The 57,671-nt window shown below is 60.1% G+C and carries 56 protein-coding genes and 3 tRNA genes (1 of these 59 running past the window's edge); 31 read left to right on the top strand and 28 right to left on the bottom strand.

The window, feature by feature from the left end:
• Window positions 1-434: 434 nt before the first annotated feature.
• Window positions 435-517: transfer RNA gene (locus tag C501_RS0107165), tRNA-Leu, on the bottom strand.
• 226 nt (window positions 518-743) lie between these two features.
• Here C501_RS0107165 and C501_RS0107170 point away from each other — a divergent pair.
• The 7 genes from C501_RS0107170 to pknB all read left to right on the top strand — a co-directional run bounded on the left by C501_RS0107170 (window position 744) and on the right by pknB (window position 10,416).
• Complete coding sequence (locus C501_RS0107170) at window positions 744-1,571, top strand: FHA domain-containing protein (protein ID WP_018134951.1); 828 nt, start codon at window positions 744-746, stop codon at window positions 1,569-1,571.
• 8 nt (window positions 1,572-1,579) lie between these two features.
• The gene (locus C501_RS0107175) at window positions 1,580-2,053 is read left to right on the top strand and encodes an FHA domain-containing protein FhaB/FipA (RefSeq protein WP_026174713.1); all 474 of its coding nucleotides are present in this window, start codon (window positions 1,580-1,582) and stop codon (window positions 2,051-2,053) included.
• A 1-nt stretch (window position 2,054) separates the two neighbouring features.
• On the top strand, window positions 2,055-3,740 hold the full coding sequence (locus C501_RS0107180) for a PP2C family protein-serine/threonine phosphatase (RefSeq protein ID WP_018134953.1): 1,686 nt from the start codon (window positions 2,055-2,057) through the stop codon (window positions 3,738-3,740).
• Window positions 3,740-5,215, top strand: coding sequence for an FtsW/RodA/SpoVE family cell cycle protein (locus C501_RS0107185; RefSeq protein ID WP_018134954.1), 1,476 nt, complete (start codon window positions 3,740-3,742; stop codon window positions 5,213-5,215). The genes C501_RS0107180 and C501_RS0107185 overlap by 1 nt, the downstream gene beginning before the upstream one ends.
• Entirely contained in the window at window positions 5,212-6,690 is a 1,479-nt protein-coding gene (locus tag C501_RS0107190) for a peptidoglycan D,D-transpeptidase FtsI family protein (RefSeq protein ID WP_018134955.1), read from the top strand. Before C501_RS0107185 ends, C501_RS0107190 begins: the two co-directional genes overlap by 4 nt.
• On the top strand, window positions 6,687-8,420 hold the full coding sequence (locus C501_RS0107195) for a protein kinase domain-containing protein (protein WP_026174714.1): 1,734 nt from the start codon (window positions 6,687-6,689) through the stop codon (window positions 8,418-8,420). The genes C501_RS0107190 and C501_RS0107195 overlap by 4 nt, the downstream gene beginning before the upstream one ends.
• An 88-nt stretch (window positions 8,421-8,508) precedes the next feature.
• Complete coding sequence (gene pknB, locus C501_RS0107200; protein ID WP_018134957.1) at window positions 8,509-10,416, top strand: Stk1 family PASTA domain-containing Ser/Thr kinase; 1,908 nt, start codon at window positions 8,509-8,511, stop codon at window positions 10,414-10,416.
• A gap of 41 nt (window positions 10,417-10,457) precedes the next feature.
• Here the strand turns inward: pknB and C501_RS0107205 are convergent, their stop codons facing one another.
• Genes C501_RS0107205 through C501_RS0107215 form a run of 3 tightly spaced genes read right to left on the bottom strand, consistent with a single transcriptional unit; the run spans window position 10,458 to window position 12,212 of the window.
• Window positions 10,458-11,105 carry an aminodeoxychorismate/anthranilate synthase component II gene (locus tag C501_RS0107205; RefSeq protein ID WP_026174715.1) on the bottom strand — a complete coding sequence of 216 codons (648 nt, stop codon included), beginning with the start codon at window positions 11,103-11,105 and terminating at the stop codon, window positions 10,458-10,460.
• Window positions 11,106-11,151: 46 nt separating this feature from the next.
• A complete protein-coding gene (locus C501_RS14435; protein WP_018134959.1) occupies window positions 11,152-11,322 on the bottom strand; it encodes a hypothetical protein in 171 nt (56 codons plus the stop codon).
• Window positions 11,323-11,336: 14 nt separating this feature from the next.
• Window positions 11,337-12,212: a class E sortase gene (locus C501_RS0107215; RefSeq protein WP_018134960.1), complete on the bottom strand. Its 876-nt coding sequence runs from the start codon at window positions 12,210-12,212 to the stop codon at window positions 11,337-11,339.
• Window positions 12,213-12,385: 173 nt separating this feature from the next.
• On the opposite strand from C501_RS0107215, the gene C501_RS0107220 reads away from it, so the two are divergent.
• On the top strand, window positions 12,386-12,652 hold the full coding sequence (locus C501_RS0107220; protein WP_026174717.1) for a cell division protein CrgA: 267 nt from the start codon (window positions 12,386-12,388) through the stop codon (window positions 12,650-12,652).
• 20 nt (window positions 12,653-12,672) lie between these two features.
• Here C501_RS0107220 and C501_RS0107225 read toward each other — a convergent pair whose 3' ends face one another.
• The 8 genes from C501_RS0107225 to C501_RS0107260 form a co-directional block, all read right to left on the bottom strand.
• Window positions 12,673-13,539, bottom strand: coding sequence for a prenyltransferase (locus tag C501_RS0107225; protein WP_018134962.1), 867 nt, complete (start codon window positions 13,537-13,539; stop codon window positions 12,673-12,675).
• Window positions 13,529-13,855, bottom strand: a complete 327-nt coding sequence (locus C501_RS0107230) for a lycopene cyclase domain-containing protein (protein ID WP_018134963.1) — start codon at window positions 13,853-13,855, stop codon at window positions 13,529-13,531. The genes C501_RS0107225 and C501_RS0107230 overlap by 11 nt, the downstream gene beginning before the upstream one ends.
• A complete protein-coding gene (locus tag C501_RS0107235) occupies window positions 13,852-14,220 on the bottom strand; it encodes a lycopene cyclase domain-containing protein (protein WP_018134964.1) in 369 nt (122 codons plus the stop codon). Before C501_RS0107235 ends, C501_RS0107230 begins: the two co-directional genes overlap by 4 nt.
• Complete coding sequence (gene crtI / locus C501_RS0107240) at window positions 14,217-15,806, bottom strand: phytoene desaturase family protein (RefSeq protein ID WP_018134965.1); 1,590 nt, start codon at window positions 15,804-15,806, stop codon at window positions 14,217-14,219. The genes C501_RS0107235 and crtI overlap by 4 nt, the downstream gene beginning before the upstream one ends.
• Window positions 15,803-16,702, bottom strand: a complete 900-nt coding sequence (locus tag C501_RS0107245; RefSeq protein WP_018134966.1) for a phytoene/squalene synthase family protein — start codon at window positions 16,700-16,702, stop codon at window positions 15,803-15,805. Before C501_RS0107245 ends, crtI begins: the two co-directional genes overlap by 4 nt.
• On the bottom strand, window positions 16,699-17,769 hold the full coding sequence (locus tag C501_RS0107250; protein WP_018134967.1) for a polyprenyl synthetase family protein: 1,071 nt from the start codon (window positions 17,767-17,769) through the stop codon (window positions 16,699-16,701). Before C501_RS0107250 ends, C501_RS0107245 begins: the two co-directional genes overlap by 4 nt.
• Window positions 17,770-18,016: 247 nt before the next feature.
• A complete protein-coding gene (locus tag C501_RS0107255) occupies window positions 18,017-18,706 on the bottom strand; it encodes a rhomboid family intramembrane serine protease (protein WP_319639732.1) in 690 nt (229 codons plus the stop codon).
• A gap of 190 nt (window positions 18,707-18,896) precedes the next feature.
• Entirely contained in the window at window positions 18,897-19,439 is a 543-nt protein-coding gene (locus C501_RS0107260) for a peptidylprolyl isomerase (RefSeq protein WP_026174719.1), read from the bottom strand.
• Between the two features lie 147 nt (window positions 19,440-19,586).
• Between C501_RS0107260 and C501_RS12790 the strand changes: the two genes are divergently transcribed.
• Together C501_RS12790 and C501_RS0107270 are read left to right on the top strand one after the other, a co-directional pair.
• Entirely contained in the window at window positions 19,587-20,390 is an 804-nt protein-coding gene (locus C501_RS12790; RefSeq protein ID WP_018134970.1) for a hypothetical protein, read from the top strand.
• Window positions 20,391-20,491: 101 nt separating this feature from the next.
• Complete coding sequence (locus tag C501_RS0107270; protein ID WP_018134971.1) at window positions 20,492-21,391, top strand: glycosyltransferase family 2 protein; 900 nt, start codon at window positions 20,492-20,494, stop codon at window positions 21,389-21,391.
• Window positions 21,392-21,472: 81 nt separating this feature from the next.
• On the opposite strand, the gene C501_RS0107275 is transcribed toward C501_RS0107270, so the two are convergent.
• The 12 genes from C501_RS0107275 to dnaA all read right to left on the bottom strand — a co-directional run bounded on the left by C501_RS0107275 (window position 21,473) and on the right by dnaA (window position 34,353).
• The gene (locus C501_RS0107275; RefSeq protein ID WP_245532440.1) at window positions 21,473-22,114 is read right to left on the bottom strand and encodes a Rossmann-fold NAD(P)-binding domain-containing protein; all 642 of its coding nucleotides are present in this window, start codon (window positions 22,112-22,114) and stop codon (window positions 21,473-21,475) included.
• A gap of 452 nt (window positions 22,115-22,566) precedes the next feature.
• Window positions 22,567-22,639: transfer RNA gene (locus C501_RS0107280), tRNA-Ala, on the bottom strand.
• Between the two features lie 21 nt (window positions 22,640-22,660).
• Window positions 22,661-22,780: a DLW-39 family protein gene (locus C501_RS14610; RefSeq protein ID WP_211206356.1), complete on the bottom strand. Its 120-nt coding sequence runs from the start codon at window positions 22,778-22,780 to the stop codon at window positions 22,661-22,663.
• A gap of 39 nt (window positions 22,781-22,819) precedes the next feature.
• Window positions 22,820-22,893, bottom strand: a tRNA-Ile gene (locus C501_RS0107290).
• Window positions 22,894-23,010: 117 nt separating this feature from the next.
• On the bottom strand, window positions 23,011-23,499 hold the full coding sequence (locus C501_RS0107295) for a DUF3566 domain-containing protein (protein ID WP_018134974.1): 489 nt from the start codon (window positions 23,497-23,499) through the stop codon (window positions 23,011-23,013).
• The gene (gyrA, locus tag C501_RS0107300; protein ID WP_018134975.1) at window positions 23,496-26,102 is read right to left on the bottom strand and encodes a DNA gyrase subunit A; all 2,607 of its coding nucleotides are present in this window, start codon (window positions 26,100-26,102) and stop codon (window positions 23,496-23,498) included. Before gyrA ends, C501_RS0107295 begins: the two co-directional genes overlap by 4 nt.
• A gap of 84 nt (window positions 26,103-26,186) precedes the next feature.
• Window positions 26,187-28,244 (bottom strand): DNA topoisomerase (ATP-hydrolyzing) subunit B, encoded by a 2,058-nt coding sequence (gene gyrB, locus C501_RS0107305; protein ID WP_083906571.1) that lies wholly within the window; start codon window positions 28,242-28,244, stop codon window positions 26,187-26,189.
• A 308-nt stretch (window positions 28,245-28,552) separates the two neighbouring features.
• Window positions 28,553-29,140, bottom strand: a complete 588-nt coding sequence (locus C501_RS0107310) for a DciA family protein (RefSeq protein ID WP_051064500.1) — start codon at window positions 29,138-29,140, stop codon at window positions 28,553-28,555.
• Window positions 29,141-29,144: 4 nt separating this feature from the next.
• Window positions 29,145-30,413 (bottom strand): DNA replication/repair protein RecF, encoded by a 1,269-nt coding sequence (gene recF / locus C501_RS0107315; protein WP_018134978.1) that lies wholly within the window; start codon window positions 30,411-30,413, stop codon window positions 29,145-29,147.
• Between the two features lie 15 nt (window positions 30,414-30,428).
• Window positions 30,429-31,331, bottom strand: coding sequence for a phosphogluconate dehydrogenase (NAD(+)-dependent, decarboxylating) (gene gnd / locus C501_RS0107320; RefSeq protein WP_018134979.1), 903 nt, complete (start codon window positions 31,329-31,331; stop codon window positions 30,429-30,431).
• 35 nt (window positions 31,332-31,366) lie between these two features.
• Window positions 31,367-32,491 (bottom strand): DNA polymerase III subunit beta, encoded by a 1,125-nt coding sequence (gene dnaN / locus C501_RS0107325; protein WP_018134980.1) that lies wholly within the window; start codon window positions 32,489-32,491, stop codon window positions 31,367-31,369.
• A gap of 464 nt (window positions 32,492-32,955) precedes the next feature.
• On the bottom strand, window positions 32,956-34,353 hold the full coding sequence (dnaA, locus tag C501_RS0107330; protein ID WP_425393276.1) for a chromosomal replication initiator protein DnaA: 1,398 nt from the start codon (window positions 34,351-34,353) through the stop codon (window positions 32,956-32,958).
• A 387-nt stretch (window positions 34,354-34,740) separates the two neighbouring features.
• Here dnaA and rpmH point away from each other — a divergent pair, with 387 nt between their 5' ends.
• The 8 genes from rpmH to C501_RS12795 all read left to right on the top strand — a co-directional run bounded on the left by rpmH (window position 34,741) and on the right by C501_RS12795 (window position 40,120).
• The gene (gene rpmH / locus C501_RS13995) at window positions 34,741-34,878 is read left to right on the top strand and encodes a 50S ribosomal protein L34 (protein ID WP_005268235.1); all 138 of its coding nucleotides are present in this window, start codon (window positions 34,741-34,743) and stop codon (window positions 34,876-34,878) included.
• Between the two features lie 51 nt (window positions 34,879-34,929).
• Entirely contained in the window at window positions 34,930-35,304 is a 375-nt protein-coding gene (gene rnpA, locus C501_RS14000; protein WP_083906572.1) for a ribonuclease P protein component, read from the top strand.
• A gap of 124 nt (window positions 35,305-35,428) precedes the next feature.
• Entirely contained in the window at window positions 35,429-35,734 is a 306-nt protein-coding gene (yidD, locus tag C501_RS14615) for a membrane protein insertion efficiency factor YidD (protein WP_211206358.1), read from the top strand.
• A 24-nt stretch (window positions 35,735-35,758) separates the two neighbouring features.
• Entirely contained in the window at window positions 35,759-36,715 is a 957-nt protein-coding gene (yidC, locus tag C501_RS0107340) for a membrane protein insertase YidC (RefSeq protein WP_018134983.1), read from the top strand.
• Window positions 36,715-37,293 carry a Jag family protein gene (locus C501_RS0107345; RefSeq protein WP_018134984.1) on the top strand — a complete coding sequence of 193 codons (579 nt, stop codon included), beginning with the start codon at window positions 36,715-36,717 and terminating at the stop codon, window positions 37,291-37,293. The genes yidC and C501_RS0107345 overlap by 1 nt, the downstream gene beginning before the upstream one ends.
• A 3-nt stretch (window positions 37,294-37,296) precedes the next feature.
• Window positions 37,297-37,941, top strand: a complete 645-nt coding sequence (rsmG, locus tag C501_RS0107350) for a 16S rRNA (guanine(527)-N(7))-methyltransferase RsmG (RefSeq protein ID WP_018134985.1) — start codon at window positions 37,297-37,299, stop codon at window positions 37,939-37,941.
• Between the two features lie 125 nt (window positions 37,942-38,066).
• Window positions 38,067-39,068: a ParA family protein gene (locus C501_RS0107355; protein WP_083906573.1), complete on the top strand. Its 1,002-nt coding sequence runs from the start codon at window positions 38,067-38,069 to the stop codon at window positions 39,066-39,068.
• 50 nt (window positions 39,069-39,118) lie between these two features.
• A complete protein-coding gene (locus C501_RS12795; RefSeq protein WP_043568530.1) occupies window positions 39,119-40,120 on the top strand; it encodes a ParB/RepB/Spo0J family partition protein in 1,002 nt (333 codons plus the stop codon).
• Window positions 40,121-40,200: 80 nt separating this feature from the next.
• Here C501_RS12795 and trxA read toward each other — a convergent pair whose 3' ends face one another.
• From trxA to C501_RS0107395, 4 genes are all read right to left on the bottom strand, one after another.
• Window positions 40,201-40,632, bottom strand: a complete 432-nt coding sequence (gene trxA / locus C501_RS0107380; protein WP_281098867.1) for a thioredoxin — start codon at window positions 40,630-40,632, stop codon at window positions 40,201-40,203.
• Window positions 40,581-41,534 carry a thioredoxin-disulfide reductase gene (gene trxB / locus C501_RS0107385; RefSeq protein ID WP_018134991.1) on the bottom strand — a complete coding sequence of 318 codons (954 nt, stop codon included), beginning with the start codon at window positions 41,532-41,534 and terminating at the stop codon, window positions 40,581-40,583. The genes trxA and trxB overlap by 52 nt, the downstream gene beginning before the upstream one ends.
• Before the next feature lie 123 nt (window positions 41,535-41,657).
• Complete coding sequence (gene murJ / locus C501_RS13580) at window positions 41,658-44,981, bottom strand: murein biosynthesis integral membrane protein MurJ (protein ID WP_051064497.1); 3,324 nt, start codon at window positions 44,979-44,981, stop codon at window positions 41,658-41,660.
• 84 nt (window positions 44,982-45,065) lie between these two features.
• On the bottom strand, window positions 45,066-45,665 hold the full coding sequence (locus tag C501_RS0107395) for an NUDIX hydrolase (RefSeq protein ID WP_018134992.1): 600 nt from the start codon (window positions 45,663-45,665) through the stop codon (window positions 45,066-45,068).
• 40 nt (window positions 45,666-45,705) lie between these two features.
• On the opposite strand from C501_RS0107395, the gene C501_RS0107400 reads away from it, so the two are divergent.
• From C501_RS0107400 to rpsR, 13 genes are all read left to right on the top strand, one after another.
• Complete coding sequence (locus C501_RS0107400) at window positions 45,706-47,184, top strand: CCA tRNA nucleotidyltransferase (protein ID WP_018134993.1); 1,479 nt, start codon at window positions 45,706-45,708, stop codon at window positions 47,182-47,184.
• Window positions 47,177-47,809: a histidine phosphatase family protein gene (locus tag C501_RS0107405; protein ID WP_018134994.1), complete on the top strand. Its 633-nt coding sequence runs from the start codon at window positions 47,177-47,179 to the stop codon at window positions 47,807-47,809. The genes C501_RS0107400 and C501_RS0107405 overlap by 8 nt, the downstream gene beginning before the upstream one ends.
• Window positions 47,810-48,468: 659 nt before the next feature.
• A complete protein-coding gene (locus C501_RS14820) occupies window positions 48,469-48,600 on the top strand; it encodes a hypothetical protein (RefSeq protein ID WP_018134995.1) in 132 nt (43 codons plus the stop codon).
• Between the two features lie 38 nt (window positions 48,601-48,638).
• On the top strand, window positions 48,639-50,120 hold the full coding sequence (locus C501_RS0107415; RefSeq protein ID WP_156807682.1) for a glycosyltransferase 87 family protein: 1,482 nt from the start codon (window positions 48,639-48,641) through the stop codon (window positions 50,118-50,120).
• Window positions 50,121-50,290: 170 nt separating this feature from the next.
• Window positions 50,291-51,184, top strand: coding sequence for an MFS transporter (locus C501_RS12805; protein WP_319639729.1), 894 nt, complete (start codon window positions 50,291-50,293; stop codon window positions 51,182-51,184).
• On the top strand, window positions 51,126-51,377 hold the full coding sequence (locus tag C501_RS14870) for an MFS transporter (RefSeq protein ID WP_342662530.1): 252 nt from the start codon (window positions 51,126-51,128) through the stop codon (window positions 51,375-51,377). The genes C501_RS12805 and C501_RS14870 overlap by 59 nt, the downstream gene beginning before the upstream one ends.
• Window positions 51,378-51,441: 64 nt before the next feature.
• A complete protein-coding gene (locus tag C501_RS12810; protein WP_083906575.1) occupies window positions 51,442-52,992 on the top strand; it encodes a bifunctional phosphatase PAP2/diacylglycerol kinase family protein in 1,551 nt (516 codons plus the stop codon).
• A gap of 37 nt (window positions 52,993-53,029) precedes the next feature.
• The gene (locus C501_RS0107430) at window positions 53,030-53,998 is read left to right on the top strand and encodes an ABC transporter ATP-binding protein (protein ID WP_018134998.1); all 969 of its coding nucleotides are present in this window, start codon (window positions 53,030-53,032) and stop codon (window positions 53,996-53,998) included.
• A gap of 1 nt (window position 53,999) precedes the next feature.
• On the top strand, window positions 54,000-54,932 hold the full coding sequence (locus C501_RS0107440) for an ABC-2 transporter permease (RefSeq protein ID WP_245532442.1): 933 nt from the start codon (window positions 54,000-54,002) through the stop codon (window positions 54,930-54,932).
• A gap of 42 nt (window positions 54,933-54,974) precedes the next feature.
• On the top strand, window positions 54,975-56,345 hold the full coding sequence (locus C501_RS0107445; protein WP_018135001.1) for a M18 family aminopeptidase: 1,371 nt from the start codon (window positions 54,975-54,977) through the stop codon (window positions 56,343-56,345).
• Between the two features lie 213 nt (window positions 56,346-56,558).
• Window positions 56,559-56,864 (top strand): 30S ribosomal protein S6, encoded by a 306-nt coding sequence (rpsF, locus tag C501_RS0107450; RefSeq protein ID WP_018135002.1) that lies wholly within the window; start codon window positions 56,559-56,561, stop codon window positions 56,862-56,864.
• 57 nt (window positions 56,865-56,921) lie between these two features.
• The gene (locus tag C501_RS0107455) at window positions 56,922-57,470 is read left to right on the top strand and encodes a single-stranded DNA-binding protein (RefSeq protein ID WP_018135003.1); all 549 of its coding nucleotides are present in this window, start codon (window positions 56,922-56,924) and stop codon (window positions 57,468-57,470) included.
• Between the two features lie 117 nt (window positions 57,471-57,587).
• Window positions 57,588-57,671, top strand: the 5' portion of a protein-coding gene (gene rpsR, locus C501_RS0107460) for a 30S ribosomal protein S18 (RefSeq protein ID WP_018135004.1). It continues 156 nt past the right edge of the window; only the first 84 of its 240 coding nucleotides appear in the window; it begins with the start codon at window positions 57,588-57,590; its stop codon lies beyond the right edge, outside the window.

The following is a 57,671-nucleotide window of genomic DNA, read 5'->3' on the forward strand; positions in this document are numbered from 1 at the left end:
GCCGGCAACGCGGCCTCGGCAAACTCACTCCCGTAGAGTTTGAGACGATCTACACGGACGCGAAAGCGGCCTGATCACCCCAAACCCCAACTGTCAACCAAACCCGGGACAGACCCATCCTGGGCATCTGGTTCATCGGCTTTCGTTTTACCCCAAGAATCCTGGAGGTCAAGCTAATTGACACGGACTCTGCTCACTTGGCTGTGACCTGCCAAGGTAATGTGGAATTCAGCACCCACAAACACGTCGCTACCGGAATCGAAAACCCCTCAGAGATCTAATCAATAAAAACTGAGAAGAATGCTCCGAATTGATCCGTGCTGAAGTGGAAATTGAAGACTGAGATCACACCGACCTGCATCAAGACAGACAACAAGAGGAGAGGGTTCCGACCAGCTGGTCGGAACCCTCTCCTCTTGTTTAGTATTCAATCGTGCGCGAGGGGGGATTTGAACCCCCACACCCTTTCGGATACTGGCACCTGAAGCCAGCGCGTCTGCCGTTCCGCCACTCGCGCGAGTCACCCCGATCTCAGGGCGACAACCAGCATAGCGGATGCGCCGTAGATCTACCTAAAAAGAACCCCTCAGTTAAGAGGTTAAGGGCTGCACCCAGTAGTATCTACGCAAGGAGGAAAACCGGCCAGCCGCGTTAAGCGGGCAGGAACGCCCCACTCGGGCCAGCTGAGGGGAAGCAGCCGCAGGTCAGTGCTGCGAGCGCAACGGACCGCAAGGAGGTGCGAGTTGGGAGTACTCGATAACGTCGAGCGCGGCTTGGAGAAAGCCGTACGGGGAGCCTTCACCCGCGGTTCCAAGTCTCAGGTTCAGCCAGTAGAAATCGCCAGCCGCATCCGTCGGGAAATGGACGATCAAGCGATGACCTTCGCTGAGGGCCGCACTCTGGCACCCAATGTGATGGATGTCCGCCTGAGCGAAGCGGATTTTCAGCGAGCCCGTACCTGGGGAACCGCCCTAGCCGAAGAACTCTGCGATGTGGTCATCCGCCACGCCCGCTCCCAGAGCTACAGCCTCCAAGGCCCGGTTCGCGTCTCCTTCACGCAAAACCTCGAGCTCAAACCCGGCGACTTCGAAGTCATCTCGAGCACCGAATCCGCCTCGGGCTCAACCCCGGCTGCCTCTGCAGCACAAGCCGCCCCGCCGCGCGCACCCAGGCAACCGCCTGCCGCACCGCAGCAGCCTCCTTCCCGGCTGGCAGCGCCGCGCCCCGCAGCACCTGCGGCAACAGCGCTCAAACCCGTCCTCGATATCGGCGGCCGTCGTTACTCGCTCAATGCCGACTCCATCGTGCTCGGCCGCTCATCCGAAGCGGACATCATCATTGACGACACCGGTGCCTCCCGGCGTCACCTTGAGCTCCGCATCGCCCCGGATGGCACAGCAGCCGCGGTGGATCTCGGCTCTACCAATGGCAGCTTCCTCGACGGGCGTCGGATCAACGGCAGCGCTGAGCTCTCAGACGGCTCGATACTGACAGTTGGCCGCAGCCGGATGATCTTCCGGCTCATCGGCCAGGGCCAGGGAACCGCCGATCAGCCCGGTAGGAGCCTATGAACAGCGGAATCAACGGTTTGACCATCACCGTGCTGCAACTGGGTTTCCTGTTGCTCATCTGGGTCATGATCTTCAGCGTGGTTGCCGCCATGCGCCGGGACTTAGTCATCGGGCGCAAGGTCCGTACTGGTGCCCCCAGCGCACGGCAAGCACGGAAGCATCCCGAACTCGCCGAGCCCCCCGTCAGGCAGCAGGCTCATCGCCTAGTAGTCACCGAAGGCCCGCTCAGTGGGCAGGAAGTGATTCTCGATACGCATCCGGTTACCCTGGGCCGGGCTCAGGAATCCACCCTGGTCCTCGAAGACGACTACGCCTCGGGGCGGCACGCTCGGCTGTTCCCGCAGGGCAGCCGGTGGTTCATCGAGGATCTCGGCTCGACCAATGGAACCTACCTGGCAGATCAGCAGCTCACCAGAGCGCTGCCCCTGGAGATCGGCGTCCCCGTACGGATCGGCAAAACGGTCATCGAATTGAGACCGTGAGATGGCAGTTTCTTTAGTCCTGCGCTATGCCGCTCGTTCAGATACCGGCAAAGTACGCGCAAAGAATGATGACTCTGCCTATGCAGGCCAGTTCCTGGCCGTGGTGGCTGATGGCATGGGCGGTCACGCGGGCGGAGATGTCGCCAGTGCTTCTACCACCCTCGATCTCATTCACCTGGATCACTCCGACTATGCCTCAGGCGATGCCGGCACTCAGCTAGCCGATGAGATCCAGACCGCCAACTCGCTGCTCTCCGAAATGGTATCGATCAATCCGAAGCTCACCGGCATGGGCACCACGGTGACCGCGCTCCTGCTCTCCGAAGGTAGACTGCAGTTCGCGCATATCGGTGATTCCCGGGCGTACCGACTCAAAAACGGAATCTTCGAGCAGATGAGTACGGACCACACTTTCGTCCAGCGGCTCATCGACGAAGGCCGGGTGACCGCTGAAGAAGCCGAAAGCCACCCGCATAAGAACGTGCTGATGCGAGTTCTGGGGGATGTCGATGCCTCCCCCGAGCTGGATCTCACCAGTTTCGAAGCGGATCCCGGGGAACGCTGGCTGCTGTGTTCGGACGGCCTCAACTTCGTGCCCCTGGAAGTAGTCGAGCAGGTCTTCCGAGACACTCCTTCTCTCGCGGAGACCGCGGATCGCCTCATCGAGCTGACCCTGGAAGCCGGGGCTCCGGACAATGTCAGCGTGGTCGTCCTTGAAGTCGTCGAAGATTCAGAGCCGGCCACCGCCCCGCTACCGGTCACGGCTGAAAGGCCTGTCGCTGCAGATTCCGCTGCCCTGGACGCCTGTGCATCAAGCTCTGATACATCTGACACAAAGGACGAAGCAGAAGCAGCCTCGGCCCCAGATGCTGAAGACCCCGACGCTGAAATCCTCGAACCGTCGACTAGTGAAGAACCGGCGCCAGCCCTGGAATCTGCTGCAGAAGCAGAAACGCAGGCTGAGGAACCGGGCGAGGATAACAGCTCCGAAGAGCGCGAGCGTGGCGACTACCTGACCGCCGCTGTCATCGCCGAGGAACTAGCCCGCAGGCCCCACGAACTCGCCGGCGCCGCAGTAACCGCTCATGCCGAAGGCAAGATCCCGGCCATCACCGGCCGCCCCATACCCCGGGGAGCGGCGGCCCTGCTGACTCATAAGCCAGGCTCGGCCGAAGCCGGCAACGATGAGCCGGATAATGATGAGTACCTCATCACCGGGCCCGCTAAACGGCGGCCCTGGTTCAGTATCATCCTAGCCGTTGTTCTGGTGGTGCTGATCGTTGCCGGGGCCTGGTTCGCTTACGCCTGGACGCAGACCAGATACTACGTGGGCGAGTCGAACGGTAAGGTCGCGGTCTTCAACGGCGTCGCACAGACCCTGGGCCCGATCAAGCTCTCTCACGTCTATAAGGAAACAGCCATCACGGTGGAATCGCTGCCGGAGTTCTCCCAGCAGCGACTCCGGCAAACACTGCCTGCCGGAACCCTTGCGGATGCGGATCAGATCGTCGAGGACTTGCGCCTGGGCATCGTCTCACCGCCCGATGGTCCGACAAGCCCCAGCCCTTCGCCATCCGTCTCGGTACCTCCGTCACCGACCTCGCCTAGCCCTAGCCCCAGCGACGTCCCTCAAGCACTCATGCCAGAGCTTCAAGGCTTATCGCTACCAGGAACAGGAGGCCGCTGATGAGTCAGGTCCTGACGCTTCCTAAACCACGGCGCAATACCGAACTCGTGCTCCTGTTCTTCGCCCTGACCATCGGCATCGGGGCATCAGCCCTGGTCAATATCAACCTCGGCCTGGGCCTCGATACCGATTTCTACATCCAGGCACTGATTCTCACCAGCCTGGCACTCGCCGTGCATATCGTGTTGCGACTGCGCGCGAAATACGCTGATCCGGTGATCCTGCCGATCGTGGTAGCACTCAACGGCGTCGGCCTGGCGATGATTGACCGGCTGGACATCGGCACCGGGGATAACGCCGCCAGCAGGCAATGGCTGTGGACCACAGTTGCGGTGGCCGCCGCAATAGCGGTGATCTGGTTCCTGCGGGATCACAAGATCCTGCGACGCTTTACGTACATCTCCTTGGCGGTCAGCGTCCTCCTGCTCTTGCTGCCGCTCATTCCGGGCATCACTGCCGGCGATATCAACGGTGCGCGAGTGTGGATCAGAATCGGTCCGAGCACTTTCCAGCCCGGCGAAATCGCCAAGATCACCCTCGCGATCTTCTTCGCCGGCTACCTCTCCTCGCACCGGGAGCTGATCCTGCTCGCCGGCCGCAAGGTCGGCCCGCTGCAGCTCCCCCGGGCCAGAGATCTCGGCCCCATGATCGTCGCCTGGCTCGCCAGCGTTGGCGTATTGGTCTTCCAGCGAGATATCGGCTCTTCCGTGCTTTTCTTCGGCCTGTTCATCACGATGATCTACGTGGCTACCAGCAGGCTCTCCTGGGTGCTGATCGGTCTGGGACTGATCGGCGTCGGCGGCATCGCCGCGGTCCGCCTTTTCCCTCATGTCTGGCTTCGGATCGACTCCTGGGCCAATGCTTTCTCCCGAGAAGCGTATGACCGCGCTCCAGGCGGCAGTGAGCAGATCGTCAAAGGGCTTTTCGCCATGGCCAATGGCGGCATCATGGGTACCGGTCTGGGCCGCGGTGAACCGCAGCTGGTGTATTTCGCCAACTCGGATATGATCATGGCCGCTATCGGAGAGGAATTGGGGCTCGTCGGCATCACGGCGGTCATGATGCTCTATATGCTCCTGGTCACTCGTGGCTTCCGAGCGGCTTTGGGCACCCGGGACGCTTTCGGGAAGATGCTGGCCTGCGGGCTGGCCTTCGCCATCGCTCTGCAGTGCTTCGTGGTGATCGGCGGGGTGACCAGACTGATCCCGCTGACCGGCCTCACCACGCCGTTCCTCGCCGCAGGCGGGTCCTCGCTGCTGGCCAACTGGATCATCGTGGCCCTGTTCCTGCTGATCTCCGATGCTGCCAGGCGGCCTATTTCCACCGTGAACCCGATCCCGGGTGCAGCGGGGGATCACGGCATCGGCGCTAGTAAGAATGCCCCGGATCTCAACCCGGCGCAGAGTCAGGCGCAGGATCCTGCAAGCACAAGACCAATATCAGACTCTTCGACTCAGGTGGTGAGCAACTTATGAATCAGGCCATCAGAGCCTCCTGGATCGTGGCCGTGGCGCTCTTCGCCCTGGTCCTCGGATCCGTGACTTACGTTCAGTTCTTTGCTGCGGACAGTCTGCGCAATAACGAACTCAACACCCGCACCTTGATGCGGAATTTCTGCAGTGAACGCGGCCCAATTCTGGTCGGCGGCCAGGCCATTGCCCAGTCCGTGCCCTCACCGGATAACGATTCCTGCAAATTCACTCGGGAATACACCGACGGTCCTCTCTACTCCGGGGTTACCGGCTTCTTCTCGCTCAACTACGGTTCCTCCGCGATCGAATCCGCAATGAATAACGAGCTCGCTGGAGAGGGCGACGATTCCCTCACCAACCGGGTCACCCAACTGCTGACCGGCAACCAGCCCCAGGGCTCGGCTGTAGAACTGACCATCGATCCGCAAATTCAGAAGATGGCCTACGACATGATTCCGGACGGGATGAACGGGTCGATCGTCGTGATGAACCCCAAAACCGGCGAAATCATCGCCATGGTCTCCAAACCCAGCTATGACACCAACCTGCTGGCCAGCCATGACTATTCGCAGGTGACGCAGAACTTCCAGAACCTGGTGGCTGACCCGAATGTCTCCGTTTACGGCTCCGGTGCTTACCGGAGCACCTACTCCCCGGGGTCCGTATTCAAGCTCGTCACCACGGCGGCGGCCTTGGCGAGCGATAAATACAATAGCAAGTCGATCCTGCCCAACCCGGCGGAGATGTCCTTCCCCGGAACGACCTCGACCCTGCCGAACTATGTGCAGGGCAATTGCCAAGCACGCACCAGAGCGGATTTCGCTTTCGCCCTGGAACAGTCCTGCAACACTACGTTCGCCCAGATCGCCCTGGACATCGGCCAACAGCCTATGACCGACCAAGCCGAGAAGTTCGGTTTCAACCAGACCGACCTCAGAATTCCCTCGCTAGTCAACGAAAGCGTTTTCCCCGGGATTCCCGGACAGCTAGGGCAAGCGGAACTCGCTCGTAGCGCCATTGGCCAACAGGATGTGCGTGCCACGCCCCTGGAAGTCGCCATGATGACTTCTGCCATCGCCAATGGCGGCGTGCAGATGAAGCCGGACCTAATCAAGGGTGTGCGCGCCCCGGACCTTAAACCCATTCCCGGTTACGAATTCACTCCGGAACAGCTGCGGACCTCGGTGAGCCCCGAGATCGCGCAGCAGATCACCGACTGGATGGTCGGCGTGGTCGATAAAGGCATCGGCAGTGCTGCTGCCGTTCCAGGAGTCAAGGTAGCGGGTAAGACCGGTACCGCCGAGGGAGACCTGACGGATCCGACGGCACCTAAGAATTCCTGGTTCACTGGATTCGCTCCGGCGGACGATCCTCAAGTAGTGGTATCTATTGTGGTGCAGACCCCGGACATTGTTCAGGGCAGAAACCTAACCAGTCCTAACGCAAGTACTCTCTTCAAGGCGGTGTTGAACCAGTGAGACCGACATCGGGAATCACCTTAGGCAACCGATTCCAGCTCACCTCCCGAATCGCCATAGGAGGCATGGGAGAAGTCTGGCGTGCCCAGGACACCCTGCTTGGACGCACCGTGGCCATCAAGATCCTCAAAGAGGAATACACGGGAGATCCCGGCTTCTTGGAACGCTTCCGGGCTGAGGCGCGTAATACCGCGCTGCTCAATCATGAGGGCATCGCGAATGTCTTCGACTACGGCGAAGAAGACGGTTCAGCCTATCTGGTCATGGAGATGGTGCCCGGGGAGCCGCTCTCCAGCATCATCGAACGCGAGCATGTGCTTTCTCCGGACCTCACGCTCAGCATCATCGCCCAGACCGCCCGGGCACTTTCCGCCGCACACGCCCAGGGCCTGGTGCACCGGGATATCAAACCGGGAAACCTGCTGATCACCCCGGATAATCGGGTCAAGGTCACCGATTTCGGCATCGCCCGCCTGGCCGATCAGGTTCCGCTGACCCAGACTGGCCAGGTCATGGGAACAGCGCAGTACCTGGCCCCGGAACAGGCCACCGGCCAGGCCGCGACCGGAGCCAGTGATATCTATGCTCTGGGTGTTATCGGTTACGAATCCCTCACTGGACATAGGCCGTTCTCCGGGGAATCCCAGATCGCCATCGCCCTGGCCCAAGTCAACGATGCGCCACCGCCGCTACCGGAGACGCTGCCGACTCCGGTTCGCGCGCTCCTGATGTCGATGCTCGCCAAAGATCCGGCGAACCGGCCAGCGGATGCGGATAAACTCGCCGATGCCGCCGAGGCGATCCGCAACGGGGATATCCAGGCTGCCCATACGGCGGTACCGGGGATGCTGCTTTTCGAATCCTCGACCGGCCCGATCACTGCCTCCGTGGACACGAATCCCACCGCCGCTACTACTGTTCTGGGCGCGCAGACCGAGGCCACCACCGTGCAGCCGGCGACTCCGAGCTCACCGGCAACATCGGCTATGCCCACAGTCACCGGAGATCAGGTTGCCGCGCAGCGCTCCTGGAGCTCCGCCGACTTCGACGAAGCACTCGACGGAGGCGAGGCGGAGGGCTCCGAAGACGAGCGGCCGCCGGCTAAGCGCAGCCCTTGGACCTGGCCGCTGATAGCGCTGATCGCACTGGCCTTATTCGTCGCCATTGCGCTGATCCTGAACAACCTGGGCGTCTTCTCGGGAGCCGGCAACAATGCCTCTCCGAGTACTTCCCCGACCAGCGCGACGAGCAGCCCGAGCCCCACCTCTGCAAGTCCTTCGTCTCCGCCTACCCGGACCATCGAGCCGCCAGCGACAGTCACGGTGTACCCGGAACGCTATATCGGAAGAGACTTCGCTTCCGTGCAGGCGCAGCTCATCGAGCTCGGACTACAAGTAATCGGCGACGAAGTCTTCGACTCCTCCGCCGCAGGGACCGTGCTACGTCTCAGCCCCTCCGGTGCGGTCAACCCTGGTGCGACCATCACCGTAACCTACTCCAGAGGGCCGGAACAGGTTACGGTGCCGTCCTTCTCCGGTAAGACGGTGCAGCAGTACAGTTCCGAGCTGACCAGCCTAGGACTGGTGCCTGCTGGGCCTTCCGGTAACGGTAGCGCGATGGTGAGCGGCACCTCACCAACTCCCGGCAGTTCCGTCGCCAGGGGCTCGACAGTGACCTTCATGGCAGAGACCCCAGCCACACCGACCGCCACCGCCACCAGCAGCGAGTAGTTCTGAACCTGAACAGCTATAACAAGACAGTTGCACGCCCGGCTATCAGCCAGAAATGACCAGAAGATAGACCAGGAAGGAGAGGCCGATGAGCGAACCGTCTATGCTCAACGGGCGCTACGAGCTGGCCGAACTCCTGGGGCGCGGCGGAATGGCCGACGTCTATCTTGGTAAGGATATCCGCCTGGGCCGAGTGATCGCGGTCAAAATCCTGCGGCCGGACCTCGCACGGGATCCGCAGTTCCAGGCACGCTTCCGCCGCGAAGCGCAAGCCGTCGCCGGGCTCAACCATCCATCGATCGTTGCGGTTTACGATACCGGGGATATAGAGCAGGCCAGCGTTCATCAGGGCCAAGAGCCGACGCGCCTGCCGTATATCGTGATGGAATATGTGCAGGGCCAAACCCTGCGCGAGCTGATCAAGGCCGGAGAGCTCGGCATCGACCGTGCCATTGACTACGCTCTCGGGGTGCTTTCCGCACTGGAGTACAGCCACCGTGCCGGTATCGTGCACCGCGATATTAAGCCGGCTAATGTCATGGTGACCGCTGCTGGTCAGGGTGTCAAAGTCATGGATTTCGGTATCGCACGGGCTATCGCCGATGCCTCAGCGACCATGACCCAGACACAGACGGTGATCGGCACCGCGCAGTACCTTTCCCCGGAACAAGCCCGTGGTGAATCCGTTGACGCGCGCAGTGACCTGTATTCTGCGGCCTGCCTGCTTTACGAAATGCTTACCGGCCGGCCACCATTTCTCGGTGACAGCCCCGTCTCTGTGGCATATCAGCATGTCCGGGAGACTCCCGAGGCACCCAGCCGACTGAATCCGGACATCAGTGCCGCCGTAGACAGCGTGCTGGCTCGCGGGTTGCAGAAAGACCGCGCTGACCGCTTCCAGGATGCGGCGTCTTTCCGCCGGGCGCTGCGAGCAGCTAAAGCAGGGGTGGAACTAACCCCCGCTGCTCCGGCGACAACAGATCAGCTCGCCGCCGAGATTCCCACCACACTGTCACCGCAGGCAGGTGCCACGGTTCTGGATGACTGGGCAACAGCGGCCACCGACTCGGGTGAATCAACCACCCGGGCCATGACCAAGATGGTGAGCAGTGGGGCGCTCACCACTGAAGAAGGTCCGGATGATTCCGGGGACTCTTCGCTCGGCCTCATGCCGATGTCTGATGTCAACGATAATGAGGTTGACCGTTCCCGGCGCAAACGGCGGAGGGCCTGGACCGTTACGCTGTTCATCGCGCTGGTCCTAGTGCTGGGCGGTGGAGGTTATCTGGCGTACTCCATGATCAATGCCAGCTCTAACCCGCCCAAGGTCATGGTGCCGCAAGTTTCCGGATTAGCCGAGACTGATGCACTTTCCTCCTTGTTCAATGCTGGGCTACGCTCCATCATCCAGCGGGAATTCAGTGACGATGTCGAAACGGGCCAAGCGATCAGCACAGACCCCGCAGGCGGCAGCGAAGTAGCCCCGGATCGAACCGTGACGCTGAAGATTTCCAAGGGACCGGCGAATATCACCATCCCGCAGAACCTCGTGGGCATGACCGAATCCGCAGCGCGTGACTCCCTGCGTCAGCTCGGGCTCAGCCCTGGTACGACGACTATGGTGGATGAGCCCCGAATCCCTCGCGGTCAGGTAGTCTCCACGTCTCCGGGGATCGGTGAAAATGTCGCCGCAGATTCCACCGTGAACATCAATGTTTCTTCCGGGCAGGTGACCATGCCCGCGCTCTACGGGAAAAGCCGGCAGGAAGCCCAGGACATGATCAACGCTCTCGGCGCCCGGGTCACGGTCAATTTCGTGGAAGAGGAGAACAGCCAGGTAGCCCCGGGTACGGTGACTGGCCAGGATCCTCAGCCCGAGTCGAAGATCGATCAGAACGCGCGGGTCACGGTCAGGATCGCCAAGGAACCGCCCAGCACGCCATCACCGACACCTTCACCCCCGTTACCGACCGCTTCGCCCACTGCCGCGAATTAATCGAGCAACAGGTCAATGAGGAATCGATATTAGGAAACCGCCTAGCTGGTCACTGAACTAATCACAGGGCTCAGCCCGGCGGCTCTCTCTGCGGCTCCTCGCAAGCCCAGGGATTCGAGCCAGTTGCCTAGCATCTGATACCCGCCTTCGGTGAGAACTGATTCCGGGTGGAACTGCACACCGGTCAGCGGGGCTTCGCGGTGCTCCAGGCCCATGACGATGCCGCTATCGGTGCGGGCGGTGACTCGAAGAACATCGGGCACGCTTTCGGTGCTAACCGCCAGTGAATGGTAGCGAGTCGCCGTCACGGGACTCGGCAATCCCGCGAAAACTGATGTTGCATCGTGCTCCACGAGGGAAGTCTTACCGTGCATGAGCTCCGGGGCATGCCCGACCTGACCGCCATAGGCTTCAGCAAGTGCCTGGTGGCCCAGGCAGACCCCGAGCATCGGTTTGGCGTTCTCTCCACACCACATCACCAGGCCCAGGCAGACCCCTGCGCTTTCCGGAGCGCCGGGGCCTGGGGAAAGCAGCACACCGTCTCGGCTGCCGGCTAGGTCGATGGCTTCGGCAAGGCTCACCGCATCGTTGCGTACCACTGTAGTTTCCGCACCGAGCTGGCGCAGATAGCCAACCAGCGTGTACACGAAACTGTCGTAATTATCGATCACCAAGATTCTTGGGGTCACAGCAGGGTCCTCGCCTTACTCAGTCTTAACCGGTCTTACTCAGGATTCACCAATATCGCGCGGATTCGATGGTTGCGGCGTTGAACGGGCTGAACTGGGAAAGCCACGGGAACACCCAGGTCACCAGAGCCGCGAGCGCAACGGCAAGCAGGATCAGGAAAAAGATGACCCTGAGCCACGCCGGTCCCGGCAGATGTCTGAAAATCCAGCCGTACATGAGCTGCTGTTCTCCTATTTCTTCGCCAGGGCCTGAACTTGGTCTGCGATCTCCGCGGGAGGTCCGGCGCTGAGCGGACGCCATGACTCCAGGAGCGAATACGCGATGATGCGCTCTTCCGAACCGAACCGGGGGTTGCAGCTGGTCATCGTGAGAATCGACTGCTCCGGTATGGCATCGCGCACGGTGGGCACGGGAAGCAGCACCTCATTAGCTGCCGGTAAGACGATCTCGGTGTTCCGGAAGACATATGTGTAGTAGCCTTCAGCGGTCTGGATGTAGATCCGGTCCCCCGGTAGCAGGGTATCGATCCTATCCAGCACCGCCCCGCGGGTCTGCCGGTGCCCGGCTATCGCGAAGTTCCCAGCCTCGCCCGGCATGGCGGTCGAAGGGTAGTGGCCCAGGCCCAGAGTGTTCAGCTGCGCTACCGAGGTTCCTTCGACCAGGGGCCGCGGAACATAGTCCGGGCCGAAACGGGGAATGAACGCCAACCCGAAAACCTGGCCGACCGCACCGGGTTTGGCCGTCACCGGTGGCGGCCCGAAATCCTGCTGGTCATCCCCCTGGGGCACCAACGGACCCCCTAGATTCTGAACGAACTCCTGCGCTGCTTGCTGCTGCGTGCTATCGGCTTCGAGATTGGTCCACCACAGCTCCCAGCCGACGAAGAGGATCAGCACGATCCCTGCAGTGATGAGCAGTTCCCCGAAGAACTGGACCATTGTCCGCAAGACGCCCCGGCGGGGCTTCTGCCGCCCCGGATTACGGCGCTTCTGTGCGTTACGAGCTGCCCGGCGGCCGGATTCTTCCCGCGAGCGCGGGGCATCCGCCCGGGGCGAGATCAGCTCGCCGGCGCTGATACTGGAGGCAGGCTGCTGAGAACTTGTCACCCGATCTCCTGACATCTCCGTTTCCAGGCCAGCCCAAACGGACTGGACCGGATAGAATTACTCCGAGAAACCGTATAGACCGGCAGCTCCTGTCTTTAGCAGGATATCAATGCCGGGTCTGGATCCGCACTTCGCAGCGCAGGCCTGCGGAGCCTACCGGCAAGGAGAGTTCTGTGCCCGAATCAAAATCACGGCGTCGTGACCCTAAGCCCACTGCTTCGGCATCGGGCGCTAAAACGATCAAGCCGAACCCGGTCTGGTACAAACCGGTGATGTTCGGGCTGATGATCCTCGGCCTGCTCTGGATCATCACTTTCTACATCACGGCATCCACTCCGGGGGTGACCCAGCTGCCGATCCCAAGCATCGGGCCTTGGAACATCGCCGTCGGCTTCGGCGTGATCATCGTCGGGTTCCTGATGACCACGCGCTGGCGCTGAGCCGAGCTACCTCAGCAGAACTAGCCGAGCCAGATCGCGATGATCAGCATCGTGAGGAGGAAGCCAGAGAGGTAGTTGAGCGCTAAGAAACGCTTCCACCCCCGGTTGACCGCTGCTGATTGCTCATCCGCGATATTGGCGAACGGGCTGGCAGCCAGAATGTACGGCAGTACCAGCAGCCCGCTCAGCATGGCAGGCCAGCCGAGGGCTGATGCAGCGGCTCCGGCCAGTATCCAGCTGACGATGGCGAACCGGACGGTCCAACGAGCCCCGAGCACCGTGGCGATCGATGCTATGCCGGCCTGCCGGTCCGGAAGAATGTCCTGCACCGCCCCGAAGGCGTGGCTCGCGATTCCCCAGAGGAAGAAAGCAATCAGAGCCATGATGATTCCTGGCTGCAGGGGGCTTCCGGCGAGGACGAGTCCGTACCAGGCCGGGCTGACGAAGTGGAAACTGGAGGTCGCTGAGTCGACAAAGGGCCGCTCTTTGAACCTCAAGACGGGCACCGAATAGGCCAGGAGCGCAAACATGCTCAGGGCCAGTACCAACCAGGAAGCCCGGTCGCCCACCGCGATCAGGAAAATCAGGAACGGCAGGCTGCTGAGCCCTGCAGCGAGGAGCGTTCCGGTGTGGAATCGGGGCTCGAGGACTGCACCTTCTATCCCGCCCTTACGGGGGTTGGCCTGATCCGAGGCGTAGTCGAAGACGTCGTTGACCCCGTAGAGCGCGAAGTTATAGGGGATCAGGAAGAACAGCGTGCCGACGATCAGGGTGGCATCCCAACCTGCGGTGAGAAGGTACGTGATGAAGAACGGGTAGGCCGTGTTGACCCAGCTCAGTGGCCGGGAAGCCAGGAACCACTGTTTGAGCGGCAACTCAGCGACCATCCTGCCCCTTATCGGTCAGAAGCAGCCATAACCCCGGCAGGAGGATCGCAGCGGCCAAGGGGTAACTGAAATCCTCTATCGGAGCCAGGCCGATCCTCAGGCCGGAGATATGCTGCCCGGCATACTCCATCAAACCCACCATGATCATGACGTTATCGAAGACCGCCGTCAGTGCCAGCACGATGGACAGGGTGAGGGCCCAGGACTTCCACCAGCGCCGCACCAGGCCGCGGGCATCCGACGTGCGGGTCAGCGCATAGCCCGTCACCGCCGTGGCAATAACGAGGAAAAGCAGGCAAAGCAGCACATAGCTCATCGTTGCTCACCTCCGGGATCGGCAGGGTGCGGCGCGGGTTCGCTGCCCCGGTTTTTCCGGTTGCGCAGCTGCTGTGCTCCGGAGAGGAGCACCAGGGTCAGGTAGCACAGGAAGAACAGGAAGATCGGCTCCTCGAGGGGGAGCTCGGGGAGAAGTTCGATACCGGTCATCCAGGGGCTGCCGCCGCGGAAGAAGATTCCCAGGCCTATTCCGGCGAGATCCCAGAGGATGAAGAAGAGCACACCGAGTGCGAGCACCAGAGCGGAGCGGCGCCAGTTCTTCCAGAAGACCAGGCGGTGGCGCCAGTCGATGAGGATCATGCCGAGCGTGGAGACGCCGAGGCACAGCAGGTAAAGAAATCTCATAGCGGCTCCGGCAGGGGTTGTGCGCTGGTTTCCCCGCGCAGTCGCTTGACTACTAATTCAGCACTGATCAGGCACATCGGCAGTCCTACACCCGGGACCGTGGTGGCTCCTGCGTAGAACAGACCTGCGACTTTCGCAGAGGTGTTGCGCCCGCGGAGAAAGGCGCTCTGCCGCAAAGTGTGCGCGGGCCCCAGGGCGCTGCCGCTCCAAGAGCCATAATCCCGGGCGAAGTCAGCCGGACCGCTGGTGCGACGCAGCACAATGCGATCCGCCAGGTCGTGACAGCCGGACCAGTCGGCCAGCTGGCGGATGGCAGCATCCGCGAGCTCCTCGACTCGGCGGTCGCCTCCGCCGTTCAGGCCTCCTGCACCGAGCCCCGAATCCGCCGGTACCGGGATCAGCAGGAAGAGGTTCTCATGGCCTTCCGGAGCCACGGAGGGGTCGGAGGCGCTGGGCCGGCAGACATACAGGGAGGCCGGGTCCACGAAGGCCTCGCCTTCAGCAGCATCGAAGATCGCGCTGAAGTTCTGATTCCACTCCCGGACGAAGAGGAGATTATGGTGCTCCAGCTCCGGAAGGCTGCCGCGCACGCCGAGATATACCAGCACGGCTCCCGGGCCGGGAATCTTGCGCTGCCACCAGGATTCAGGGTAGCTGCGCAGTGCCTCGGGGAGCAGCGCGGTTTCGGTGTGATGCAGATCAGCCGCGGAGACGACGATCTCGGCGCTGTGGTGATGGATGCTGCCATCCGCTTCCCGGTAGTGAACGCCGGTCACGGAGGGCTTCCGGCCGGATGTCGTGGTGATCTCGGTGATCTCGGTGCCGGTGCGGATCCGGACGTTCTGAGCCCGGGCGAGATTTTCGATGCTCCCGATGATCTCGGTGAACCCGCCCAGCGGATAGTCAATACCCGATTCCAGGTCGAGATGGCTCATCAGCTGGTAAAGCGCCGGGGCGAGCATCGGTGAAGCTCCAAGGAAAACTGCCGGATACCCCAGGATTCTCCGCAGCCTTTCATCTCCGAAGCTGGAGCGGATGTGCTGGTCGAGGGACTTCATCAGCAGCGGCAGCATGGTGCCGGCGTGTTTGAGTACGTCCTGGGAGAAGAAGGAACCCGGTGAGGCGAAGTTGGTGTAGAGAAAGGAACCGAGTGCTACCCGGTAGGTTTCTTCTGCCGCCTCGAGATAGCGGCCGAGCGCCGCTCCGGCACCCGGTTCGATGCTTTCGAAAAGATCCTGATTGGCCTGCCGGCTGGCGCGGATCCGCAGGGCCTCTTGCTGCTCCTCGAAGAAGACCTGGTACCCCGGGTCGAGCCGAACGAGCTCCAGCTGCTCTTCGGTGCTTGTGCCTAGAAGCCGGTAGAAGTGCTCGAAGACTTCGGGCATGAGATACCAGGAAGGCCCCAGATCAAAACGGAAACCCTCCGAGGACCAGGATCCGGCCCGGCCGCCGGTGCGCGGCAGCGCTTCGAAAAGCGTCACCTGATAGCCTTCCCGGCCCAGTAGGGCAGCTGTTGCCAGGCCAGAAATACCCGCACCTATCACGGCTACCCGCTGCTCCGGCGCAGAGTTGCGGTTCGCTTTCATGATGAGCTTCTTCGTGGCAGATCCTGCCACGGCCTGAGTCTGATGATCGAGCGGCCGGCCGAAAGCAGCTTCACCGGATCCGGAACCCGGATCCGGCTCTGCATGATCTGCGCTGCGGCGGTTCGCTCCAACCGGGTATTGAGTTCCGCGAAGACGCCATGCGCCACAGCCACGGCGTATCTGCTACTCACCGGCAGCTGCGGGATCACCGCTGCCGCAGCATCCAGATCGGCGGTGATATCCGCTGTGATGCGCTGCTTCTGCGCTTCTCCGAAATCCTGCGGATCGAGCCACGGGAAGTAATTGCGGCCCAGTGCATACCAATCCTGATGGAAATCTCGCAGGAAATTCACCTTCTGGAATGCCGAGCCCAGGCTTCGCGCCCCCGCCTCGACCTCCGCCGGGCCGACTCCTCGCAGAAAAACCCGCAGGCACATCAGGCCCACTACTTCTGCCGAACCGTAGATGTAGTCGCGAACCTGCTCCTCATCGAAAGGGCTGGGGTCGGTATCTCTGCGCATCGAGGCGAAAAAGGGCCGCACCAGCGCAGCATCGATGGCATTCTTGCGGGCGGTGTCGGCGAAGGCGTGCACCAGCAGATTACTGCTGTAGCCACGATCCAGTGCGGCTAAAGTCTGCGCTTCGAGTTCGTCCAGAATGCTGGTGATCTCCGGCTGCTCGAGGCCGGCCTGGGCAGCGGCTCCATCCACGATTTCATCCGCTATGCGGACAAGGCCGTAGATCGAGGCGATATCCGCTTTGCGGCTTTTCCCCAACAGGGCGCTCGCCAGACGGAAAGAGGTCGAATATCGCCGGATCACCTGCGTGGAGCTTTCCCTGGCGATGTGTTCGTAACGGCTCAGCGCGCCGGGAGCATCAGCGGATTCCAGGGTCATCGCACACGCTCACGAGCCTGGTCTGCAACGGCTTCAAGATGCTGCCTCAGTTCATCCGGTATCGGCCAGATAGACAGAGCAGCCACCGCGCGGTGTGATTCCTGCTCGATCATGGCTTTGACATCCTCCAGGGCTCCGCTCGAGCTGATCATGCTGCGGAGCTGAGCTGCCGCAGCATCATCCAGGTTACCGGTGCTCTCGAAGCCGTTCAGCTCGGGATGGTCGGCGCAGCGCTGGCGGGCTATCCAGGCCAGGGGAGTGAGCTTGCCGGAACGGAGGTCGGTGAGGGCGCTCTTACCGGTGAGCGAGGGATCCCCAAAAGTGCCAAGAACATCGTCGCGCAGCTGGAAAGCGATGCCAGCCCGCCTGCCATACTCAGCGAGTCCGGCATGGATTGCGGGCGGCGCCTGAGCGAGTATCGCAGCGGCGCGGAGCGGAGCCTCGAAAGTGTAGAAAGCCGTCTTCCGGTAGTACATCTGCAAGATCTCCGGCAGATCCGCTGCGGCCACACCGAGCTCGAAGGCGACATCATCCAGTTCACCCGCCGCGGTGATCAGAAGGCAATCGCGCATCAAGGCCATGAGTTCTGCACGAGGTGGGTCCTCGAGCTTCGCGGTGAAGAGTGCCAACTGCGCCTCATGAAGCATCAAGTCCCCACCGAGAACTGCCGCGGCTTCACCCCAGCGCAGAGCCGTGCTGGAGCCCAGCCGGGCTTCGACAGATGCGGCGAAGCTGCCGTAGAGGTTCGGGGTTCCTCGACGGACCCGGTCTCGGTCGATCACATCGTCGTGGAGCAGAAAAGCCGTGTGCATCAGTTCCAGCGCTCCCGCGACCGGAATGGCAGCAGAACTCAGGCGGCTCGGATCACCGCCCAGTAGGCGGTACGAATCCAGGAGCAAGGCGGGGCGAACGCGCTTGCCGCCCCTGGCCGCATGGCGTAATTCCTGCCATAGCCGGAGGTATCTTTCTCCGTGACTTGCGGCAGCGGTGAGCCGCTCGCGGAAGAACTCATCCAGCCATTGATCGACCGCAGTGATATCTGCTGATCCTTGAGTTCTCAGCTGCATTTATAGCCCGAGCTCCGATACCGGCTCTGAGGTGCTGAGGTTTCTTGGCTCGAAGCACCTCATGAAAACACTCTTCTCTCCAGCAGAAATTTCCGATTGACCCTGTTATCAACAGAAAGCGCAGTGTGGAAATAGTAATCACAGGAAGACGGCGATGGAAAGCGAACTACACGCGTGTAAGTTATGCCCACCTGTGGACTTCCTTGTGGATAACTTACCGGGCTGGGGACTGCTAAGAACTAGCGGATCAGCCCAGAACCGGCGTGAACAGGAAGTCGTGCAGTACCGCGGCCCGCCATACCGTAAGCGCCAGGAGGATCAGCATGATCACCGCCAAGCCGGCCCATTGGTACACCTGCCGGCCGGCCGGGGCATAGATGAAGATCAACCCCAGGAGTGCCCCGGCGATCAACCCGCCCAGATGGGCTTGCCAGGCGATACCCGGAATCATGAAGCCCAGAACCGCGTTGATGCCGAGGACCACCAGGATCGGCGTGAGGTTGGCGCGCTGTTTGAGCTGCAGGACGAGCACCGCTCCGAATAAGCCGAAAACCGCACCGGAGGCACCGACGACTCCCTGATCCACCGGTGCTATCAGCAGAACAGCAACGGAGCCAGCGAAACCGGAAACCAGGAACAAAGCGAGGAATCGCAGTCTCCCCAGAACGGGCTCCAGGGCCTGGCCTAGCACGTAGAGGGCCCACATATTGAAGAGGATGTGACCGAGGAAGCTCGTTGAGTGCGCGAAGACCGAGGTGAGCATCCGCCAAGGCTGGAGTTCCGTGAGGAAGGGCGCGTACATGAGCGTGTTTTGTAGGTTAAGCCCCGGAACCCATTCGAAAACGAAGACCACCACGCAAATGGCGATGAGTGTGAAGGTCACCACGGGCCGGCCTTCGCGAGCCACCGCACCGAAAGCCGTCCTCTGCTTCGGCAAGTTTCGGTTGGCCTCCTCAACGCAGTCCACGCACTGAATCCCCACGGCAGCATGACGCTGGCAATCGGTGCAGGCCGGGCGACCACAGCGCTGGCAGCGCACATACGCCGCCCTATCGGGGTGCCGGGGGCATACGGGAACCTCCGTGCCCTGGCCTTCGTATGCCCCTGGAACCCCGTAACTCACTGAGTCAGAGCTGCTCTACAGTGATCGACTCGATCACTACATCGTCAAGCGGCTTATCACCCGCAGCCGTGCGAACGGCCTGGATCTTATCGACAACAGCCTTGGAGTCTTCATCGGCTACTTCACCGAAGATGGAATGCTTTCCCTGCAGCCACGGAGTGGGAACCGTGGTGATGAAGAACTGAGAGCCGTTGGTGCCCCGACCGCCCTGGATGCCGGCGTTGGCCATTGCGAGCTTGTAGGGCTGGCTGAAGTCCAGTTCCGGGTGGATCTCATCATCGAACTGGTACCCCGGGCCGCCGATACCGCGGCCCAGCGGATCGCCGCCCTGGATCATGAAGTCGGGGATGATGCGGTGGAAAATCGTTCCGTTATAGAGGGGCGCATCACTGCTCTCGCCGGTCTCCGGATGAGTCCAGGTTTTTTCGCCGGTGGCCAGGCCGGCGAAGTTCTGCACCGTCTTCGGCGCGTGATTGCCGAAGAGGTTCAGCCGGATATCACCGTGATTGGTGTGCATAGTGGCATGGGCAGTCGCTGCAACAGTCATACTGATTATTCTTTCATGATCTCGTGTATCGGGGCCCAGTGGTATCCCGGTGCGTCTTGTGATTTCTGCCGGAAGTCGCCGTCGACTGCCATTCAGCGCGGATTCCACGTAGGCTAAAGGGAGTTTCGATGAATTCGGGAGGTAGTTGTGAAGAAAGCAGATCGTGTCACCCGTGATCTCGAGGAAACCGTGAATCACGTCAAAGATCAGGCCAAGGACTGGACCGGCCCGCAAGTAGAGTCCGTGCGAAACTGGGCAGAGAATACTACGCCCAAGGTTCAGGAAGGCTTCCGCAAGGCCGCCCAGTTCACTGCCGATGGCGTAGCCACCGTCACTCCCAAGCTGCAGGACAAGCTGGAAAAATTCGGCCCGAAACTCTCCGATGCGGTGGATAATGCTGCGCCGAAGCTGGCGGAGAATCTGGAAAAGGCGACCCCGGCTCTGCAGAACGCCAAGAACAGAGTGGTCGAGGAATACCTGCCGAAGTTCTCAACGAAGCTCGGCGAAACCGCACAAGCTGTTGGCAAAGCCCTCGATGGTGCCGCGTCAGAGGCTTCTGCAGCTATCGAGAAGACGGCGAAGCCCGCCGTCTCCCAGGGCAAACGGGCGACGAAGAAAGCTCGTAAGGCAGCTGAGCGCAGCGCGAAAGAAGCAGCAGCAGAATTCAAGCGGCAGCAGAAGAAGGCGTCCGGCAGCTCGAAGAAGGGCTGGCTGATCGTCGGGGTCATCGGTGCTGCAGTAGCCGCCGGAGTCGCCGTCTGGCGCGCCTCCCGCCCGGTGGAGGATCCGTGGAAGGTTCCGGAGCCGGTCAAGAATGTGGCGGAAAAAGCCGAATCGGCCGGTGCCGAGCTCAAAGAAAAGGCTGAAGACGCAGCGGATAAAGCTTCTGAGACCGCCAAGGATGCCAAGGACAAGGCTGAGAAGAAGGTCGACGATCTGAAGAAGTCCTGAATCGTCTTGACCGTTCTGCGGTCAGAAGATTCCACGCAGATTTTCAGTGAGCATTGCGGGGTGAAGGCTTCCTTCACCCCGCAATGCTAAATTTAATAACGATGACACAGAATTCACACAACGACGATCTCTCCTCGATTTCGCCTTCCGGAAGCTCGGAACTTCAGCAGAAGCCGAGTGTAGCCATCATTATTCCGGCGTATAACGAGGAAGCCGTGATCCGGCAGTGCCTGATCGCGGCGATCTACCAATCCGTTCCGGCGGATGAGATCATCGTGGTGGATAACCGATCCACCGACTCCACCTGCGAGATCGTGCAGAAAATGCAGCAGGAATACCCGGAAAGCCCCCTGCGGCTGCTTCATCAAGAAGCAGACCAAGGCCTTATCCCCACCCGCAATTACGGTCTTGACCGGGCCAGTTCCGATATCCTCGGCCGGATCGATGCCGACTCCGTCCTGGAACCGGACTGGGTGGAGCAAGTGCAGAAAGCCTTCCTAGTCTCTACTGTCTCTGCCGCGACGGGGCCCGTGGTCTATTACGATATGCCGCTGCGCCGATTCGGCCTCAAAGCCGATGACAAGATGCGCCAGCTCATGCTCAAACTGGCCAAGCAGCAGTATCACTTCCTCTTAGGCAGCAATATGGCCATTCGCAACAGCGCCTGGAAAACCATCCGCAGTGAAGTCTGCCGTGATGAAGAAGATTTGATGCATGAGGATATCGATCTTTCACTGCATTTGGCGGATAACGACCTCAAGGTCCAGTACGTGCCGGCGATGATCAGCGGGATGTCCGCGCGGAGGTTAGAGGATTCGCCACGCGATTACCGCTTCTATGTGACCCGTTTCGAGCGGACATATAAAGCACATAACGTCAAGAACCTAGCCCTCAAAGCTCCTATGGTTGTCTTCTTCTCGGTGTATTTCCCGGCCAAAGTGCTACGAGCCCTGCACACCGCCAGCGTCGGTCAAGCAGCACAGCGGACCGTGAGGTCTTAGATTCCACACGAACGCAGAAGCGGACGTCACAACAACCCCATAAGCCCGACGATAACGTAACAACTCTCCTGAGGCCATCACTCAAGCAGCATTGAGGACTCGGCGTTCGTCTTCGTCACTCAGTCCACAGCGGCGCGGAGTGGTACGGCTGTGCTCTTCCCACACCAAACTGTCCGTGAGCGTTTCTGCTAGGGGGCGTGTGACTAAGCCCGCTGCACGGGCACGCGTAGTATCCATGGTGGCGAACCCTCGCCATTCGGGGTCAGCGATCCACAGGGACAGCGATGCCGGTCCCATCCACCCGCCAATGCCTGACTCTGCCAGCCTGCCCGGGGCAATCCACACCGGGGTAGCTGTGGACCCAGAAATAGCGGCAGCAGTTGCCAAGACGTCGCGCAGACACATCGTCAAACCCGTCGCATTGAAAACGCCTTCAGACCGCCGTTCGGCGAGGTCGACCAGCCACGCCGCAAGATCGCGGACGTCGATGATCGCGCAGGGGAAGTCCGGCTCCGCGGGTGCCACCACATGCTCGGCGACGGGATGCGCGAACCGCCAAGGCCAATATCCGGTGCGGCCAGAGTCGTCTCCAGGTCCACCAATCAGGCCCGAGCGTACCACCGCACAAGGACCAGCAGCTCGTACGATTCGCTCGCAAGCGACCTTGGCCGGGCCATAGTCATCATCCGTCTCCATGGCATCAAAGCACAACGGATCGAGCACGGCGGAATCCTCGCCTTGTTCGATCCGCGAGAAATCAGCATAGACGTTGCCGCTCGAAATGAAGACACGATGGCGTGTACGCAGGTCACGGACCGCCCGCCGAACTTGCCCTGGCTGGCGAGAAACATCAACGATGCTATCCCACATACGGTCTGCCAGACTTGTCAGGCCGCTCTCCTCGTCTCGGTCAGCCCGGACGAAACTGACTCCGTCTGGTGGTTCTGCCGACCCTCGTGCCACACAGGTGACGCGATGACCACGCTCCACCCCTTGGCGTGCTATCTGCCTACTAAGAAACGCGGTACCACCGAGGATGAGCAAGTCCATAAAACCATTGAACCTGGCCTCTTCTTCCGCCAGAAGAGCCGTTCGCCATGAGCCAAGCTACAGCGAAGAAGAGTGTATGGAACACGAGCATTCGTGTCTCGCCTGTTCCAGTAAGAAACTTTCGGTGGAGGCAAGGGGACTCGAACCCCTAACCCCCTGCTTGCAAAGCAGGTGCGCTACCAATTGCGCCATGCCCCCGAATATCCTCTAGAGGATATCTTACTTCACCGGGTCGGTGCCCTTACTCCAGGCGTCCTTCTGAGAGTTGGATTCCTGCATTTTCTTCCGCAGGAAAATCACTCCAGCGACAGCAGCCGCAATAGCGATCAACTTCTTCATCATTACCTCCTGGGCGTCTGGGAAGAATCCGAAGATTCGTGGGCGTACCAGGACTTGAACCTGGGACCTCTTCGTTATCAGCGAAGCGCTCTAACCGCCTGAGCTATACGCCCTCAGTCCCAGAGCCAGCATTGCCGCTCTCGGGATTCCCTTGCGAGCCGAAATAAAACTTTACCGCATGCGGTACATCGCCTCCAAATGGGGCGATCAAGCGGTTTCGGCTCACCGGATCAGTCGTCCGTCAAGGTCACTCCGATTCCGCCCACAAGCGTGGCGGAGATGTTGTAGAGCACAGCGGAGAGCATCGCCAAAGCGGTCAACAAGACGACATTAACCACGGCTACGATCGTCGCAAAAGAGGCTACCTGGCCCAACGAGGCGAAGCTCCTGATATCGAACCCGCTGCCGGTTCCTCCCGCCAGAATGCTGTTGATCCGACCGAACACACCGGTCAGATCCAGAACGGACCAGAGCACAATAGCGGCAACCACGATCACGATGCCGAGAGCCACCGAGAGCAGGAAGGAGAGTTTGAGTACTGACCAGGGCTCCACCCGGGAGACCTGAAGCCGCGCCTGGCGGGCTTTAGTAGCCGGCGCCGGTTTCACCAGTGCGGGCCGGGGTGAGCTCTCCGCGGTCTTGCTGGCGGCCGGCCGCTGCTGAGGTTTGACCGGCTGTGCACTCTTGGCTGCCGATGCATTGGAGTTATTGCTGCTCACTCGTTGCCTCCCTCGATACCGGAGGCTGCCTCCGGCGTACCGTCTTCAATCAACGGTACTTCATTCTCCGTGTTTTCAACGCTCACTGATTCTTCCACGAGAATCTCTTCATCTGAATCTTCAGCGACTACCAGGCCCCGTTCAATATTACGGGCGACTTCGAGAATACGATCGTTTTTACCGGGTTTAGCGAAGATCACGCCCATGGTGTCACGGCCTTTAGCCGGCACTTCGTTCACCTTGGAGCGGACCACTTTACCGCTGCCCATGACCACAAGAACCTCGTCATCGTCTTCCACGATCACCGCCCCGACCAGGTCTCCACGATCCTCGACGAGCTTGGCCACCTTAATACCCAGACCACCGCGGCCCTGCGTACGGTACTCGCTGACCGCCGTCCGCTTCGCGTAGCCGCCTTCGGTCACCACGAAGACATAGGAGTCATCACTGACAACATCCGCTGCCAAGAGCTCGTCATCGGCGCGGAATTTCATACCGGTGACACCGGAGGTCGCCCGGCCCATGGGCCGCAGCGCTTCATCGGTCGCGGTGAAGCGGATGGACTGGCCTTTTCGGGAGACCAGCAGCATGTCATCGCTTTCAGAGACTAGCCGAGCGGAAACCAGCTCATCGCCTTCACGGAGATTGATCGCGATAACCCCCGCAGAACGCTTGGTATCGTAATCCTCCAGCCGAGTCTTCTTCACCAGACCGTTCTTCGTGGCCAGAACCAGATACGGCGCCTGAGCGTAATCCCGCAGGTCGAGAACCTGAGTGATGCTCTCATCCGGCTGGAACGCTAGCAGATTGGCGACATGCTGACCTTTGGCGTCTCGGCCCGCTTCCTGGAGCTCATAGGCTTTCGCCCGGTACACCCGGCCCAGATTCGTGAAGAAGAGCAGCCAATGATGGGTCGTGGTGACAAAGAAGTGCTCCACCACATCATCGCCCCGGAGCTGAGCGCCCTTGATGCCCTTGCCGCCGCGGTGCTGCGAACGGTAGTTATCACTGCGGGTGCGCTTGACGTACCCACCGCGGGTGATCGTGACGACCATTTCCTCTTCCGGAATGAGATCTTCGATGCTCATCCCCGGGTCATAACCCAGCAGGATCTCGGTCCGCCGATCATCGCCGTATTTGGCGGAGATCTCCGCCAGTTCCTCGTGCACGATCTCGCGCTGCTTCGCCTCTGAATTCAGAATCGAATTGTAACCGGCGATCCGACGTTCCAGTTCATCGCGCTCATCCTGGATCTTCTGGCGCTCCAGCGCGGCGAGGCGGCGCAGTTGCATATCCAGGATGGCATTGGCCTGCGGCTCATCGATGCCCAGGAGGTCGATCAGCCCGGAACGGGCTTCTTCAACCGTGGGTGAGCGCCGGATCAGCGCGATCACGTTATCTAAGTCGTCCAGAGCTTTGAGCAGGCCGCGGAGGATATGCGCCCGAGCCTCAGCCTCTTTCAGCAGGAATTTGGTGCGCCGGACGATGACTTCCAGCTGGTGCACCGTCCAGTGCCGGATGAAGGCATCCAGGCTCAGCGTGCGCGGCACGCCGTCGACGATGGCGAGCATGTTCGCGCTGAAGTTCTCCTGCAGCTGCGTGTGCTTGTACAGGTTGTTCAGAACGACCTTCGGCACGGCATCCCGCTTCAGCACTACGACGAGCCGCTGGCCGGTGCGGCCGGAGGTCTCATCGCGCAGGTCCGCGATTCCGGAGACCTTACCGTCCTTGACCAGATCAGCGATCTTCACCGCGAGGTTATCCGGGTTGACTTGATACGGAAGTTCGGTGACCACCAGGCAGGTGCGGCCCTGGATCTCCTCCACGTTGACAATGGCGCGCATCGTGATGGAGCCGCGCCCGGTGCGGTAGGCGTCTTCGATGCCGCGGTGGCCGAGGATCAGCGCGCCGGTGGGGAAATCTGGGCCCTTGATCCGCTCGAGGAGGGCCTCGAGCAGCTCTTCCCGGCTGGCCTCCGGGTTCTCCAGGTGCCACTGCGCACCGGAGATGACTTCGCGGAGGTTATGCGGCGGGATATTGGTGGCCATACCCACCGCGATCCCGGAGGATCCGTTGACCAGGAGGTTCGGGAACCGAGCCGGCAGTACCACCGGTTCCTGGTTCTTGCCGTCGTAGTTGTCCTGGAAGTTGACGGTGTCCTTGTCGATGTCCCGGACCATTTCCATGGCAAGCGGGGCCATCTTGGTCTCGGTGTACCGGGGAGCAGCGGCGCCGTCATTACCGGGTGAACCGAAGTTCCCCTGGCCCAGGGCAAGGGGATAGCGCATGACCCAATCCTGGATCAGCCGGACGAGCGCATCGTAGATCGCAGTGTCGCCGTGCGGGTGGTACTGGCCCATGACTTCGCCGACCACGCGTGCGCATTTATTGAAAGAACGATCGGGCCGGTAGCCGCCGTCGTACATCGCGTAAAGAACCCGGCGGTGCACCGGCTTGAGCCCATCGCGCACTTCCGGCAAAGCCCGGCCGACGATCACGGCCATCGCGTAATCGAGGTAGGAGCGCTGCATCTCCGTCTGCAGCTCGACCTGTTCTATATGGTCGGTCCGGATGACGGTTCCCTCGACGATTTCGTCAGACATACTTCACAATCGCTTTCTCTCTGCCAGGATCCTGTTGAAGAAGCCCAGCAAACGGCTCAGGGCGGGTGCTGATACCTCGGTGCCTCAGATATCCAAGAACCGCACGTCTTTGGCATTGCGCTGGATGAAAGCGCGCCGGGATTCGACATCCTCGCCCATGAGCACGGAGAACATCTGATCCGCTGCCGCGGCGTCGTCCATGGTCACTTGCAGCAGGGTACGCGAATTCGGGTCCATCGTGGTCTCCCACAGCTCGGTGTAGTCCATCTCGCCCAAACCCTTATAGCGCTGGATGCCGTTCTCCTTGGGCAGGCGGTGCCCTGCTGCCTGGCCTCGGGCCAGGGCTTCATCCCGTTCCCGGTCGGAGAAGACGTAATCGTGAGTGGCATTGGACCACTTCAGCCGGTAGAGCGGCGGTTGTGCCAGGTAGACGTAACCGTGTTCCAGCAGCGGTCGCATGAACCGGAAGAGCAGGGTCAGCAGCAGCGTGTTGATGTGCTGTCCATCGACATCGGCATCCGCCATGAGCACGATCTTGTGATAGCGCGCCTTGGAGACATCGAAATCCTCACCGATCCCAGCACCGAAAGCGGTGATCAGGGACTGCACTTCGGCATTGTTGAGGGAGCGATCGAGCCGTGCTCTTTCCACATTGAGGATCTTGCCGCGCAGCGGGAGGATCGCCTGGGTCTCCGGATTCCGGCCTCGTACTGCGGACCCCCCAGCAGAATCTCCCTCCACGATGTAGATCTCGCTCTTGAACGGGTCCTTGGACTGGCAATCCTTGAGCTTTCCGGGCATCCCACCGGATTCCAGGAGGCCTTTGCGGCGAGTGGATTCCCGCGCTTTACGCGCCGCTAGCCGAGCCTGCGCGGCCTGAATGGATTTACGGATGACGTCCCGGGCCGGGCCAGGATTGCGCTCGAGCCAATCGCCCAGCTCATCGGTGACGACTCTCTGCACGAAGCCCTTCGCCTCGGAGTTGCCGAGTTTGGTCTTGGTTTGCCCCTCGAACTGCGGTTCGGAGAGCTTGACCGAGATCACCGCGGTGAGACCTTCGCGGATATCGTCACCGGTCAGGTTGTCATCCTTCTCCCGGATCAGGTTCTTATCCCGGGCGTACCGGTTGATCAAGGAGGTCATCGCGGCGCGGAAGCCTTCTTCGTGCGTGCCGCCCTCATGAGTGTTGATGGTGTTCGCGTACGTGTGCACGCTCTCCGAATACGCCCCGGTCCACTGCATCGCCAGTTCCAAGGCGATGGACCGACCACCGATATCCTGGCTCTCGCTTTCGAAAGCGATCACTTCGGGGTGAACGACTTCCACTCGCTTAGCGGAGTTGAGGTACGTGACGTAATCCAGCAGGCCATTGTCGTACTGGTAGACCACCTGCCGGGATTTCTCTTCGGGTTCTTCGTCGATTTCGGAGGCGATCTCTTCCCCGGGCTCAGCGGAGACTCGCTCGTCAGTGAGTGTGATCCGCAGGCCTTTATTGAGGAACGCCATCTGCTGGAACCGGGCGCGCAGGGTTTCGAAGTCGAAATCCGTGGACTCGAAAATGCCCGGATCCGGGTAGAAAACCTGCGTGGTGCCGGTCTCTTCGGTCGCCTCGCCTTTGTTGAGACTGCCGACGGGCTTGCCGCCATCCGCGAAGGACTGGTGCCAGGTGAACCCTTGCCGGCGCACTGTAGTCTCCACCCGAGTGGAGAGCGCGTTGACCACGGAGATGCCCACACCGTGCAGACCCCCGGACACCGCATAGCCGCCGCCGCCGAATTTTCCGCCGGCATGCAGGATGGTCATGACTACCTCGACCGTCGGCTTGCCTTCCGTCGGGTGCATATCCACGGGAATGCCGCGGCCGTCATCGACAACCCGTACGCCGCCATCGGCTTGCAGGGTGATCTCGATATGCGTGCAGTATCCTGCGAGCGCTTCATCAACGGAGTTATCGACGACTTCGTAGACAAGGTGATGCAAGCCGCGGGGCCCGGTGGAGCCGATGTACATACCGGGACGCTTCCGGACCGCTTCCAAACCTTCCAGCACAGTGATGTCACTGGCGCCGTACTGTGGTTCTCCAGCAGTGCTGACAGCGTCATTCGACGAGTTATTGTTCGACAAAGACCTACTCGACCTCATTCTTGATTCTTGATGGGTCTGCTCCGGCCAGCCCTGAATTCCAGTCCGCTACCCGACCGGAATCAATACCGGCCAAGGTTCCGGGCCAGGTATCCAAGCATCCGGTTCATTCTGCTTTTATTCTACAGCTTTTTCTTCCACACACCGTCTGGCGAAGACTCCAACACCGGGAAAATAGTCATCAAAAGCTCACTATGCCCGCTTAGCTGGCCTCAGTAGCAAAGAATGGCCCGGGATACGCGCATTGATTTCCGTGCCTTGCTCAGCCCGATATCGCGAATCTGTGCTGTCAGAAAATTACCTGCTCCTCAGCCATAGGTATCCCGGGGGCCGCGGCCGTTCACCCGCCGGGCTCCTTTAGCCCAGTTAGGCGCTGCCGGTCCCAGAACATGAATCACCGTCACCACTCCGGCCCCCAGCTCTTTATCGAAGCGCTGCAACAGAGTCGAGGAGAGCAGTCGCAGCTGAGTAGCCCAGCTAGTGGAATCGCAACGCACCTGCAATTTAGTTCCGGTGAAGGATTCCGGCTGGCAATGCGCAGCGATCTCCGGGCCCACTAAAACATCCCAGCGAGTGATCACGGAACCGACCGCTACCGGAGCCGCCCAGCCGCGTTCGGAAATCATCCGACTGACCACGCCCCCCAGCTCCTGAGGATCCCGGCCCGTTTGCTGCCCGGAACCGAATCGGCGCCGATTTCTACCACCCCGGCCCGAGCCACGCGCCGCAGAACCCTGCAGACCTGAAGACTGCTTGCGCTGCGGCCGATCCCCCCGAGCCTGAGCGGCCTGACGCATCCGGTTGAGTGCGAAGCGAGGAGCATCGACCTTTTCCGTCTCTTCCGAAGAGCCGATTCCTCCCGGGATCGGCTGCGGATCAGACAATTCTTCACTCATTTCTTCACTCATCGCCGGTGGCCTCTGAGTTCTCAGCGCGATCCAGGCCCTGCGAGCTCGGGATCAGGATCTTCCCCGGGGCGCTCATCCGGATCCGGTGACCTTGCAACTGCTCCGGGATATCTGCATCCACCGCTGCCGTCACCAGAACCTGCTCAGCTCCGGATACCATCTGCGCCAACCGCTCGCGACGGTTCGTGTCGAGTTCGGCGAAGACATCATCCAACACCAGAATCGGATCCGCCCCGGAGACTTCCTGCTCCTGGCGCAACAACGCGTAGCAGGCGAGGCGCAGTGAGAGCGCCACCGACCAAGTCTCGCCATGAGAAGCGAATCCCTTGACGGGGAATCCGGCTAATAACAGGTCGAGTTCATCGCGATGCGGGCCGATGAGCGTCAACCCACGATCAACCTCACGGGGCCGCACAGCGATGAGAGCCTGTTGGAATCTTTCCATGAGCTGCGCTTGTGGAAGCCCACCCAGATCCTCTTCAGCCGCCAGGAGTTCATCCGCGCTGCGTGCTCCCGGCTCATCTCGATCAGGATCTTCCTGATACCCGTTGAGACTGGAGCGGTATCTCATCGAAAACTCTTTGCCGCCCTCGGTCAGCGCGGCATAAGCTTCCCCGGCGTGCGGAGCCAACTGATCGACCAGGCGATACCGCGCCTGAACCAGCTCCGCAGCAACAATGGATAAATGCTGATCCCAGACGTCCAAGGTGCTCGTGAAATCCGCGGGCAGCCCGCCACGGGAAAACCGATGCCCTCGGGCGGATTTCAGCAGAGCGTTGCGCTGGCGCAGCACCCGATCGTAATCACCGCGCACTCCGGCCAATCGCGGGGAAAGAGTCTGCAGCATCTCATCGAGGAATCTGCGGCGCTGCCCCGGGTCACCTTTGACCAGGGAGAGGTCCTCAGGGGCGAAAAGCACACTTCTGCACAAGCCGAGGATTTCCCTGGCGCGCACCGGATTGGCGCGGTTGATCCGCGCCCGATTCCCACCTTTGCTGTTAATCTCTAGTTCCAGACTCAAACGCTGACTGCCACGGACCAGACAGGCGCGGACAATCGCCTGCTCCTGACCGATCCGGATCAGCGGTGCATCGGCGGAAACCCGATGCGAGGCAAGGTTAGCCACATAACCGAGCGCTTCGACGATATTCGTCTTGCCGAATCCATTGGCACCGACCAAAACGCTGACACCCGGCTGGAACTCCACGTCGAGCGAAGCATAAGAGCGGAAATCGGTGAGCACAAGCTGCTCCAGGTACACGAGTAGGCCTCGATGTCAGTCGGCGGGATCCGGCTTCACCGCGGGACGCATCTGGTGACCGCCGAACTGATTGCGCAGCGCCGAAACCATCCGCATGGCTGCAGAGTTGTCATCGCGCGAGGCGAAACGTGCGTACAGCGCAGCAGTGATCGCGGGCACCGGAATCGCGCTTGCGACCGCTTCCTCCACGGTCCACCGGCCTTCGCCGGAATCTTCAACATAATCGGCGATGCCTTCGAGTCCGGGGTCCGCTTCTAGCGCTCGGACCATGAGATCCAATAGCCAAGAGCGCACTACGGTGCCTTTCTGCCAGGCACGGAAAGTGCCGGTGACATCTTTGACGATGTCTTTCGAGGCCAGTAGATCATAGCCTTCGGCATAGGACTGCATGAGACCGTACTCGATGCCGTTATGCACCATCTTGGCGTAGTGTCCGGCACCCACACCGCCGACATGGACAAAGCTGTCGGAGCGCTCGCCTTCCGGCCGGAGCGCATCGAAAACCGGCATAGCCCGGGCGATATTCTCATCGGTTCCACCGGCCATGAGCCCATAGCCGTTCTCCAGCCCCCAGACTCCGCCGGAGACACCGCAATCGATGAATTCGATGGATTGTTCAGCGAGGATCTCCGCATGCTCCTGGTCCGCTGTGAAACGCGAGTTGCCACCATCGATGATCAGGTCCCCGGGGCTCAGTCGATCGCCGAGATCCCTGATCACGGTGTCCGTGATCCTTCCTGCCGGGACCATCACCCAAATGATCCTGGGCTCCGGCACAGCGGCTACCAAAGCATCGAGATCGGCGACATCGGAGATTTCCCGGTTGTGGTCGTATCCGGTGACGTCGATGCCTTTCTCCCGGAGCCGGGAACGCATATTGAAACCCATTTTTCCGAGACCGATAAGACCGATGTGCATAGTGTTTCTCTTCTTCTCTTCTTTGCTGACTCTCGTCACTGGTTGGGCAGTCGGACCGGCATCACCAGGTAGCGGTAATCGTCCTGATCATCGCCATCGAGCTTCTCCTGAGCCGTGATCATCGCCGGTTTCGGTGCCGAGGTGAAAGAGAACCTTACGTATTTGCTCTCGATGGCATTCAGCCCTTCGCTTAGATAATGCGGGTTGAAGGCCACCGTGATGGGTTCACCGGTGAGCGAGACTTCCAGGGCTTCGGAAGCCTGCGCTGCTTCACCGGTACCGGCATCCAGGCTCATCTGGCCTTCGGTGAAGGAAAGGCGAACCGGGGTATTGCGTTCGGCCACGAGAGCGACCCGCCTGACCGCTTCGATGAGCGCTGAGGTTTCAACTACGGCGTGGATCGGAGTGCTCTCCGGAAAGAGCGATCTGATCTTCGGATAGTCGCCATCGACCAGAAGCGAAGTGGTACGGCGCCCACCGCTTTCGAAGCCGATGAGGTCAGCTGTATCACTCAGCGCCAGACTCAGTTCCCCAGCTCCGCCAAGCGTCTTGGCAACTTCGTTGAGCGTCTTGGCTTTCACCAGAACAGAAGTGGAGATCGCAGGATCAGCGGGTTTCCAGGTCATTTCCCGCATGGCCAAGCGATACCGATCAGTGGCGAGCAGAGTGATGGTGTCACCCTCGATCTCGACTTTGACGCCAGCAAGAATGGGCAGGGTGTCATCCTTGCTCGCGGCGATGCCGACTTGAGCTACGGACCGGGCGAAATCTTCACCGGATACCGTGCCACTGAGGTCGGGCAGCTGCGGAAGTTCGGGGTATTCGTTCTCCGGCATCGTTGCCAGATTGAACCGTGCACTCCGGCAGCTGAGCGTGACTTTGGAACCATCGGTTTCCACCTCGATCGGTGCCGAAGGCAGGCTGCGGCAGATATCAGCCAGCAATCGTCCCGAAACCAGGATGTTACCCGCTTCGATGACTTCTGCGGAGATCTCCAGATGTGCGGAGATCTCGTAGTCGAAACTCGAAAGGCTCAGTGTTCCGGTTTCTGCTTTCAGGAGTAGTCCGGCAAGGATGGGGACCGGCGGCCGCGGCGACAAGGCGCGCGCAGCCCAGCTGACCGCATCGTTGAGGACATCCCGCTCTACTCGGAACTTCACTAGTGCCTGCCTAACTGTCTTCTGACGTCTCTAAAGTAGTCCGGATAGCAGAGCACACCTCGTGCCGCCTTGCTGTCAGGAAACTACATACCCGATCCCAGCTTAGCCGTAGACGGATCAGGCCAGTCTAGGTCGATAGGATCAGAATCGATGGCCAAGGCAGGCGCTTTGTTCTTTGGGATGATCAGAAATATTGGAATTCTTAGTGTTAATAACCTCTGTGGAAACTGTGGATTACTGCCTGGATGCCAGGAGATCTCTCACTTCTTGGTTGTGTACAACATGTGGTTCAGCGGGGGCTGACCTGTTATGGGGCTGGTGATAGCGGAATCCCGCGAGAATCATCATCACAGGAGTACCGCGCTTTATGCTCAGGGGAACCGAAGTTATCCACCGTTATCAACAGACTTATCAACACCAACGATATCGTGGCTGTTGTACCGCGTGTCGGGCCTGACTCAGCACTAACTCTGCCGCTGTTGCTGTTTGATCAGGTTGGTCAGCTCAGTCACCTGGTTGAAGATCGCGCGCCGCTCAGCCATCAGTTCCCGGATCTTCCGGTCGGCATGAATCACGGTGGTGTGATCGCGGCCGCCGAGTTCCTGCCCGATCTTAGGCAAAGAGAGATCGGTGAGCTCACGGCATAAGTACATGGCGATCTGCCTGGCATTGACCAGCGTCCGTGTCCGCGATTTCGATTTCAGCTCTTCTAGACTCAGATCGAAGTACTTCGCGGTCTGGCCGAGAATGGTCGTCGCGGTGATCTGCTGATCGCCTTCATCGGTGATCAGATCTTTGAGTACTGTTTCGGCAAGCGAGACATCCACGTTCTGCCGGTTGAGCGAAGCGAAAGCCGTGACTCGGATGAGTGCTCCTTCGAGTTCCCGGATATTAGTGGAGATCTTCGAAGCGATGTATTCGAGAACGTCATCTGGAGCATACAGGCCCTCTCCGATGGCCTTTTTACGCAGAATCGCGATCCGGGTCTCCAGTTCGGGCGGCTGCACATCAGTGAGTAGACCCCATTCGAAACGGGAGCGCATGCGTTCTTCGAATCCGGAAAGCTGTTTCGGAGCCAGATCCGAGGTGATCACCACTTGCTTGTTGTGATTGTGGAGTGCGTTGAAGGTGTGGAAGAACTCTTCCTGAGTGGCTTCTTTCCCGGAGAGGAATTGGATGTCGTCGATGAGCAGGATGTCCACGTTCCGGTAAGTCGTCTTGAAGCTGGTTCCCTCATCGTATCGGATGGAGTTGATGAACTCGTTGGTGAATTCCTCGGAGTTGACGTAACGCACCCGGATGCCGTTGTAGAGCTTACGGGCGTAGTGTCCGATGGCATGCAGCAAGTGGGTCTTACCGAGACCCGAATCACCGTATATGAACAGTGGGTTATATGTTTTCGCGGGAGCTTCTGCTACGGCGACTGCAGCAGCATGGGCGAAACGATTCGATTGCCCAATGACGAAAGTATCGAAGATGTATTTCGGGTTGAGTCTGCCGAACTCGTTCGATGTGCTGGGTGGCTCTGGCTGCGGCCGGGTCTCACCGCTGGCTTCGGGGATTTCCTGCTCTTCTTCCTCTTCCACGGCAATGGGTGTCAGATCGGTATCGATACTGATCGCGCACAGAATGTCTTCGCCGAAGACCTCGCGCAGAGCCAGATCGAGAGACCCTTTGATCTGATTCTGCAGGACCTCGCGAGTCAGTTCGTTGGGCACGGCCAGTAGCAGCGTCGAGCCGATGAGCCCTTGCGCCTGGGCCAAGGAGACGAATCCGCGCTGCCTGGGCGAGACGTGCTCGTCTTCTTCCAGGATTCTCACGACCTTGCGCCATGATCCAGCGATGTTTTCGACGTTCTCTATGTTCACGATTGAACTCATTCTGCCCAGGGACTACTCACGGTTATTGAACTATCCACAAAGTTGTTCACAGCTGGTGGATAACTAGCCTTGATTAAGAGTAGGTGATCAGGGCTCCCCTGCGATAGCTGGAGTCTGTACTGTGGATAACAGTCATTTTCAACTTCTGAAAAGAATGCTTGATGCACCTCTGCTCAGGTTTTGTCCATAGTCATTTCAAAGGCCTGTTTTCTTCTTCCAGCGGTTCCTGGTTTGACTGAAAGCTCCTTGATGGCCTAACGTTGTTAAGTCATTTGATGCCTGTTTCAGGCATGCGATCTGCAGCATAGGCCGTTATACTTCCCCGTATTGTGTGGCCATGCCTCAGCACAGTCTTTGGAGTTGACCACCGTGAGCAAGCGGACTTTTCAGCCGAATAACCGCCGTCGTGCCAAGAAGCACGGCTTCCGCCTTCGCATGCGTACGCGTGCTGGCCGCGCCATTCTCGCTGCACGCCGTAGCAAGGGCCGCAGCGAGCTCTCTGCCTGATGTGATTCAGCCGATGACCGGGATTCCGGCGATGCCGGCTGGTGATTAGCCGTGTTACCCATCCGACATCGGGTGCGTCATGCTGCAGAATTCTCTTCTATTCTTCGTTCCGGCACCCGTGTAGGGGGCCGGAACTTGGTGTTATACGCAAACGTTGACAAGACAGCAGAACAATCCGATGCGGGTTACGGCTTCATCGTCTCCAAGGCGGTTGGTAAGGCTGTAGTCCGTAACCGGGTCAAGCGTCGTCTTCGGGCTCTTGCCACGCAGAGCATTCTGGCACTGCCGGAGCGAACCAGAGTAGTAGTCAGGGCGTTGCCAGCTGCTGCTGATTCGGACTGGCAGACGCTGCATGCGGAGCATGAAAAAGCTCTGGCTGCTTGTCTGCGTAAGATCAGGGAACAGAGCCGTGGCCAGACCGAATGACGATCAGCTTGCTGACAGCATACAGCGGAAGGAGAGCAACGCAGTGACTCATGCTTCTGCCCTCCCCTCACGTACCGATTCCCTTAATCTGCTGCATGTGATACGGAATGTTCCGCGACATCTCATGATCGGAATCCTCTCCGGTTACCGAGCTGTGATCTCTCCGCTCTACGGTCAGGTGTGCCGTTATTTTCCCAGCTGCTCGGCTTATGCCCTTGAAGCGGTGACGATTCACGGTGCAGTCAAAGGATCTTTTCTGGCGAGCCGACGTTTACTGCGGTGCCATCCCTGGAGTTCGGGCGGGGTCGATCATGTTCCTGCGCACCCTTTTCGAGATTTCTCTGACACATCCTGGGAGAAGACACCCCGGATTGTGATGCTCAACCATCCGGAGCGATACCTGGACCGCATATACGATCGGGCCGTCTAGGTCTGCGAGGGGAACAACGAATACATGAACTTCTTCGAAATCATTCTTTTCCCGTTCAAATGGCTGGTCTCAGTCATTATGCTCGGGTTCCACGAAGGGCTGACCTTCCTGGGTATGCCCGGTGATAGCGGCTGGACCTGGACACTGTCGATCGTCGGCCTGGTTCTGGTGATCCGCGCCGCGCTCATCCCGGTTTTCGTGAAGCAGATCAAGGCTCAGCGCGGCATGCAGGCCTTGCAGCCGGAGATGAAGAAGCTCCAACAGAAGTACAAGGGAAAGACGGATCAGCTCTCCCGCCAGGCGATGGCGCAGGAGCAGATGGCGCTCTACAAGGATCACGGCACCAATCCGTTCAGTGCGTGTTTGCCGATTTTGATCCAGATGCCGTTCTTCTTCTCGCTCTTCCAGGTTCTTTCCGGGATCTCCAATGCGAATAACAACGGCCAGGGAATCGGTGCTCTGAGCCATGCTCAGGTGGAGCAATTCGACAACGCCACGATTCTGGGTGCTCCGCTCTCCGCGGCTTTCCTGCCTCAGGTGCAGAACGGCGATGCGAATATCTCCGTGATCCTGCTGTCCATCGTGATGATCTTGGCGATGATCGCTTCGCAGTTCATTACGCAGAAGCAGATCATGGCGAAGAATATGTCTGAAGAAGCTATGGCTTCGCCCTTCATGAGACAGCAAAAGCTCATGCTCTACATCTTGCCGCTGGTCTTCGGTATCGGTGGCATCAACTTCCCTATCGGTGTACTGATCTACTGGACGACCACCAACCTGTGGACGATGGGCCAGCAATTCTTCGTGATTCGCAGAATGCCTACTCCCGGATCTCCTGCCTATAAGGAGTACATGCAGCGCCGGAAGGAGAAGGGCCTTCCCATTCTGGGTGCTAAGAAAGAAGAGCCAGAAGAAATTGAAGAGCCTGTTGCCAAAGGCCAGCGTTCCCAGCCACAACGGAAGAACCGAAGGAAGAAATGATGACCGTGCACAGTTCTGATAACGCGGAGTCGTCTCTGGTGGAGGAGCAGGTGGAGGAGCAAAACGACGACGCTTCTGCTCCGGAAGAGACTGAGGATTCGGGGCAGCAGCCTTCCCGGATGGAGGAAGAAGGAGATGTAGCGGCCGACTACCTCGAAGAGCTCCTCGACATCGTGGATATTGATGGTGATATCGATATTGAGGTCCGTAACGGGCGCAGCTACCTTTCCATCGTCAGCGAAGAGGTCAATGACAATCTCACCTCTTTGGTAGGTGCTGACGGAGAAGTACTGGAGGCGCTGCAAGAGCTCACGCGGCTCAATGTCCTTTCCGTGACGGGGCACCGATCCAGGTTGCTGCTTGATATCACGGGATTCCGGGCCGAACGCGCTAAGGTTCTGCGGATTGAAGGCGAAGAGGCAGTCAGCCGTGTCAAAGCAGAGGGTGAAGCTGTTCACCTCCCGCCGATGAATGCCCATGACCGAAAGATCATCCACGATGTGGTGGCAGAGCAAGGTTTGGTGAGTGAGTCTAAAGGCGAAGGATCACGACGTCACGTAGTCGTCAGTGCTTCTTGAGAGATGGTGAAAGAAGTCCGGCCTCTAGAGGGGGTCGAAGCTACGGCTGCTCGAGTCTTCGGGGAACGGTTACCGCTCGCTGAAAGATATGTCTGGCATTTGGCGACCTCGGGTATCGAACGTGGTCTTATCGGCCCGCGTGAGGTTCCGCGCTTATGGGATCGTCATGTGCTCAACTGCGCGGTTGTCAGCGAACTGATTCCGGAAGGCATGCACGTCGCCGACGTCGGCAGTGGTGCGGGCCTACCAGGGTTGTGTCTAGCGCTGGTGCGAGAAAATCTTTCGTTGACACTGATCGAACCCTTGGAGCGACGGGTTCTCTGGCTTGAGGAAGTCGTCGCGGATCTTGACCTGGGTCAGCAGGTGACTGTTCTGCGCTCCCGGTCCGAGCAAGCGGTGTCCGAGGTGAACTGCGATGTAGTGACCGCTCGGGCGGTATCCGCGCTGACGAAGCTTTTGCCGTTGACGATTCCGCTGCTGCATGGAAGCGGTGAACTCTTGGCGGTCAAAGGCCGCAGTGCAGAACGGGAGATCCAAGAGGCAGCCAAGGCATTGGTTAAATATCGTGCAGAGGATCCTGAGGTGCTGACGGTGGGTAGGTTCCTTCCCGAACCGACGACTGTTGTCAGGGTCAGGGTGAGTTCCTGAGTCCCTAGATGCTGAGTACTGCGTATCCTGGAAAAGGGCACTTAATGCCAAGGATTGAGCCCTCAATGATTTAGCCGAGCAAAAGGAAAGGAGTGCGTGTGGTTCCGCCACCAGGTTCGTCTCGTATGCCGTCCTTCGCCAAACTCTCTGAAAAACTCGGAAATAAATCTAATTCAAATGATTTTCAGAATGATAAAGGTGTTTCACGTGAAACGGGGCGAGATGTGATCAGCGAAGTTGACGGAGATAGCCCCATTGGGCGAGAGCTCGCCGATGAGACTCGTCGCAGGGAGAAACTCCGCGGCCGCAAGCTCGTGAAGCCGGATCACACTCGAATTCTCACGGTAGCGAACCAAAAAGGTGGTGTGGGTAAGACCACGACCACGGTGAATATCGCAGCCGCCCTGGCGTTGGCCGGACTCGTAGTCCTTGTTGTTGACATTGATCCGCAAGGGAATGCTTCGACTGCTTTGGGTATTACTCACCATGCGGAAGTGGAAAGCATCTACGACGTTCTGATCAATGATGCGCCGCTGGTGGACGTCGTTGCACCATGCCCGGATATAGAAGGCCTTCTCTGTGCTCCGGCGACAATTCATCTGGCTGGTGCCGAGATCGAACTCGTTTCCTTAGTGGCGAGGGAACAACGTCTTCGTAAAGCACTGGAGAAGTACGCGGAAGATCGTGAACAAAAGGGCTTGCCTAGACTGGACTACATTCTGATTGATTGCCCTCCCAGCTTAGGGCTCTTGACGGTCAATGCTTTTTGTGCGGCAAATGAAGTGATGATTCCGATTCAGTGTGAGTATTACGCATTAGAAGGATTGAGTCAGCTGCTCAATAACATTTCGATGATCCAGAAGCATTTGAACTCAGACCTTGAAGTTTCTACGATTCTTCTAACGATGTATGACGGCCGCACTAACTTAGCCTCACAGGTGGCTGATGATGTTCGTGAGCACTTCCCAGAAAAAGTCTTGTCGACGGTGATCCCCCGATCAGTACGCATTTCTGAGGCTCCGAGCTATCAGCAGAGCATTTTGACCTATGATCCATCGTCTTCGGGCGCTTTGAGTTATCTGGAAGCCGCTGCTGAACTTGCGGGAAGGCGGGCTCTAAACCGCTAGAATAATGCCTGTAAGCCTTTGATTCTCGAGGTTCTGACAGTAAGGCAGGCATGACAGTGGCAGAAAAGCAACGCCGTGGCTTGGGCCGTGGCTTAGGTGCCCTTATCCCCGCGGATGAAACGGCAGAGGAGGGCTCCGCTGCTAAACGTCCAGTAGATGTTTTCTTCCCCGAATCCCCGGAACCTCAAAGCCGGAGCCGGAAAGCAAAGGTTTCACGTGAAACCATCGAACTTGTAGAAGTGCCTGGAGCTAGCTTTTCTTTACTCCCACTAGACAGTATTCATCCGAACCGGAAGCAGCCTCGTGATGTTTTCGATGAAGATGATATGGCTGAGCTGGTTCACTCGATTCAAGAAGTAGGGGTCCTTCAGCCCATCGTTGTGCGGAAGTCCTCTGAAAAGTCTGGCCCGGACTATGAGCTGGTGATGGGTGAACGGCGTTGGCGGGCAAGTAGGGCTGCTGGTACTGAAACCATTCCTGCTATTATTCGCGATACTTCTGACCATGATCTTCTTCGGGATGCATTATTAGAGAATCTGCATCGTAGTCAGCTGAATCCTCTGGAAGAAGCTGCGGCGTACCAGCAATTGCTTGAAGATTTCGGGACGACGCACGAAGAACTTGCCGATCGACTGGGCCGTTCCAGGTCCCAGGTATCCAATATGCTGAGACTGCTGAAGCTTCCTCCGCTGGTGCAGCGACGAGTTGCCGCGGGGGTACTCTCGGCAGGCCATGCCAGGGCGCTGCTTTCTCTGCCGGACGCGGGGGCGATGGATAAAGTTGCTCAGCGCATTGTGGCAGAAGGATTATCTGTCCGTGCTACGGAAGAAGCCGTAGCTTTATATCAAGAGGACTCTCGTACTCCGGGATCACGAACTACGCCATCAACTGCCCGTCATGATCGCTTGGATTTTCTGGCGAATTCGCTGGCGGATCGTTTGGATACCAATGTTAAGATTACTCTCGGAAGCAAAAAAGGTAAGGTCAGCATTGAATTCGCTTCAGTGGAAGATCTCAATCGGATCATGACGGTACTGAACCCAGAGAGCTGAAACTCCGCCACTGGAGTACAGGCTTAAAAGGGGCCGATGGTTTCACGTGAAACCATCGGCCCCTTTTAAGCGGGAGAGAATCAGGAGTTGAGGTACTCCGCAAACTCCTTCTCGAAATACTGCTTCGGCCGAGCCCCGATGACTTTGCTTTTGACGGTACCCTCGGCAAACAAATAAACCGCGGGAATCGAAGTGATCCCGTACTCAGCGGCGATCCGGGGATTCGCGTCGACATCAACCTTTGCGACACTCACGCTATCGCTGTACTCAGCCGCGATCTCTTCGATGACCGGGCCGAGGGCGCGGCAAGGAGTGCACCACTCAGCCCAGAAATCAACGATGACTGGTTTGTCCGAGTCAAGGACTTCGTCCTTGAACGTGCTATCGGTAAGTGCTTTGACTTCGCTCATGTGAAGAACCCTTTCTGTATCGGTTTGTAGAAAATCGCGGAATTTTCGATTCAGTTGCTCAGCGTGCCGAGATAGTGCTCGACATCTAGAGCAGCTGCGCATCCAGAACCCGCCGCTGTGATCGCCTGGCGGTATGTCGAATCGACAACATCGCCCGCCGCGAAGACTCCGGGAAGGGAGGTCTTGGTAGATCTCCCCTCTACGGCAATCGTCTCTTCCGGGGTGATATCAAGGATGTCCTTGAAAAGGTCCACTCGGGGATCATTGCCGATGGCTACGAATAAACCGGTGACCGGCAACTCGCTTTTCTCAGAAGAAATCAGATTAGTCAATGTTATTCCGTTGACTTTCTCTTCACCTGAGATACCGGTCACTTCACTGTCCCAGATGAACCGGATCTTATCGTTGGCGAAAGCACGATCCTGCATGATCTTTGATGCCCTCAGTTCCCGACGCCGGTGTACCACTGTGACGGTCCGCGCGAACTTGCTGAGGAAAAGAGCTTCCTCCATAGCGGAATCCCCGCCGCCCACAACAGCGATGTCCTGATCTTTGAAGAAGAAACCGTCACAGGTTGCGCACCAGCTGACACCACGGCCGGAAAGCCGTTTTTCATCCGATAGCCCCAGCTCTCGGTAAGCGGATCCGGTGGCCAGGATTACGCTACGTGCTTCATAGCGCTCCCCTGAGCCGGTGACCACGGCCTTGACTGGGCCATCGAGGGAAACTTCAGTCACGTCCTCATACTCGATCTGCGCACCGAAGCGCTCGGCCTGCTTCTGCAGCTGATCCATGAGCTCTGGCCCCATGATCCCCTGCGGGAACCCCGGGAAGTTCTCCACCTCAGTGGTATTCATGAGCTCCCCACCAGCTGTGACCGAACCGGCGAGAACCAGTGGCGAAAGGCTGGCTCGCGCCGTGTAGATGGCTGCCGTATAGCCTGCTGGGCCGGAGCCGATGATGATCACATCACGGATACCGGGGGTGCTGGATTCATTGCTCACAGAAGGCAGACTCCTCGAATCATAGGCCGTGCTGTCCGCACGGTCGTGGTCACTGTCACCTGCTCCGGCACAACGGTGCCAGCACAAGAAATATTCCGGAGATACCCCCGGAGCACCTTCAGCCTACTGGATCCCGATCTCCGAGATCCGGAGCCCGTAGGGCAGGTTCGGCAAGGGAGAGGACTGCAGTCTCGGCAGCTCTCTGAAGTTGATGATCAAGTACTGCATACGGTTGTCCTGACCGCCTTGATTGCTTCCGCTCGGCACCACGGTGATCTCGGGGCCGGTGAAGCTTCCGGTGCCGATATTCCTGGCACCCTCAAGGCTCGGCTGATTATTGGCCAGCAGATCGAAGCTCCCGCCGGTTCCGCCGACCTGAGTGATGGTCACGGAACTCACGGGTGCCGGTTCCTGCAGTTCGATCACGAGAGCCAAGCCCTGGGCCAGTCGCCCGAAATTCGCAGAAGCGAACTGTACGGAACGCCAGGAGGTGCCGGAGTCGGAGTCGATCAGGTTACCGAGATTACTGTCCTGGTCATTGGAAAGCGTCGGATCACCACCACTGATGACCCGGGTGACCCCTACCGGCACCGGAGAGACCGCCGGTGCAGTGCTGTTCTCCTCGCTTGGTGAAGGAGCGGCGGAAGTGCTTGTACTTGTTGTGGGGCCAGAACTGAAGAGGTTGCCGATCTGGCTCAGTGCCAGAACCAAGGCGATGCCCAAGATCGCGATGAGAATGGTCATCACGAGCCACCGCCCGGAGCGAGGACGATTCTCATCGTCTTCGTTGAACTCCGGTTCGGCTGCAGCCGGTGCCGGCCGGGTAGTGGCGCTCGCTCCCATGGCGGCGGGAGACGCACTCGCGGTGACCTTACGGCTCGCTGCGCCCGTGGAACTCACAGGGCTTACTGGGCTCACGGGGCTGGTAAGACTGACGGAGGGCGTTGTCGTCACGGGGGTCTGGCTCGTGGGATCGTGTTCCACGAGCTCCGGATCGTCGATTGTCTCCGGATCGGTAACCGGTTCATCCCACAGCGTGACTTTAGGTTGGGTGCTTTCTTTGCCGGATGTCGCAGAGCTCTCCGAGGGCGATGTGGCAAGGGGAGTATTGTCTTCGTAAACGTAGTCATAGGGCCCGGGAGCAGGCTCCGGTGGCCGGGCGGTTCCGAAGATTTCGAGCCCGAGAGCATCGGTGAAATATGGCTCCACAAAAGGCTCGGAAGCGACCAGCAGATCCAGCAGATCCGCAGCCGGTGCCTTGCTTGTGATCAGGTAAGCGGTACCGGCGGAGCCATCGCCCAGGCTCAGGTCCAGAATCTGGAAGTTCGCCTCCCGATCCCCGGTGGCGACTTCGCGGGAACTTCGGGTGAGACCTTCTGCGTTCGGCGGAGTGGGGATGACAATGCTGACCGGGCGGTTGAGGACTTGGTCGATGCCCTCGAGCACGAGATCGCCCTCGGCAGAGGACAGGATCTGCTCGGTAACCCGGTATCGGCCGCCTATAACAGAACCGATATCGATCGAGTTCGCCAAGTTCTCCTCCTCGGGCAAAACAGCCTTGACTATGGCCGCAGTGGTACTGGATTTGCTGATTTCTCCGTTGTCCGATCCTAACCGATCGGCTTGCCCAGTGCTGGGCAGCAGGAAAGCGACGACAGGTGCCGGCAGAAAACGACCCAGCCGGCTCAGAATCGGCCGCAGCAGGCTCTCCAGCTCGCCGACATTCATCAGACGCAGGCTCAGGAAGTAGATCAGCGCCATCACGAGCCCGACCAGGATCATCGTGATCAAGGCGTTGGCCGGGTTCTGCCAGGCGAATCCCGTGACGCTGCCGGAGAGGATACTCATGCCGCCGAGTGCGGCCAGGACTAGCACACCGCCCAGGGCGGAAATTACGGCTGCCACGGCGAACTGCACATGAGACCGGATGATGCTGGCGAAGCCGACATCGCCGAAACGCCGCCGGAGCACGATGCCGGACATCACCGGGGCAAGGAAATTGGTGAGGCTCACCGTGGCGAGCAGGGCAAAGATCAGCACCGGCTTCGGGAAGAACAGGGTCAGCAGAGCGGTGATGATGCCGAAACTCACTAAGACCGTCTGCAGCAGGAAGGGAGTCCGGGAGTCCTCGGAGGCATAGAAAACCCGGTTAAACATGAAATTCAGGCTCAGGAAGGGAGAGCTGATTGCCAGGATGGCGATGGCCAAGCCGATACTGGGTGCGTCCTCGGGCCGGCCGCCTGACAGCAGCAGCCCGATCTGCCCGGAGAGCACGACCAGCACCGCGGCGAAGAAAATCGTGATGACCCCGACGGTACGGACGAGCCGGGAGACGGCTGCCCGCAGTGCATCGATGTTCTTACTCGTGGCGGCCCGGGCCATCCGGTTGAAAAGGATCGTGGCAACGGAGAGCACGATGATCGAATGCGGCAGGATGTAGATGTCACTGGCCCGATTGAAGACGAAGATGCCCGCTACTTCATTGCCGTTTTCTGTGGCGGACGTACCGACCCAGGTGATAAGCAGGTAGGAGAGCTGGCTGATGACCATGGTGCCCAGTGCCCAACCGGCGATTTTCCCGGTGGCTCCCAGCCCCATGCCCCGCCAGCTCCAACGCAATTTCAGTCCGAGCCCGAGCCGCGTCACCGGCCAGATCAGCACAAGACCTTGCAGTACTACGCCAAGGGTTGTGATGCCGGCCAGGATCAGAGTCTGCGTGCCGTCCCAGCTCTCGACGGTGTGCTGCGCGTTTTGGTTGGTGCCCCAGATCCAGAAGAAAACACCCACACCGGCGATCGCGATTACATTGTTTAGTACCGGTGCCCACATATACGCACCGAAGCGGTCATGCGCGTTGAGGATCTGCCCCAGCAGGGCGTAGAGGCCGTAGAAGAAAATCTGTGGGAGCAACCAGACCGCGAACTGGCTTGCCAGTTCCAGTTGCGGCCCGCGGAACTGGGTGAGTGCGGTCATCAGCGGTCCGGCAAGTGCGGTGAATAGCACGGTTAAGGTCACAAGCACCAGGATGCCCAGGGTCAGCAACCGGCTCAGATAGTCGGCTCCCCGATCCGGAAGCCGGCTGGCTTTGATGATCTGCGGCACCAGAACCACATTGAAAACACCGCCGGCAAGCATCAGGTACAGCAGGTTCGGCAGATTGTTCGCGGCGTCGAAAATGCTGGAGAGCGGCCCCAGGGCGCCCAGCGCGTAGGCGATGAGCATGACCTTGAGTAGGCCCAGCATCCTTGAGACGAGGGTGCCTGCGGCCATCACTCCCGCGGATCGGGCCACATTGACCGGCCTGGCTTTGACCACGGGAATATTCGCGGTTGCCGGATGATCCGGCGAGACGGCTGCCGGCGGCTGCTCGCCACTGGCCGCGCCGAGTTCGACGGTAGCCCGCCCTCGGGCGAAATGGTGCCCTCGGGGCTGTTTTCGCGGTGACATCTGATTCATCATCCCATGTCAGTGGTTGAGCGCCGGCTATTCCATGGGGGAAACCTACCAGTGGCCGATGCTTCCGGAGCGGAGCTAAAGGACGTGCGTCGGGAAGCCGCTGGGCAGGCTGGCCGCTGCTAAGTCAGCGATCCGGCGCTCATTGGGGAAGGAGAGCCGTTTCGGCAGCTCGCCCAGATCGCTCCAGGCCACGTCGATCGCTTCATGATCCGGATCATTGTCGATGGTCAAGATTCCACCGGTAGCACGGAGCAGGAAATGATGCACGGTTTTGTGCACTCGGTGTCCCGTCACGGTGAACCAGTAATCAATACTGCCCAGCGGTGTCAGCACCTCGCCGTCGATGCCGGTTTCCTCGGCGATTTCCCGGACCGCGGCCTGGGAGTGAGATTCTGCGCCTTCGGGGTGGCCTTTTGGAAGGCACCATTCCACCCGGCCGCCTCGGTTGACCCGGGCGATGATCGGTACTCGGAGCCGCCCTTCATGCTGATCCACGACGACCCCGCCCGCAGAGACCTCTTCGACCGTGGGCAGACCGGAACCATGCTGACCGGTTCGCTGCGTGGCCGCCCCCGACTCTCCAGAAGCTGTTCCCTGCCGGGTGCCCATTTTGGCTCCGATCGCTGAAGGCAGCGGGGCGCTGCGCTTCGGTGTGTTCGGAGCTGGACGGTCCATGCATTCCACTCTAACGAAATCTGGCAGGATATAAGGAACTATGGTGCAGGTTTTGGATAGCTCTACACTCCATCCGGTCGTTCTCGAGCTGGGCCGGCGTTTTACCGACGGCGGAAACGAGATCTCCCTGGTGGGGGGATCTGTGCGGGATGTCTTCCTCGGCCGCATCTCCCCGGACCTGGACTTCACCACGGACGCTCAGCCGGATCGCATTATCGAGCTGATCAAGGGCTGGGCCGACGCTTTCTGGGACATCGGTCGGGCTTTCGGCACCATCGGGCTGCGCAAGGGCGAGCTGACCCTTGAGGTCACCACTTACCGGGCAGAAGCTTATGACCCTGAGTCCCGTAAACCGGAAGTAGCCTTCGGTGACTGTCTGGAAGCGGATCTGCTCCGACGCGATTTCACCATGAACGCCATGGCACTGCGCTTGCCGTCCCTGGAACTGGTGGACCCTTATGGCGGCATCCGGGATCTGCATGCTGGGCTACTGCGCACACCGGGTTCGGCAGAAGAGTCATTCTCCGATGATCCGCTGCGGATGATGCGAGCCGCCCGATTCGCCGCGCAACTCGATATGGACCTGGCTCCTGAGATCGAGACCGCGATGACCGCGATGGCTGCCCGCATCGAGATCATCTCGGCGGAACGCGTGCGGGAGGAGCTGGTCAAAACAGTTTGTGCGCCGCGAGTGCGCCGCGGCATTGACATCCTGGTCGGCACGGGACTGGCGGACCGGGTGCTACCCGAGGTTTCTGCCTTGCGCCTGGAAGTGGATGAGCATCACCGGCATAAAGACGTCTACCAGCATTCGCTGCAAGTGGTCGAGCAGGCTGCGGCGCTGGAGACCGGAGCCGATGGCCCGGTGCCGGGGCCTGATTTCGTGCTGCGCTTCGCCGCACTGATGCACGATGTCGGCAAACCGGCGACACGGCGATTCGAGCCTTCCGGGGCGGTGAGCTTCCGGCACCACGATGTCGTGGGTGCGAAGCTCACCGTGCAGCGCATGAAGGCGCTGCGCTTCGATAAAGAGACAACTAAGGCGGTTTCCCGCCTGGTCGAACTGCATATGCGGTTCTACGGTTACGGCGACAGCGGCTGGACGGATTCCGCGGTTCGCCGTTATGTGACGGATGCCGGGCCTTTACTGGACCGTCTGCACCGGCTGACCCGCTCCGATGTCACTACGCGCAACCGCAGGAAAGCGGAGCGGCTGGCTTTCGCTTATGACGATCTGGAGCGGCGGATAGCCGAGCTGGCGGAACAGGAAGAGCTCGCCGCGATCCGTCCGGACCTCGACGGTCAGCAGATCATGGCCCTGCTGGGGATAGGCCCCGGGCCTTTAGTCGGCAAGGCGTACCAGTACTTACTGGCAGAGCGGATGGAGCGCGGCCCCTTGGCCCAAGCGGAAGCTGAGCAGTTGCTGCGCGACTGGTGGGAAGCTAACCAGCCGGCGGAAGCACCGGGAACAGCGGTTGCCGGAGGTCAAGCTGAGCAGAAAGGGGCGGATGATGACTGAGGAAGCGGCTCGTGGTCGCCAGGAGCTGACGAAGCTCTGGTTGCTGCGGCATGGTGAGACCGAATGGTCGCGTAGCGGCCGGTACACGGGGTTGACCGATCTGCCGCTGACCGCTGAGGGCGAGGAGCAGGCGAAGTCCGCCCGTCCAGTGCTTGCTGAGGAGTCCTTCGATCTGGTCTTGAGCTCTCCTTCGCAGCGAGCGAGGCAGACCGCAGAACTGGTTGGATTCCCCGAGCCGGCGATCGAGCCTAATGCTCATGAATGGGATTATGGCGATTACGAGGGTATCGACAGCGCGCTCATCCGGCAGCAGCAGCCAGATTATCTGATCTGGGATCAGGGAGTGCCGAACGGGGAGACGCTGCAGCAGGTCTCGGATCGGGCTGATGCGATACTCGCCAGAGTACTCGCGCCTGCGGTGGATGGAGAACGGGCAGCAGCAGCGACAGGAAGACAGTCGCGTCAGGTGTTGCTTGTGGCGCACGGGCACTTCCTCAGGGTGCTCACCGCGCGCTGGTTAGGATTACCCGCTGGCGAAGGCCGCCACTTCGTTCTGAAAACGGCCAAGGTGTGCACCCTGGGCTGGGATAAGCGCACCCCCGCCATCGAGCAGTGGGGACTCTGATCGCTTTCCTGAAATTTTTCCGGAATTTTTCTGTAAAAGTCTGGATTTCCAGAAACACTTCAGATAAGTTGATATCGATTCCACAGAATCCCAGGCTGTATACTCTGGGTGATGATGTGGAGTAATACAGTAAGGCCCGATGAGGAAGGAGAGCTGAAATGGTGTCATATATCTTGCACGGTCTGATCGAGCGCGATGACACAATGAACCGCAGCGCAGGGAATAATCCCTTTGCCGCTGACTGGTTCTTTCCTTCCGGAGGCCTGAATCTCTCTCGAACCCGGTGCGCTGCTCACTGAGCTTCTGTGCTCCCGCCCCGAATGGGGTCGGGTAACGCTGCACAGCGGGGAGTTCACTCCGCTTCCCCCGGATCGCTGATCTTCGACCGCAGAAGTTATTCGCGATGGAACCGCGTATTGATCTCCTGAATTTTCCTTGATTAATTCTGCCTAGATTAGTGCGAGCATTTCCGATTACTGTGCTGATAAAAATCAGCCTTCTATTCCGTTTCCCCATTTTGCGATGACCTATTCCTTTTGGGAACCATCGCAGTATTTCTGTCTCAAAAATTCTTATCCGTCCTTATTCCTTCAGGAGCAGCAGTGTCCCGAATACGTTTCCGCCGGTTGCCGGACTCCCCAGAAGGAGGTGATCCTCCTATGGTCTCAGTACCTTCTGCCTCGGTTATCAAACGGGTTTTCTTCGGCCCGGTGAATGAACAGCGGCTCGCGCAGACTCGCGAGCAGGTGACCAACCAGATTCAGCAGATGAACATCCAGAACCTCCGTTGAACGCTTATCCGACACCCGGGCTTTACTGATATCTGGTGATGCCCGGGCCACGGGCAGGCCCGGGTATGCTCGTGCCCATGCAGCAATCCGAGCACCCGCCCACCCGGGCTCAGAACTCTCGGATCGCGGTCCCGAGCCGTGAAGACACATTGCTGCGGGCTAGCACCGAGCCCATTGGTGGCCCTTTAGGCTGGCATGCTGGCCCAGGCCGCCAGCGGGCTGGATTCTTCACCGTAGAGCGCGTCTTGGTGCTCGCAGTACTGGCCGCGGCGGTCATCGCGGTGCTCTTCAAGGACCATTGCCGGCGGGCAGGGTGGATCACCCCGGATCAGTACTCCACGGCGTGCTATTCCGCCTTGCCCAATGATTTCGAAGGCTTTTTGGTCGCGTCATCATTTCCCGAGGCCCTGGGCAGCCTGAATGCCTCACCACTGGCTGCGTATCTGACGAGCTTCACCGCCTGGCTGAGCGGGATGCTCAGTGGCGAGGAGGAAGGATCCGCCGGAACACTGGCCTATTTCGATACCGCAGTGGTGCTCATCGTGCTGGCCTGGGTGCTCGCTGTGCTGGCCATGGCCTGGTTGAACCGCCGCCGGCCTTGGGATGCCGCGGTACTCGCCGTCAGCCCGCTCCTGCTCTTCGCCGCTTATACCGACTGGCAGCTATGGGCTGTTGCGCTGTTGCTGACCGGCCTGCTGTTCTTCGCAAGAGGGCTGCCTCTGCTTGCGGGCTTGTTGTTCGGTGCTGCTGGGGCTGTGCAGCCGGTGCTGCTGTTGATTCCTGTGGCGCTCATCGTGCTCGCGGTGCGCCGGCGTGAACATATCCGGGCGCTTTTTTCTCGGCTGATTCCGGGAGCGGTGATCAGCTGGTCGGGGCTTGGCCTGACCGTGCAATTGCTCGCTCCCCAGGTATGGCCCGGTGGCTATCTGATGCGAGTCTGGGCGGATGATCCCTCGGCAGGGTCCTGGTTCGGGGTGATCAACGCCTTCGCCCGGAGGTTCGGCCTCACGGAGTTGAGCGGTTCGACTGCTTCCCTGATCTCGCTGGCACTGCTGCTCGCTGGTGCCATCTTCATTCTCTGGATGTTTTTCCGGCTGAAACGGCCCATGCGGGTAGCCCAGCTGTGCTTCCTGCTCGTGGCCTGGGCTCTGCTGGTGGATAAGAACGCAGTCCCGGAGAACCTGGTGCTGCTCTTACCGCTCCTGGCTCTGGCTCGCCCGCGCTGGCGCCTGCTGCTGGGCTGGCAATTTGCGGCCCTAGTGTTCTACCTCGCCTACCTGCTCTATCAAGGAGTTGTGCTGGGCACCAATAACACCCAGAACGGCATCGACCTTCCCTATTACGCCCTGGCTATGCTCGTGGTGACTGCTGGCACGATCATCGCCGGGGGGCAGGTGTTCTGGGATGCCATGCACCCTAGATCTGATCCGGTCCGCCGCCGCGGTCCCGATCCGCTCTGGCCCGGCAAGCTGCGGGGCCAGGATCTGCGCCGGGGCAGAGCAGCTTCTGTGCCAGACTGAGGAGTTCTGCCCGCTGACCGCGCCATCAGAAGTTGAGGCTCAATGACTACTCGGCTCTCCGGACCTTATCTCGCCACCGTGCTGGTCTTCGGCATCAATGGATTGGCCTTCGCTTCCTGGCGGCTCGGATTCCCGCTGTCGCACGCGTCCTGGACCTGTCAACGGGTCAGATGGGCGGGGTGCTTCTGGCCCTGGCGATAGGTTCGCTCCTCGCTTTGCCCACAGCCGGGCTGATAGCGCAGCGCATCAACGTGGTCCGCACGATCCGTTTGGGCGCAGCGATCGCAGTCCTCGGCACCATCGTCATGGCCAGAGCCCTGGCTATCGAGTCTGTACCCGTGATCATCGCGGGGCTTTTCTTCCTTGGCATTGGAATGGGGTTGTGGAATGTCGCCCAGAACCTCGAAGGCGCAGCTGTGGAACGGCTGCAGGGTCGGAATATCATGTCTCAGTTCCATGCGGCTTTCTCCGGAGGCGCTTTCCTGGGCGCGCTACTAGGCGCGGGGATGTCCTTGGCGGGAGTGCCACTGTCCTGGCACTTGCTCCTTCTCGCGGCCCTGATCGCTGTAGTCGTGGGGCTGAGCACTCGGCGCTTCCTCCCCGCTTCAGCGCATCAGCAGCACTCGGAAGCGGTGCCGGTTGACGCGGTTTCGCCGCACTCGGCAGCAGCATCCTCGGTACCATTGCCGCCGCAGCGCAGTGCTTGGCGTGAGCCGCGCACGCTGCTCGTCGGGCTGGTCGTTCTTGGGGCAGCGCTGACCGAGGGATCAGCCAACGACTGGCTGGCTAAGGCAACTGTGGACGGCTTCGGTCAGGCGGAATGGGCCGGTGCCCTGATGTATGCCCTGTTCATCGCCTCGATGACCTCGGTGCGCCTGCTCGGCGGCCGTTTGCTCGACCGCTGGGGCCGAGTGTGGACCTTGTACACGTGTTTGAGTTCGGCGCTGGCCGGTCTGCTCCTCTTCATCTTCGCCCCCCAACCTGTGGTGGGCGATTCCCGGGGCGATCCTCTGGGGAGCCGGTGCTGCACTCGGCTTCCCCACCGGGATGTCAGCGGCTGCTGATGATCCCGTTCGTGCGGCGCGAAGAGTCTCCGTGGTATCCACGATCGGATATCTCGGCTTCCTCGCGGGGCCGCCCCTCATCGGTTTCCTGGCCGATCACATCACGTTGCGCCTGACGCTACTGGTGATCGCCGGGTTCATGCTGCTCTCACTCTTCGTGGTCCCGGCGACCCGGCCATTGAAAAAGAGCTGAAAGAACTCAATATAAGGCTTCACGGGCCTGCCCCGGGCAACCCTCCGCTGACTAAGCTGAGCAGATGCGCAGAGCTCTGCAACCATTGGTGTCCGCTGATCAATTCCTGGTCCGGAGGATTGCCACGCTGCCGCACGGCCCTGTGGATCAGCTCATGCAGGGCCTTTCCTCGGTAGCGACTAAAGGCAAGTTGTGGTTGGCCATGGCCGCTGCCGGGGCTGCGATCCCCTCACGGATCTCGACCCAGCCGCGCCGGGCGGCGCTGCGCGGGACTTTGGCCCTTGGCCTGGCGTCGGCAACCACCAACATCCTCCTCAAACGGTTGCTGCCCCGGAACCGGCCGCAAGCTGCGCTGCTGCCGATCTTCCGTTTCGCGCACCCGCAGCCCACTAGCTCATCCCTGCCATCGGGCCATTCCGCCTCGGCTATGGCTTTTGTCACCGCAGTGGCCACGGTGAACCCGCTGCTGGGAGCGATACTCGCTCCGGTGGCCCTCGGCGTCGCCTATTCGCGCGTGCACATCGGTGCGCACTGGCCCTCTGATGTGGTCTTAGGCTCTGTTATCGGAGTGGCCTGCGGGCTGACCGTGCGCACCTGGTTCCCGCCACATGGTCAGCCACCGGCCGCTCGGGTCACTCCGGTCGACGCTCCGCAGCTGCCCCGGGGGCGGGGGCTGAGCGTGCTCGTCAACCAGAGCAGCGGCTCCTTTTCCGAAGAAAGTGTCCGCTGGCTACGCAGCCGCCTGCCGGAGGCGCTGATCAGCGAACGGCAGCAGGGTCAGTCAGTAGCGCAGGCACTGGAGGCGATGCTTGCGATTCCCGGAGTGAAGGCCCTAGGTACGTGGGGTGGGGACGGCACTGTAGGAGCCGTTGCGGACCGGGCGCTCAGCCTGGGGCTTCCCCTGGCTGTTTTCCCGGGAGGCACGTTCAACCATTTCGCGAGAGATGTTCATGCCGACGATGCCGAGGCGGTGCTCAGCGCGATCACCGAAGGCCGGGCCTTAGCCGCTGATGCCGGCTGTATCGAATTGACTGTCGCCGCCGGCACGAGCACCCGGATCATGATGAACACCGCCAGCGTGGGCATCTACCCGGAACTAGTCCGGCGCCGGAAGCTGCTGGAGGGTGCTCTGGGTAAGACCTTGGCGGGGATCATTGCGGGTCTACGGACTTTTACCGCGGCCACTCCGATCTGCTTGCGCCTCAATGGCCGGCAGCAGCGGGTCTGGCTGGTCTACGTGGGTCGGGGCCACTACTACCCTCGGGGGTTCGCCCCTTTGGAACGGCCGGTTCTCGACGATGGCGAGTTCGATCTGCGCGTGATCTCAGCTGGCTCTGCGTTTTCCTTCTCTCAGCTCCGACTCCTGTACGCGATCGTCACCGGTCGCACGGAAGTCTCTTCGGTGATCTCACTCAGCACTCCGCGCAAGATCACCTTGTCGGCAGCCGGAGAGCCTTTCGATCTTGCTGTAGACGGGGAAGTTATCAGGCGAGTCAGCAGCGCCGCGTTCTCGGTGCTGCCCCGCGCCCTGGTCGTTTACAGTGCTGCCGTTAGTGGCCCTGCCCCGGTGGACTCCCCTAGTGTGGAGATGAGCAGGCTTGTCGATGGCGGGTGATTCCGGCACTCCCTAAGAGGTATTGCTAAGGAGAGAGATGATCGAAGCACGAGGACTCACAAAGCACTACGGCCCTAAACAGGCGGTCTCAGGGATCACCTTCACGGTGCGTCCCGGTCAGGTGACCGGATTCTTGGGACCCAACGGTGCTGGTAAATCGACCACGATGCGGATGATCATGGGACTCGACCGGCCCAGTGCGGGCCGAGTGACGGTCAACGGCAAGCCCTATCAGAAGCACCGGGCTCCACTGCACGAAGTCGGGGCCCTCCTCGACGCCAAAGCCGTGCATCCGGGTCGCAGCGCTTATCAGCATCTATCGGCGATGGCGGCGACGCACCGGATTCCCCGCAGCCGAGTGGATGAGGTCATCGATATGACCGGGCTGCATTCCGTAGCCAAGCGCCGGGCCGGCGGCTTCTCCCTGGGCATGGGGCAGCGCCTGGGTATTGCCAATGCCCTGCTCGGCGATCCGCAGACCCTGATCCTGGACGAGCCGGTCAATGGCCTTGACCCGGAAGGCGTGCTTTGGGTCCGGCAGCTGGTCCGTCAGTTGGCGACGGAAGGAAAAACTGTTTTCCTGTCCTCGCATCTCATGAGCGAAATGGCGCAGACCGCGGACCACGTGATCGTCATCGGCCGGGGCAAGATCATTGCTGATGCTCCGATCCAGGAGATGATCGCGGGCCAGCAGGCCGCCCGGGTCCGGGTGCGCACCGCACAAGCTGCTGAACTAAGTCAGCTGCTTTCCCAGCTGCAGACCGAGGATGAGGTCGCGATTCAGTTCGCAGAGCCGGAGACCCTTGAGGTGAGCGGCCTGGCCTCTGCAGAGATCGCTCGGGTGGCACTGGAGAATCAGGTGCTCGTCTACGAACTGACACCGTTATCAGCCTCGCTCGAGGAGGCGTACTTCAATCTGACCAAGGACGATGTCGAATACCGCTCGTCGGTGAATGCCGCTGCTCCCGCGCCGGGTACGGCCGAGGCGTTGGGGAAGGAGAACTGAGATGAGCCATGTATCAGATACGCCGGTCAGATCCGATGCCGCTCAGTCCGGCCGCGCTCGCCGGTCTGCAGGGCGGTCTGCAGGACATGTTGCACGGCACGGGGTGAACTTCTTCGGCGTGCTGAAGAGCGAGTGGATCAAATTCTGGTCGCTCCGGTCCACTCGGATCCTCCTGGTCGTGACCTTGGTGTCGATGATCGGGGTGGGGACGCTCGTCGCTTATATGCGGTCCCTCATTTACGAACCGATTGTTTCCGGTTTCCGGGATGCCGGTGCGCCGGTGACGATCAGTGAAATCGATGAGAGCTTGCCGCCGGAGCTGAGTTTTTACACACTGCCGGCATCTGGTCTGCAGCTCGGGGCGATCATCATCGGTGCCCTGGCCGTGCTCTTCATGGCCAGCGAGTACGCCACTGGGATGATCCGTTCCAGTTTCGCGGCGACTCCGAAGCGGCTCCCGGTCTTCGCGGCCAAGGCCATCGTGATCATCGTGGGGGCCTATGTGATCGGTTTGATCGCGACGCTGATGACGTTCTTCCTGGCGAATGTGGTGATATCGGGCTTGGGCGTCTCGCTGAGCTTCGACACCCTGGGGGTTCTGCCCGGAATCCTGTTGGGCGGGTTCTATGTGGCCGGAGTCGCTTTAGCCGGCCTGGCCCTGGCGACGCTGATGCGCAATTCAGCCGGTGCCATCATGGTGCTCCTGGGCGCCTTCTTCATCCTGGGCTTCACCGGGGGACTGCTGGCCCAGATCCCGGGTGACTTCTGGAAGAACGTGCCGCAGTATCTGCCCAGCCAGGCGGCTGGGCGGATGATCGAGATCGGGCAGGTGCCGGGTTACCTCGACCCGCTACCGGCTGCCCTGGTGTTCCTGGGGTGGATTCTGCTGGTGCTGGTCCCCGCGCTGATCTTCATGAAACGGCGGGATGCCTGAGCGATCCGGCTGGATCTGGGTGAAGCTGATTAAGATGAGGGTATGTCTGCCCCCATCTCTGATCGCTCCGTTCCCGCGGGAACGTCCGGCTCCACACTGATTCCTGAAGCTGCGGCCCGTCATGTGCAGGATCTAGGCTCCTTCGTCACCGCGTCGCCTTCGAGCTTCCACGCCGTGGCAGAGGCTTGTCGAAGGTTGCTGGCGGCTGGTTTCGAGCAGCTCTCCGAGCGGAAGGAATGGGCCTCACCGGCGCATCACGATGGCCCGCTGCGGCGTTTCGTGATCCGGGATGGTGCCTTGATCGCCTGGGTGAGCCCGGCGGAAGTCACCGCGGAGACGGGTTTCGCCGTGTTCGGGGCGCATACCGATTCGCCCGGCTTCAAGCTCAAGCCCAAGCCCACCACGGGTAAGCACGGCTGGTTGCAGGCCGGTGTCGAGGTTTACGGCGGCCCGCTGCTCAATGCTTGGCTGGACCGGGAGCTGCAGTTAGCGGGCCGGTTGGTGCTCCGCGATGGCAGTAGTGTGCTGACGCGTACCGGCCCCATGCTGCGTTTTCCGCAGCTCGCGATCCATCTGGACCGCTCCGTCAACGATGGCCTCAGCCTCGACAAGCAGCGCCATATGCAACCGGTGTGGGGGCTCGGCGACCCGCAGCAAGCGGATCTGCTCGCGGTGCTGGCTGAGGCCGCCGGGGTATCCGCCGAGGAGATCGGTGGATACGACATCGTGCTCGCGGACTGCCAGGAGCCGCAGACCTTCGGGGCCGTTGGTGAGTTCTTCGCCTCGGGTCGGCTGGATAATCTCAGTTCTGTGCACGCGGGGCTCACGGCTTTACTGGAGCATGATCCCCAGCCGGGCGGCCCGATCGCTTTGCTCGCGGCGTTTGATCATGAGGAAGTGGGCAGCGCGTCGTCTTCCGGTGCCAGCGGGCCCTTCCTCGCCGATGTGCTGGAGCGGATCTCCACCGGGCTAGGTGATAATCCGGAGGGTTTCAAACGAAGGCTGGCCGGTTCCCTGTGTCTTTCTGCTGATGCCGGTCACGCTATTCACCCGAACTATCCCGAGCGGCATGACCCGGCGAATCATCCACAGCTCAACTCAGGCCCTTTGCTGAAGATCAACTCGAATCAGCGCTATGCCAGCGATGCGGTAGGGGCCGCGCTCGTGGCTCGAATTAGTGCGAACTTGAATATTCCTTACCAGGAATTTGTTTCGAATAACGATATTCCCTGCGGATCCACCATCGGGCCGCTGACCGCCACCCGGCTGGGCATCCGGACGGTAGACGTGGGAGTGCCGCTTTTGTCCATGCATTCGGCACGCGAGATGTGCGGGGTCGCCGACCCCTGGTATCTCGCACAGCTCAGCGGTGCCTTCTTCGCGGCTTTATCCTCGGACCAGGCCGAAGCCTGAGGCGCCCTGCTGTTAGCAGCTGAAAGCTGCGATCTCCGGATTTTTCGGAGATTCCGGTATAGTGGATCAGGTCTGTGCCCGGCACAGACGCGATTGCGTTACCAGCTCGTCAGGTGCATTCCTGGCGTTATGAGCGGGTAAGGCGTTCGACGCAAAGAACCTCCTGTTACGGAAAGACCGTAACCGTTTAGCCCAAAGGAGGTGGGTTCATAGATGCGTCCTTACGAACTGATGGTCCTCATCGACCCCGAGGTCGACGAGCGTACCGTTGAGCCGTCCCTGCAGAAGTTCCTCACCGTTATCACTAAAGATGGCGGCAGCGTGGATAACGTGAACATGTGGGGCCGTCGCCGTCTGGCTTATGACATCAAGAAGAAGTCGGAAGCCTTTTATGCCGTGGTGAACTTCACCGCTGAGCCGGCCACTGCTCAGGAACTCGATCGGCAGCTCAATCTGAACGAGACCGTGCTGCGCACCAAGATCATCCGCCCCGAGGATCAGAAGGTCTCAGCAGAGTAATCCTCTCTGCTGTTAGATCGGAAGAAACTCCAGGAAGCTCAAGGAAGTAGGCAGATTATGGCAGGCGAAACCACGCTTACGGTGGTCGGCAATCTGACCAACGATCCGGAACTGCGGTTCACCCCGTCCGGTTCTGCCGTGGCCAATTTCACGGTTGCCTCCACTCCGCGCACCTTTGATCGCAATACCAATGAGTGGAAGGACGGCGAAACGCTGTTCCTGCGCGCTTCGGTATGGCGCGAAGCGGCTGAGAACGTTGCCGAATCCCTGACCAAAGGGATGCGGGTCATCGTTTCCGGACGCCTCAAGTCGCGCTCTTATGAGACCAAAGAAGGCGAACGCCGCACCGTGATGGAGCTGGAGGTCGATGAAATCGGCCCCTCGCTGCGTTATGCCAATGCCAAAGTCAATCGTAACCAGCGCTCCGGCGGCGGTTACGGTGGCGGCGGAAATAACAGCGGCTTCGGCAACCAGGGGGGAGGGAACTCCGGTTGGGCCGGTGGCGGAAGCCAGTCCGGGCCCAGCGATGATCCCTGGTCGGCACCCTCTTCGCAGAACAGTGGGGGCTGGGGAGCCGGTCCGGATTCCTCCGAACCGCCGTTCTGATCCGGTTCTGTTCCTGCACCTGTGCGGTCGCCGGGAACGGAACATCGTTATTCATTCATATTCATACCCATCCCGTGGCGTGAAACCCACGGGCTCCAGCTGATAAGGAGCTCCACGATGGCTAAGGCTGAGATTCGTAAGCCGAAACCAAAATCCAATCCCTTGAAGGCCGCTGACATTACTGTCGTTGACTACAAGGAC

The sequence above is a fragment of the Acaricomes phytoseiuli DSM 14247 genome (genome assembly GCF_000376245.1).
GTDB lineage: Bacteria > Actinomycetota > Actinomycetes > Actinomycetales > Micrococcaceae > Renibacterium > Renibacterium phytoseiuli.

Coding starts and splice junctions, on each gene's coding strand:
- pknB (WP_018134957.1), top strand. CDS start 8,509: ATGAGCGAACCGTCTATGCTCAACGGGCGCTACGAGCTGGCCGAACTC.
- C501_RS14820 (WP_018134995.1), top strand. CDS start 48,469: ATGGTCTCAGTACCTTCTGCCTCGGTTATCAAACGGGTTTTCTTCGGC.
- C501_RS0107180 (WP_018134953.1), top strand. CDS start 2,055: ATGGCAGTTTCTTTAGTCCTGCGCTATGCCGCTCGTTCAGATACCGGC.
- yidD (WP_211206358.1), top strand. CDS start 35,429: ATGATCGGAATCCTCTCCGGTTACCGAGCTGTGATCTCTCCGCTCTAC.
- C501_RS0107345 (WP_018134984.1), top strand. CDS start 36,715: ATGACCGTGCACAGTTCTGATAACGCGGAGTCGTCTCTGGTGGAGGAG.
- C501_RS0107235 (WP_018134964.1), bottom strand. CDS start 14,220: ATGAGATTTCTTTACCTGCTGTGCCTCGGCGTCTCCACGCTCGGCATG.
- yidC (WP_018134983.1), top strand. CDS start 35,759: ATGAACTTCTTCGAAATCATTCTTTTCCCGTTCAAATGGCTGGTCTCA.
- C501_RS0107400 (WP_018134993.1), top strand. CDS start 45,706: ATGGTGCAGGTTTTGGATAGCTCTACACTCCATCCGGTCGTTCTCGAG.
- C501_RS12805 (WP_319639729.1), top strand. CDS start 50,291: ATGGGCGGGGTGCTTCTGGCCCTGGCGATAGGTTCGCTCCTCGCTTTG.
- C501_RS14610 (WP_211206356.1), bottom strand. CDS start 22,780: ATGAAGAAGTTGATCGCTATTGCGGCTGCTGTCGCTGGAGTGATTTTC.
- C501_RS14435 (WP_018134959.1), bottom strand. CDS start 11,322: ATGTACGGCTGGATTTTCAGACATCTGCCGGGACCGGCGTGGCTCAGG.
- C501_RS0107395 (WP_018134992.1), bottom strand. CDS start 45,665: ATGGACCGTCCAGCTCCGAACACACCGAAGCGCAGCGCCCCGCTGCCT.
- rpsF (WP_018135002.1), top strand. CDS start 56,559: ATGCGTCCTTACGAACTGATGGTCCTCATCGACCCCGAGGTCGACGAG.
- C501_RS0107185 (WP_018134954.1), top strand. CDS start 3,740: ATGAGTCAGGTCCTGACGCTTCCTAAACCACGGCGCAATACCGAACTC.
- C501_RS0107310 (WP_051064500.1), bottom strand. CDS start 29,140: ATGAGTGAAGAATTGTCTGATCCGCAGCCGATCCCGGGAGGAATCGGC.
- murJ (WP_051064497.1), bottom strand. CDS start 44,981: ATGTCACCGCGAAAACAGCCCCGAGGGCACCATTTCGCCCGAGGGCGG.
- rsmG (WP_018134985.1), top strand. CDS start 37,297: ATGGTGAAAGAAGTCCGGCCTCTAGAGGGGGTCGAAGCTACGGCTGCT.
- C501_RS0107245 (WP_018134966.1), bottom strand. CDS start 16,702: ATGACCCTGGAATCCGCTGATGCTCCCGGCGCGCTGAGCCGTTACGAA.
- gnd (WP_018134979.1), bottom strand. CDS start 31,331: ATGCACATCGGTCTTATCGGTCTCGGAAAAATGGGTTTCAATATGCGT.
- C501_RS0107260 (WP_026174719.1), bottom strand. CDS start 19,439: ATGACTGTTGCAGCGACTGCCCATGCCACTATGCACACCAATCACGGT.
- C501_RS0107415 (WP_156807682.1), top strand. CDS start 48,639: ATGCCCGGGCCACGGGCAGGCCCGGGTATGCTCGTGCCCATGCAGCAA.
- C501_RS12795 (WP_043568530.1), top strand. CDS start 39,119: ATGACAGTGGCAGAAAAGCAACGCCGTGGCTTGGGCCGTGGCTTAGGT.
- trxA (WP_281098867.1), bottom strand. CDS start 40,632: ATGCGCAGCTGCTCTAGATGTCGAGCACTATCTCGGCACGCTGAGCAA.
- crtI (WP_018134965.1), bottom strand. CDS start 15,806: ATGAAAGCGAACCGCAACTCTGCGCCGGAGCAGCGGGTAGCCGTGATA.
- C501_RS0107270 (WP_018134971.1), top strand. CDS start 20,492: ATGACACAGAATTCACACAACGACGATCTCTCCTCGATTTCGCCTTCC.
- C501_RS0107230 (WP_018134963.1), bottom strand. CDS start 13,855: ATGAGCTATGTGCTGCTTTGCCTGCTTTTCCTCGTTATTGCCACGGCG.
- C501_RS0107355 (WP_083906573.1), top strand. CDS start 38,067: ATGCCGTCCTTCGCCAAACTCTCTGAAAAACTCGGAAATAAATCTAAT.
- C501_RS0107430 (WP_018134998.1), top strand. CDS start 53,030: ATGATCGAAGCACGAGGACTCACAAAGCACTACGGCCCTAAACAGGCG.
- C501_RS0107190 (WP_018134955.1), top strand. CDS start 5,212: ATGAATCAGGCCATCAGAGCCTCCTGGATCGTGGCCGTGGCGCTCTTC.
- C501_RS0107445 (WP_018135001.1), top strand. CDS start 54,975: ATGTCTGCCCCCATCTCTGATCGCTCCGTTCCCGCGGGAACGTCCGGC.
- C501_RS0107440 (WP_245532442.1), top strand. CDS start 54,000: ATGAGCCATGTATCAGATACGCCGGTCAGATCCGATGCCGCTCAGTCC.
- C501_RS0107225 (WP_018134962.1), bottom strand. CDS start 13,539: ATGGTCGCTGAGTTGCCGCTCAAACAGTGGTTCCTGGCTTCCCGGCCA.
- C501_RS12810 (WP_083906575.1), top strand. CDS start 51,442: ATGCGCAGAGCTCTGCAACCATTGGTGTCCGCTGATCAATTCCTGGTC.
- C501_RS0107250 (WP_018134967.1), bottom strand. CDS start 17,769: ATGCAGCTGAGAACTCAAGGATCAGCAGATATCACTGCGGTCGATCAA.
- gyrB (WP_083906571.1), bottom strand. CDS start 28,244: ATGAGGTCGAGTAGGTCTTTGTCGAACAATAACTCGTCGAATGACGCT.
- C501_RS0107405 (WP_018134994.1), top strand. CDS start 47,177: ATGACTGAGGAAGCGGCTCGTGGTCGCCAGGAGCTGACGAAGCTCTGG.
- C501_RS0107455 (WP_018135003.1), top strand. CDS start 56,922: ATGGCAGGCGAAACCACGCTTACGGTGGTCGGCAATCTGACCAACGAT.
- gyrA (WP_018134975.1), bottom strand. CDS start 26,102: ATGTCTGACGAAATCGTCGAGGGAACCGTCATCCGGACCGACCATATA.